Source organism: Mesorhizobium sp. M0410, assembly GCF_040321435.1.
Classification (GTDB): Bacteria; Pseudomonadota; Alphaproteobacteria; order Rhizobiales; family Rhizobiaceae; genus Mesorhizobium.
This window is the reverse complement of the sequence record NZ_JAMYRN010000003.1, coordinates 1-56,061: the sequence shown is the minus strand read 5'-3', so window position 1 is coordinate 56,061 and position 56,061 is coordinate 1. Positions and strand designations below refer to the sequence as shown.

The 56,061-nt window shown below is 63.1% G+C and carries 56 protein-coding genes and 1 pseudogene (1 of these 57 only partly in view); 36 read left to right on the top strand and 21 right to left on the bottom strand.

The annotated features are described in order from the left end of the window. Positions 1–453 carry the final stretch of an adenylate/guanylate cyclase domain-containing protein gene (locus NKI63_RS04385; protein WP_352691141.1) on the top strand. It extends 1,266 nt beyond the left edge of the window, so 453 of the gene's 1,719 nt are visible here — the last part of the coding sequence; its start codon lies off the left edge, out of view; it ends in the stop codon at positions 451–453. A 192-nt stretch (positions 454–645) separates the two neighbouring features. Here NKI63_RS04385 and gnd read toward each other — a convergent pair whose 3' ends face one another. The 6 genes from gnd to NKI63_RS04355 all read right to left on the bottom strand — a co-directional run bounded on the left by gnd (position 646) and on the right by NKI63_RS04355 (position 6,450). Beyond that, entirely contained in the window at positions 646–2,070 is a 1,425-nt protein-coding gene (gnd, locus tag NKI63_RS04380) for an NADP-dependent phosphogluconate dehydrogenase (RefSeq protein ID WP_352506637.1), read from the bottom strand. A 139-nt stretch (positions 2,071–2,209) separates the two neighbouring features. Continuing rightward, positions 2,210–3,835 (bottom strand): copper resistance CopC/CopD family protein, encoded by a 1,626-nt coding sequence (locus NKI63_RS04375; RefSeq protein ID WP_352506638.1) that lies wholly within the window; start codon positions 3,833–3,835, stop codon positions 2,210–2,212. Between the two features lie 56 nt (positions 3,836–3,891). Continuing rightward, entirely contained in the window at positions 3,892–4,410 is a 519-nt protein-coding gene (locus NKI63_RS04370; RefSeq protein ID WP_352506639.1) for a YcnI family copper-binding membrane protein, read from the bottom strand. 25 nt (positions 4,411–4,435) lie between these two features. Continuing rightward, positions 4,436–4,972, bottom strand: coding sequence for a copper chaperone PCu(A)C (locus NKI63_RS04365; RefSeq protein ID WP_352506640.1), 537 nt, complete (start codon positions 4,970–4,972; stop codon positions 4,436–4,438). A gap of 99 nt (positions 4,973–5,071) precedes the next feature. After that, complete coding sequence (locus tag NKI63_RS04360; RefSeq protein ID WP_023675211.1) at positions 5,072–5,428, bottom strand: DUF2946 family protein; 357 nt, start codon at positions 5,426–5,428, stop codon at positions 5,072–5,074. A 119-nt stretch (positions 5,429–5,547) separates the two neighbouring features. Then, a complete protein-coding gene (locus NKI63_RS04355; RefSeq protein ID WP_352506641.1) occupies positions 5,548–6,450 on the bottom strand; it encodes a GntR family transcriptional regulator in 903 nt (300 codons plus the stop codon). A 256-nt stretch (positions 6,451–6,706) separates the two neighbouring features. On the opposite strand from NKI63_RS04355, the gene NKI63_RS04350 reads away from it, so the two are divergent. The 5 genes from NKI63_RS04350 (at position 6,707) to NKI63_RS04330 (ending at position 13,240) form a co-directional block, all read left to right on the top strand. Further along, positions 6,707–8,212 carry a UxaA family hydrolase gene (locus tag NKI63_RS04350; protein WP_352506642.1) on the top strand — a complete coding sequence of 502 codons (1,506 nt, stop codon included), beginning with the start codon at positions 6,707–6,709 and terminating at the stop codon, positions 8,210–8,212. Between the two features lie 329 nt (positions 8,213–8,541). After that, on the top strand, positions 8,542–9,537 hold the full coding sequence (locus NKI63_RS04345) for an ABC transporter substrate-binding protein (protein WP_254816763.1): 996 nt from the start codon (positions 8,542–8,544) through the stop codon (positions 9,535–9,537). Positions 9,538–9,637: 100 nt separating this feature from the next. Next, a complete protein-coding gene (locus tag NKI63_RS04340) occupies positions 9,638–11,191 on the top strand; it encodes a sugar ABC transporter ATP-binding protein (protein ID WP_352506643.1) in 1,554 nt (517 codons plus the stop codon). Continuing rightward, positions 11,188–12,153, top strand: coding sequence for an ABC transporter permease (locus tag NKI63_RS04335; RefSeq protein ID WP_352820576.1), 966 nt, complete (start codon positions 11,188–11,190; stop codon positions 12,151–12,153). The genes NKI63_RS04340 and NKI63_RS04335 overlap by 4 nt, the downstream gene beginning before the upstream one ends. A 70-nt stretch (positions 12,154–12,223) precedes the next feature. Next, positions 12,224–13,240, top strand: coding sequence for a zinc-binding alcohol dehydrogenase family protein (locus NKI63_RS04330; RefSeq protein ID WP_352506645.1), 1,017 nt, complete (start codon positions 12,224–12,226; stop codon positions 13,238–13,240). 12 nt (positions 13,241–13,252) lie between these two features. Here NKI63_RS04330 and phnF read toward each other — a convergent pair whose 3' ends face one another. After that, complete coding sequence (gene phnF, locus NKI63_RS04325) at positions 13,253–13,996, bottom strand: phosphonate metabolism transcriptional regulator PhnF (RefSeq protein ID WP_352506646.1); 744 nt, start codon at positions 13,994–13,996, stop codon at positions 13,253–13,255. Between the two features lie 134 nt (positions 13,997–14,130). Here phnF and phnG point away from each other — a divergent pair, with 134 nt between their 5' ends. From phnG to phnE (NKI63_RS04265), 12 genes and pseudogenes are all read left to right on the top strand, one after another. Then, the gene (gene phnG, locus NKI63_RS04320; protein ID WP_352691125.1) at positions 14,131–14,592 is read left to right on the top strand and encodes a phosphonate C-P lyase system protein PhnG; all 462 of its coding nucleotides are present in this window, start codon (positions 14,131–14,133) and stop codon (positions 14,590–14,592) included. Then, positions 14,592–15,203: a phosphonate C-P lyase system protein PhnH gene (gene phnH, locus NKI63_RS04315; protein ID WP_352506648.1), complete on the top strand. Its 612-nt coding sequence runs from the start codon at positions 14,592–14,594 to the stop codon at positions 15,201–15,203. Before phnG ends, phnH begins: the two co-directional genes overlap by 1 nt. 1 nt (position 15,204) lies before the next feature. After that, a complete protein-coding gene (locus NKI63_RS04310) occupies positions 15,205–16,317 on the top strand; it encodes a carbon-phosphorus lyase complex subunit (protein WP_352506649.1) in 1,113 nt (370 codons plus the stop codon). Then, positions 16,314–17,225: an alpha-D-ribose 1-methylphosphonate 5-phosphate C-P-lyase PhnJ gene (locus tag NKI63_RS04305; protein WP_352506650.1), complete on the top strand. Its 912-nt coding sequence runs from the start codon at positions 16,314–16,316 to the stop codon at positions 17,223–17,225. The genes NKI63_RS04310 and NKI63_RS04305 overlap by 4 nt, the downstream gene beginning before the upstream one ends. Continuing rightward, positions 17,222–17,998, top strand: coding sequence for a phosphonate C-P lyase system protein PhnK (phnK, locus tag NKI63_RS04300; protein WP_065009749.1), 777 nt, complete (start codon positions 17,222–17,224; stop codon positions 17,996–17,998). Before NKI63_RS04305 ends, phnK begins: the two co-directional genes overlap by 4 nt. 211 nt (positions 17,999–18,209) lie before the next feature. Further along, positions 18,210–18,917, top strand: a complete 708-nt coding sequence (phnL, locus tag NKI63_RS04295) for a phosphonate C-P lyase system protein PhnL (protein ID WP_352506651.1) — start codon at positions 18,210–18,212, stop codon at positions 18,915–18,917. After that, positions 18,914–19,531 carry a DapH/DapD/GlmU-related protein gene (locus NKI63_RS04290; RefSeq protein ID WP_352506652.1) on the top strand — a complete coding sequence of 206 codons (618 nt, stop codon included), beginning with the start codon at positions 18,914–18,916 and terminating at the stop codon, positions 19,529–19,531. The genes phnL and NKI63_RS04290 overlap by 4 nt, the downstream gene beginning before the upstream one ends. A gap of 552 nt (positions 19,532–20,083) precedes the next feature. Beyond that, a pseudogene (locus tag NKI63_RS04285) lies at positions 20,084–20,782 on the top strand (DUF1868 domain-containing protein). Between the two features lie 145 nt (positions 20,783–20,927). Beyond that, positions 20,928–21,776, top strand: coding sequence for a phosphonate ABC transporter ATP-binding protein (phnC, locus tag NKI63_RS04280; RefSeq protein WP_352506653.1), 849 nt, complete (start codon positions 20,928–20,930; stop codon positions 21,774–21,776). Positions 21,777–21,864: 88 nt separating this feature from the next. Continuing rightward, positions 21,865–22,773: a phosphonate ABC transporter substrate-binding protein gene (gene phnD / locus NKI63_RS04275; RefSeq protein ID WP_352476349.1), complete on the top strand. Its 909-nt coding sequence runs from the start codon at positions 21,865–21,867 to the stop codon at positions 22,771–22,773. A gap of 53 nt (positions 22,774–22,826) precedes the next feature. After that, positions 22,827–23,783, top strand: coding sequence for a phosphonate ABC transporter, permease protein PhnE (gene phnE, locus NKI63_RS04270; RefSeq protein ID WP_352506654.1), 957 nt, complete (start codon positions 22,827–22,829; stop codon positions 23,781–23,783). 67 nt (positions 23,784–23,850) lie between these two features. Then, a complete protein-coding gene (gene phnE, locus NKI63_RS04265) occupies positions 23,851–25,218 on the top strand; it encodes a phosphonate ABC transporter, permease protein PhnE (RefSeq protein WP_352506655.1) in 1,368 nt (455 codons plus the stop codon). 24 nt (positions 25,219–25,242) lie between these two features. On the opposite strand, the gene NKI63_RS04260 is transcribed toward phnE (NKI63_RS04265), so the two are convergent. The 3 genes from NKI63_RS04260 to NKI63_RS04250 all read right to left on the bottom strand — a co-directional run bounded on the left by NKI63_RS04260 (position 25,243) and on the right by NKI63_RS04250 (position 28,672). Further along, positions 25,243–26,094, bottom strand: coding sequence for a sugar phosphate isomerase/epimerase family protein (locus NKI63_RS04260; RefSeq protein WP_352506656.1), 852 nt, complete (start codon positions 26,092–26,094; stop codon positions 25,243–25,245). Between the two features lie 177 nt (positions 26,095–26,271). Then, positions 26,272–27,477, bottom strand: a complete 1,206-nt coding sequence (locus NKI63_RS04255) for a Gfo/Idh/MocA family protein (protein ID WP_352476346.1) — start codon at positions 27,475–27,477, stop codon at positions 26,272–26,274. Between the two features lie 139 nt (positions 27,478–27,616). Next, entirely contained in the window at positions 27,617–28,672 is a 1,056-nt protein-coding gene (locus NKI63_RS04250) for a sugar phosphate isomerase/epimerase family protein (RefSeq protein ID WP_352506657.1), read from the bottom strand. Positions 28,673–29,064: 392 nt separating this feature from the next. Here NKI63_RS04250 and NKI63_RS04245 point away from each other — a divergent pair, with 392 nt between their 5' ends. The 5 genes from NKI63_RS04245 to NKI63_RS04225 are packed head-to-tail and all read left to right on the top strand — an operon-like array spanning position 29,065 to position 33,301. Further along, on the top strand, positions 29,065–29,952 hold the full coding sequence (locus NKI63_RS04245) for a sugar phosphate isomerase/epimerase family protein (protein WP_352506658.1): 888 nt from the start codon (positions 29,065–29,067) through the stop codon (positions 29,950–29,952). 55 nt (positions 29,953–30,007) lie between these two features. Beyond that, entirely contained in the window at positions 30,008–31,177 is a 1,170-nt protein-coding gene (locus tag NKI63_RS04240; RefSeq protein WP_352820570.1) for a mandelate racemase/muconate lactonizing enzyme family protein, read from the top strand. 1 nt (position 31,178) lies between these two features. Continuing rightward, positions 31,179–31,895, top strand: a complete 717-nt coding sequence (locus NKI63_RS04235; protein ID WP_254816743.1) for a FadR/GntR family transcriptional regulator — start codon at positions 31,179–31,181, stop codon at positions 31,893–31,895. A 1-nt stretch (position 31,896) separates the two neighbouring features. Beyond that, positions 31,897–32,877 carry a hydroxyacid dehydrogenase gene (locus tag NKI63_RS04230; protein WP_352506659.1) on the top strand — a complete coding sequence of 327 codons (981 nt, stop codon included), beginning with the start codon at positions 31,897–31,899 and terminating at the stop codon, positions 32,875–32,877. 40 nt (positions 32,878–32,917) lie between these two features. Next, positions 32,918–33,301 (top strand): hypothetical protein, encoded by a 384-nt coding sequence (locus NKI63_RS04225; RefSeq protein ID WP_352476343.1) that lies wholly within the window; start codon positions 32,918–32,920, stop codon positions 33,299–33,301. A 14-nt stretch (positions 33,302–33,315) separates the two neighbouring features. On the opposite strand, the gene NKI63_RS04220 is transcribed toward NKI63_RS04225, so the two are convergent. Beyond that, positions 33,316–34,611: an amidase gene (locus NKI63_RS04220; RefSeq protein ID WP_352506660.1), complete on the bottom strand. Its 1,296-nt coding sequence runs from the start codon at positions 34,609–34,611 to the stop codon at positions 33,316–33,318. 117 nt (positions 34,612–34,728) lie between these two features. On the opposite strand from NKI63_RS04220, the gene NKI63_RS04215 reads away from it, so the two are divergent. Next, positions 34,729–35,076, top strand: a complete 348-nt coding sequence (locus tag NKI63_RS04215) for a GFA family protein (protein ID WP_352506661.1) — start codon at positions 34,729–34,731, stop codon at positions 35,074–35,076. Here the strand turns inward: NKI63_RS04215 and NKI63_RS04210 are convergent. Continuing rightward, a complete protein-coding gene (locus tag NKI63_RS04210) occupies positions 35,073–36,296 on the bottom strand; it encodes an MFS transporter (protein ID WP_352506662.1) in 1,224 nt (407 codons plus the stop codon). The two genes, NKI63_RS04215 and NKI63_RS04210, sit on opposite strands and share 4 nt — an antisense overlap. Positions 36,297–36,386: 90 nt before the next feature. Here NKI63_RS04210 and NKI63_RS04205 point away from each other — a divergent pair, with 90 nt between their 5' ends. Continuing rightward, positions 36,387–37,358, top strand: a complete 972-nt coding sequence (locus NKI63_RS04205; RefSeq protein WP_352506663.1) for an AraC family transcriptional regulator — start codon at positions 36,387–36,389, stop codon at positions 37,356–37,358. 125 nt (positions 37,359–37,483) lie between these two features. Here the strand turns inward: NKI63_RS04205 and NKI63_RS04200 are convergent, their stop codons facing one another. The 8 genes from NKI63_RS04200 to NKI63_RS04165 all read right to left on the bottom strand — a co-directional run bounded on the left by NKI63_RS04200 (position 37,484) and on the right by NKI63_RS04165 (position 44,744). After that, positions 37,484–37,765 carry a hypothetical protein gene (locus NKI63_RS04200; protein WP_352506664.1) on the bottom strand — a complete coding sequence of 94 codons (282 nt, stop codon included), beginning with the start codon at positions 37,763–37,765 and terminating at the stop codon, positions 37,484–37,486. A 247-nt stretch (positions 37,766–38,012) separates the two neighbouring features. Continuing rightward, a complete protein-coding gene (locus NKI63_RS04195; protein ID WP_023675181.1) occupies positions 38,013–39,116 on the bottom strand; it encodes an ABC transporter ATP-binding protein in 1,104 nt (367 codons plus the stop codon). After that, positions 39,116–40,219: an ABC transporter ATP-binding protein gene (locus NKI63_RS04190; RefSeq protein ID WP_352506666.1), complete on the bottom strand. Its 1,104-nt coding sequence runs from the start codon at positions 40,217–40,219 to the stop codon at positions 39,116–39,118. Before NKI63_RS04190 ends, NKI63_RS04195 begins: the two co-directional genes overlap by 1 nt. Next, on the bottom strand, positions 40,216–40,437 hold the full coding sequence (locus NKI63_RS04185) for a hypothetical protein (RefSeq protein WP_023675179.1): 222 nt from the start codon (positions 40,435–40,437) through the stop codon (positions 40,216–40,218). The genes NKI63_RS04190 and NKI63_RS04185 overlap by 4 nt, the downstream gene beginning before the upstream one ends. Beyond that, a complete protein-coding gene (locus NKI63_RS04180) occupies positions 40,434–41,393 on the bottom strand; it encodes a carbohydrate ABC transporter permease (protein WP_352476335.1) in 960 nt (319 codons plus the stop codon). The genes NKI63_RS04185 and NKI63_RS04180 overlap by 4 nt, the downstream gene beginning before the upstream one ends. Before the next feature lies 1 nt (position 41,394). Further along, positions 41,395–42,300 (bottom strand): carbohydrate ABC transporter permease, encoded by a 906-nt coding sequence (locus NKI63_RS04175; protein ID WP_254816733.1) that lies wholly within the window; start codon positions 42,298–42,300, stop codon positions 41,395–41,397. A 74-nt stretch (positions 42,301–42,374) separates the two neighbouring features. Then, a complete protein-coding gene (locus tag NKI63_RS04170; protein ID WP_352448404.1) occupies positions 42,375–43,691 on the bottom strand; it encodes an ABC transporter substrate-binding protein in 1,317 nt (438 codons plus the stop codon). Positions 43,692–44,048: 357 nt separating this feature from the next. After that, a complete protein-coding gene (locus tag NKI63_RS04165) occupies positions 44,049–44,744 on the bottom strand; it encodes a TetR/AcrR family transcriptional regulator (RefSeq protein WP_352506668.1) in 696 nt (231 codons plus the stop codon). A gap of 106 nt (positions 44,745–44,850) precedes the next feature. On the opposite strand from NKI63_RS04165, the gene NKI63_RS04160 reads away from it, so the two are divergent. The 3 genes from NKI63_RS04160 to NKI63_RS04150 are packed head-to-tail and all read left to right on the top strand — an operon-like array spanning position 44,851 to position 47,351. Further along, positions 44,851–46,047, top strand: a complete 1,197-nt coding sequence (locus NKI63_RS04160) for a Tm-1-like ATP-binding domain-containing protein (RefSeq protein WP_352691135.1) — start codon at positions 44,851–44,853, stop codon at positions 46,045–46,047. 11 nt (positions 46,048–46,058) lie between these two features. After that, positions 46,059–46,898, top strand: a complete 840-nt coding sequence (locus NKI63_RS04155) for a phosphoenolpyruvate hydrolase family protein (protein ID WP_352506670.1) — start codon at positions 46,059–46,061, stop codon at positions 46,896–46,898. A gap of 24 nt (positions 46,899–46,922) precedes the next feature. After that, positions 46,923–47,351, top strand: a complete 429-nt coding sequence (locus tag NKI63_RS04150) for a cupin domain-containing protein (protein ID WP_352691137.1) — start codon at positions 46,923–46,925, stop codon at positions 47,349–47,351. Here NKI63_RS04150 and NKI63_RS04145 read toward each other — a convergent pair. Further along, positions 47,348–48,535, bottom strand: coding sequence for a M24 family metallopeptidase (locus NKI63_RS04145; protein WP_352506672.1), 1,188 nt, complete (start codon positions 48,533–48,535; stop codon positions 47,348–47,350). The genes NKI63_RS04150 and NKI63_RS04145 overlap by 4 nt on opposite strands. Positions 48,536–48,898: 363 nt before the next feature. Here NKI63_RS04145 and NKI63_RS04140 point away from each other — a divergent pair, with 363 nt between their 5' ends. The 8 genes from NKI63_RS04140 to tnpB all read left to right on the top strand — a co-directional run. Beyond that, entirely contained in the window at positions 48,899–50,509 is a 1,611-nt protein-coding gene (locus NKI63_RS04140) for an ABC transporter substrate-binding protein (protein WP_352506673.1), read from the top strand. A gap of 268 nt (positions 50,510–50,777) precedes the next feature. Next, a complete protein-coding gene (locus NKI63_RS04135) occupies positions 50,778–51,764 on the top strand; it encodes an ABC transporter permease (protein ID WP_352506674.1) in 987 nt (328 codons plus the stop codon). Then, complete coding sequence (locus tag NKI63_RS04130; protein ID WP_352506675.1) at positions 51,761–52,591, top strand: ABC transporter permease; 831 nt, start codon at positions 51,761–51,763, stop codon at positions 52,589–52,591. Before NKI63_RS04135 ends, NKI63_RS04130 begins: the two co-directional genes overlap by 4 nt. Continuing rightward, on the top strand, positions 52,588–53,574 hold the full coding sequence (locus NKI63_RS04125) for an ABC transporter ATP-binding protein (RefSeq protein ID WP_352506676.1): 987 nt from the start codon (positions 52,588–52,590) through the stop codon (positions 53,572–53,574). The genes NKI63_RS04130 and NKI63_RS04125 overlap by 4 nt, the downstream gene beginning before the upstream one ends. Next, complete coding sequence (locus tag NKI63_RS04120) at positions 53,571–54,362, top strand: ATP-binding cassette domain-containing protein (protein ID WP_352691525.1); 792 nt, start codon at positions 53,571–53,573, stop codon at positions 54,360–54,362. The genes NKI63_RS04125 and NKI63_RS04120 overlap by 4 nt, the downstream gene beginning before the upstream one ends. After that, positions 54,359–54,865, top strand: coding sequence for an L-2-amino-thiazoline-4-carboxylic acid hydrolase (locus NKI63_RS04115; protein ID WP_352506678.1), 507 nt, complete (start codon positions 54,359–54,361; stop codon positions 54,863–54,865). Before NKI63_RS04120 ends, NKI63_RS04115 begins: the two co-directional genes overlap by 4 nt. Before the next feature lie 595 nt (positions 54,866–55,460). Then, on the top strand, positions 55,461–55,814 hold the full coding sequence (gene tnpA, locus NKI63_RS04110; RefSeq protein WP_352466341.1) for an IS66-like element accessory protein TnpA: 354 nt from the start codon (positions 55,461–55,463) through the stop codon (positions 55,812–55,814). Continuing rightward, positions 55,811–56,061, top strand: a 251-nt coding sequence (tnpB, locus tag NKI63_RS04105) for an IS66 family insertion sequence element accessory protein TnpB (protein WP_352820564.1), incomplete at its 3' end; no start/stop codon positions are given. The genes tnpA and tnpB, both read left to right, overlap by 4 nt.

The following is a 56,061-nucleotide window of genomic DNA, read 5'->3' as shown; positions in this document are numbered from 1 at the left end:
CGTTTCGCGGAATCGGATGCAGAGTTCGAGGCGACTTTCAAGCTCGATCCCAATCATGCCGATGCCTGGGCGATGCGCTCGGATCTCATCACCTTGAGGGGCGATGCGGTCAAGGGCGTCGAATTCGTGAAGCGGGCGTTGCGGCTCAATCCGCGCCCTCCGGGGTGGTACCATTGGATGGCGGGCCAAGCCTATTATGCGCTCGGCGACTATCAATCCGCGGTCGAGGCTTTACGCAAGCCGGAAACCTACCGCACCACGTCGCGGCGCATGCTTGCGGCAGCCCTCGCGCAGCTCGGACGCCTGGATGAAGCCCGTCAGGAGGCGGAGTTCTTCATGATGAGCAATCCCCATTTCAGCATCAGGCACTGGGCGACATCGCAGCCATTCGACGACGAGGAAGTGCTCCAGCGCTTCGTCGAAGGCTACCGCAAGGCTGGCCTTCCCGACTAAAGAGCGCATCGCTTTGGATCGCCGGCTTGCTCTCGTCAGGACATAGGCTCGTCTTTTGGCTGTGAGGGCAAATGCCCGTGGGTTCCCTCGATCAATGTCCGTTGATGGCGCAACCACGATCTCCAGCGTGATCGCCAGCAAGGTCCGCTTTCAAGAAACTGCGAAGCCGATCTCTACGGCCGAGACCGGGCGCTAACCAGCCGCCCCACTTCCCCACGGGCCATGGAAAGCGCCCTGCCCATCGATGCGCTCGAAGCCGTGCGCGCCGAAGAAATCGCGCTGCGCCTGGATCAGGTTCGAAGTGCCGCGGCCCTGCCGGTAACTGTCGAAATAAGCAAGTGCGGATGACAGGGCCGGCACCGGCGAGCCGGCTTCGGCCGCCCTTGCCACGACACGGCGAAGCGACGGATGTGCCTCCTGCATCAACGAGACGAAAGCCGGCGCCATCAACAGGTTGGTGGCCGCGCCGCCGGCGCCGAAGGCCTCCGCCATCGTATCCAGCAATTGCGAGCGGATGATGCAGCCGGCCCGCCAGATCTTGGCGATGACCGGCATCGGCAGGTTCCAGTTGAATTCCTTCGACGCGCCGCTCATCACCGCGAAGCCTTGCGCGTAGGCGGCGATCTTGCCGGCAAACAGCGCCAGTTCGAGATCGGCGAGCAGGGCGTCCCTGTCTCCGGAAATCTTGCTCACGCCGGCGCCATAGACCTTTTCGGCGGCCAGCCGCTCGTCCTTGATCGACGACAGCACGCGTGCCGCCACCGCCGCTTCGATCGCGGTGGCCGGGATGCCTAGCTGCTGCGCCTCGATCACCGACCATTTGCCGGTGCCTTTCTGGCCGGCGCGGTCGAGGATGATGTCGACCACCGGTTTGCCGGTCTTGGGATCGTCGGCGGCGAGCACCTTGGCGGTGATCTCGATCAGGTACGAATTGAGCCGGCCCGTGTTCCACTGCAAAAACACCTCGGCGATCTCTTTCGGCCCCATGCCCAGGCCGTCGCGCAATATGCCGTAGATCTCGGCGATCATCTGCATGTCGGCATATTCGATGCCGTTGTGGATGGTCTTGACGAAATGGCCGGCGCCGTCGGTGCCAAGCCACGCCGCGCAAGGCTCGCCCTTGAACTTGGCCGAGATCGCGGTCAGCACCTTTTCGACGCGCTTCCAGGACTCTTCGGTGCCGCCGACCATGATCGAGGGACCGTGGCGTGCGCCCTCCTCGCCGCCGGACACGCCCATGCCGATGAAGGTCAGGCCCGAATCGGTAAGCTCTGAGAAGCGCCGCATCGTATCGCGGAAATTGGCATTGCCGGCGTCGATGACGATGTCGTTGGCCGACAGCACGCCGCGCAATGCCGCGATCTGCTCGTCGACCGGCTTGCCGGCCAGCACCATGATGATGATCGGCCGCGGCGGCCGGATCGCGGCGGCCAGTTCTTCGAGGCTGTAGCAGGGCACCACCCTATCCCTGAGCGCGCCGGCATTTTCGACAAAGGCATCGGTGCGCGCCGCGGTGCGGTTGAAGACGGCGATGCGGTGCCCCTTCTCGGCGATGTTGAGCGCCAGGTTGGAGCCCATCGTGCCAAGGCCGATCAGGCCTATTTCGGCTTTTTCCATCGTTTCTTCCCTGCTTTCGGATCTTGTTGGTTGAGCCCGCGATTGGGTTGGACGCCCATTCTTGATGGCGATGATTGACGGGGGTTCTCGGCCGCGTCAACCGCCTCGTCGAATTGTGTTGCGTGGACCAGCGCTCTCGTCACGGCCTGATGTCGATCGGCGCCTCTATCTTCACCATCTCGAAATCGGAGACCAGGATATCGAGCCGCGCCGTCCACCGGCCGGCGACCGGAATGACGAGATCGTCGACGCGCCAGGTGCCGTCGCCAAGCCTCGTCGCCGGGCGCTTGATGGGTTCGATGCCGGAATCGGGCTTTGACAGCACCAGCGTCACCTGCTTGGCGTCGAGCGGGCCGAAATCGCCGGTCATGATGAAGATCGAAGCGGCAACAGGCCCGGTATGGCCGGGCACAATGCTGAGATCGGCCATCGCCTGCAGCGTGTGGATATGCACCGATGCCGGCTGTGCGGCGGCGATCGCCAGCGCGCGCGGCGGCGGCGTGAAGCGCCAACCGGCGGCAACGCCGAAGATCGCCAGCACGATCAGCAGCTCGATGCCGATCGAGCGGGCCAGTCGCCTCTGGACTTCCGTCTTTCCCGCCTCGGCGGGGACCGTAAGCTTGAAGCGGTTGACGGCAGCGAGCGTGAACAGAAAGACAAGCAGCGCCAGCTTGATCAGCAGCAGCCGGCCATAGGCAGTGTGGACCAGCGCCGACGGCGTTTGCACCTGGATGACGGCGAGCACGATGCCGGCTGCCGCAAGCACGGCCACGACGAACAGGATCGCTCGCGAAAACCGGCGCAGCAACTGCCCGGCTTTGTCCGGCTGCCGTTTCAAGGCAAGACCGAGCGGCGCCAGCGCCCCGGCCCAGACCGCGACACCAGTGGCGTGCAGAAATACCATCGGCCGGGTCAGCCATTGCGGCTCGGCGGCACTGGCATGCCCGCTGGCAGCAAGTGCTGCGCCAACGCCAACCAATCCGGCCAAGGCCAGCGGCTTCGCGTCGGCGGGCGGCACGACCAGCGACAACAGGCCAAGGCCGAACGCCATCAGCGCGATCAGCACCGTCCAGCCGAAGCTGGTGCCGAGCGCGGTCTGCCAGATGACCGGCTGCGCCAGCCGGGCGAGCGGCGCACCGAGTGCATCCAGCCCCTGGAAACCGAGCGACAAGAGTGCGGCGGCCAGCCCGCACAGGATGGCCGCGACGATCATGTTCCGGCCGGATCGGCCGCCTTGCGCCAGCCAGGCCTGCGCAAAGGCACCGCCGACCCCGAAAAACAGGCCGATGTATAGAAAAACCTTGCCGATCCAGATCGCCGTTCGAAGCCCCCGGTCAACGGCATCCGAGGCGGCCGGCGCAGCACTCGGTGCACCGACCGAGAACAGCACCGAGCCGCCGACCGGATGCCCGTCGGCGGAGATTACCCGCCAGCTCAGCACATGCGTGCCCGATTTCAGCGCCTGCGGATTGTCGATCTCGACGGTCTGGCCGCTGAGCCGGAAAGAGGTCAGCGGGACCGCCGTGCCGTCGGGCCGCACCAGCGTCAGCACCAGCGGCGAAACCGGCTCGCTGAAAGTCAGCGACAGCTGCGACGGGCTCTGCGCCAGCACCGCACCGTCAGCCGGCTCGGCCTTGATCAGCGCCGCGTGGGCGAAGGCTGCGTTTGGCGCGGCAATGGTGGCAAGCAGCACAATCGCAGCCAGCAGGCCGATGGCAAGCCGGCCGGTTGTGCAGGCCGTTCGCAGGATGGATGCCGCGCTCATGTCACCGCCACAAAGACAGCGGCGCGCTCTTTCGGATAGGGCGCGCCGCGTAAGGATCACGTCTTCGGCAGCAGCTTGAGGCCGGGCGCCGGAAATTCCAGCGCGTCCTCAGCCTGCCCGGCCGCCGGAATTTCGATCCAGCGATCGGCAATCCCGTCACATTCCTGCACCACCGGGAAATGCAGCGTCTGGCCTGCCGGCAGGTCGGACGCCAGCGTCGCGCGAAAGACGAATTCGTCGTAGAACTCGTCCGGCAGGCTGCCGGCGCTCCAGTCGATCTCCTTGACGCCGCTGGTCACTGCCTGGCCGTAGAGCTGGTAGGACTTCTCGTATTTGCCGTTCTTGACCTGCAGAGTCCAACCCGGCTTCGGCATCGGTTTGACCGAGAGCACCCCTTCCGGGATCTGCACGCGCAGCGCGGTCGTCGCCTTGCCCTCGCAGCCATGCGGCACCCGAAGAACCGCCTTGTAGGTCGAGCCCACCGCCGCCTCCGGCGTTTCGAGCGTGATGTGGGCAAAGGCCGCGCTGGTCCCGAGGACAAGAAGCACGCAGCCGGGCAAAAGAGATTTCTTCATGATGGTACCTCTCGAAGCGGCCAAGTCAGTGGTCGTCCTGGGGCGCCGCGCTGCCGATGCCTTGCACGGCGAATTCAATCTGCAGGGGCCCGGCTTTCTCGAAGGTCAGCGTGGCGGAGAACATTTCGCCCTCCTTGGGCTGCCGCTTCAAATCCATGAACATCAAATGATAGCCGTTGGGCGCCAATGCGACCTTGCCGCCAGCCGGGATTTCGAGGCCGCCGGTGACCTGCCGCATCGTCATCACGCCATTGCTGACGCCCATCTCGTGCAGTTCGGCCTTGGCCGAAATGTCGGAGGTGATCGACAGCAGGCGATCCGGCGCACTGCCGGTGTTGGTGATGGTGAAGTAGCCGCCGGCCACCTTGGCGCCGGCTGGCGTGGCGCGCGACCAGGGGTGCCCGATCTCGAGATCGCCAAGCTTGAATTCGTGTGCCAACACCGCCTGGGCGCTGGCGAACAGGAGGGCAAGAACGCAAAGGGCGATGCCGAGACGCTGCTCGAAACTACCCAGTGCGAAGCGCCTGCGGCTGGATGCGGCAGCGCGAAAAGAGTGAGACATGATTGCTCCGTGGATTTTAAGGGACCGCGCCGACGGCCGGTCGCGAACGATGTCGATAAACGCGCCGGCAAAGCGTTGCGCGGCGCGAACCAGAACGGATCAGGCCGTCGCCGGTGGTGCACGCGGATTGGACGGAGTGCGGGCGCGGGCGAAATCGCGATGCCGGAAGGCCGGCAGGAAAAAGGCGATGGTTTCGATGGAAAGGCTGCGAGCCAGGCTCCCGGCTGCATCCAGCGGCGCGTAGACCGCCGAAACGAGATTGCAGCCAAGCATGCAGCAAGCCGGCATGTGCTGCTGATGCGGATCGCCGGCGGGGAGTTGCGCCGCACCGTCATGGGTGCAGATCGTGTTGCCGAAAGCATCGAATTGCGAGGCGTTCGGCGCGACGCCGGAAGCAAACGCGCCGAATATCGACTGGAGCATGAAAAGCCACGCCGCGGCGAACGCGACCGGCATGCTCCATCGTCTCCGGCGTATGGTCAAGAACCAGCCTCTTCACGCAGCAACGTCAGCTCTCTAGCACGGAGCCGGCGGCCGGAAAATCGCCAAAACGTTGCTGCGGCAACGCAACACAATCACCCGCGTTGCGGCTGCCTGCCCTCGGGAATCGACGTCAGCAGCGTGTGGCGGGCCGATTTCAGGTGCTTGCGGCAGGCGGCGTCGACCTTGGCAAGATCGCGCGATTTGAGCGCGGCGATATAGGCGAGATGCTCCTGGACCGCGACTTCGTTGCGCTCGCGCTCCTGCGCCTTGTTCCACTGGTAGTGGTAGTGGAAGATCATGGCGATGACGTCGTAGAAATCGACGATGAAGCGGTTGTGCGACGCCCGATGGATCAGCCGGTGAAAGCGCTCGTCAAGCTCGGAGAATTCGTTGAAGCGCACGGCGATCTCGCGCTCCAGCCGGTGATGCTCGCCTTCCAGGCGGTCGAGGTCGGCCCACACCGGGCTGTCCTCGGGCAGAGCGGCAAAGGCTGCGGCCGAGCGCAGTTCGAACATCTCGCGGATTTCGGTCAGCTCCAGCGCGAAGGCGCGGGTAAAGCCTTTCAGCACCCAGTGGCTGTTGCGGCGCTTCTCGATCAGCCCAAAGCGCGAGAAGCGGATCAGGAATTCGCGCACGCTGGTGGTGCCGACGCCGATCTCGCGCGCCAGTTCGAGCTCGTTGATCTGCATGCCGGCTTCGGCACCGCTGGCAAGCAGCCGCCGCATGAAGGAGCGCTCGATGATCTCGGCCAGCGTGTCGGTTTCTTCCTCGGGGAAGAAATCGTCCGGTCGCGGTTCGCGCAGGACCGTCTTGCTGCGCTTGTTCCAGTCGATCAGCCCGGTTTCTTCCATGCGCGCAAGGATAGTGCGGACCGTCGTGCGGCTGACGCCGAGCAGCGTACCCAGCTCCGGCTCCGAAGGCAGGCTCCTGGTTTCGTCGAGCAGCCTCAGACCGCGATTATAAGCGTCCTTGTAAACGTTGTTGCTCTTCGACATCCCCTGCCCCGTGGCGCATTGGCGATTGCGGCCGGTTTGAAGCGTTTCGCGCGCATGAAATCGGAATCGCTTCGCAAAACACCGTGCGCAACGCTAGTCTTGGTTGTAGAGCCTACTGCACGCATCCAAAAGACGCGTCGCGCTCTGGCGAAAAAACAATTGACGCAAAAATGTTTTTTCACGATAAAAGACATTATATGTTAAGAGCCGCGTGTCAATCCGCTCGCGCACCCAGGAACACACCCAGGAAGCTCCCGTGAACGCCGCAAACAGCATTCTTCTGTCTCCCGCCGACAATGTCGCGGTCGCCAATGGCCGCATCGAGATCGGCACCGTGCTGCCGGGCGGCGCCGTCGCCGTCGCGCTGATCGAGCCGGGCCACAAAGTGGCGATCAAGCCGATTGCGGCTAGCGAAGCCGTGGTCAAATACGCCCAGGCGATCGGCCGCGCCACGCAGGACATCGCGCCCGGCGAGCATGTCCATTCGCACAATCTGGTCTTCGAAAGCGGGCGTTTGCCCGTGGTGCCGCCGAGCGAGGCGGTGCATGCGACCGAGGCCGACCGCGCCCGCACCTTCATGGGCTACCGACGCGCCGACGGCCGCGCCGGCACGCGCAACTTCGTCGGTATTCTGGCCAGCGTCAATTGCTCGGCCACCGTCTGCCACGCCATCGCTGACGCGGCGAACCGCACGCTTCTGCCGCAATATCCCGGCATTGACGGCTTCGTCCCGATCGTCCACGGCCAGGGCTGCGGCATGAGCGCCACCGGCGACGGCATGATGGTACTGCATCGCACGCTGGCCGGCTATGCCCGTCATCCGAATTTCGGCGGCGTGCTGATGGTCGGGCTCGGCTGCGAGGTCAACCAGCTCACCCTCTATGGCCAGAAGGGCGTTGCCGCGGGAAAACGTCATTTCAACATCCAGGAAGCCGGCGGCTCGCGCAAATCGGTTGAGAAGGCGCTGGTCGTGCTGGCCGAGATTGCCGAAGAGGTCGGCAAGCTTCAGCGTGAGCCGATCCCGGTCAGCGAGATCGTCGTCGGCCTGCAATGCGGCGGCTCCGACGGCATGTCCGGCATCACCGCCAATCCGGCGCTGGGTGCCGCGGTTGACATCCTGGCCGGCGTCGGCGGCATCGGCATCCTCTCCGAAACGACGGAGATCTACGGCGCCGAGCACCTGCTCGCCTATCGCGCCGCAACCCCCGAGATCGCCGCCAAGCTCGACGGTTATGTGAAATGGTGGGAAGACCACGTCGCCAAGCATGGCGCATCCATCGACAATAATCCCTCACCGGGCAACAAGCGCGGCGGCCTGACCACCATCCTGGAAAAGTCGCTCGGCGCGGTCGCCAAGGGCGGCCAGACGCCGCTCAACGGCGTCTTCGGCTATGCCGAAAAGGTCACCGGGCACGGGCTGGTGTTCATGGACACGCCCGGCTACGACCCGGTCTCGGCCACCGGCCAGGTGGCGGGCGGCGCCAACGTCATCGTCTTCACTACCGGCCGCGGCTCCTGCTTCGGCTGCCGGCCGACGCCGTCGATCAAGGTCGCCAGCAACTCGACCATGTACCACGCCATGGAAGAGGACATGGACGTGAATTGCGGCGTCATCGCCTCGGGCGAAAAGACCATTGCCGGCATGGGCCGCGAGATCTTCGAGCTGATCGTCGAGACAGCTTCGGGCCGCAAGACCAAGAGCGAGGAATTCGGCTACGGCGACAACGAGTTCGTGCCGTGGCATCTCGGCGCGACGCTCTAAGCCTTGCCGTCCGGGAAGTCGCGCGCACCTGACGTGAGCGCCAGGTGTCACAGTTCGTACACCGCCAAAACGAATGTACATTCCATATTGACTGGTTGATGGAACTAATATTCCATGCGGGATATTGAAGCAGATTGGCAGCGGAGTTCCGACAGAAAAAATCTTCCATCCAGCCATTCGAAGCGGCCATCAAACAGCGCTTGCGCCGACCGAGATGATACACTATCAAAATACAGTAAATGTTTTTTATTGATAAAGTTCCGTTTTGGGCCGCGCCATCCGAATGGAGCTTCCGTAACATTCACCGGGCGACTTAGGGAGGACTCCTAATGAAATTCGTGACCAGCATTCTCAACCGCCGCGCCTTCGTGGCACTCGCAGCCGCGTCGATGCTTGCCGGCGTGATGCATTCGGCTCCGGCATCCGCGGCCGACGTAACCATTCCGATCATCGTCAAGGACACCACGTCCTTCTACTGGCAGATCGTTCTGGCCGGCGCCCGCAAGGCCGGCAAGGACCTCGGCGTCAACGTGCCGGAGCTCGGCGCCCAGGCCGAGACAGACGTCAACGGCCAGATCTCGATCCTTGAAAATGCCGTCGCCGGCAACCCGGCGGCCGTCGTCATCGCGCCGACCGAAGCCAAGGCGCTTGGCAAGCCGATCGATGAGGCCGCCACCAAGGTCAAGATCATCGGTATCGACTCCGGTGCCGACTCCAAGGCCTTCACCTCGTTCCTGACCACCGACAACATCCAGGGCGGCCGTGTCGCCGCTGACGGCCTTGCCGCAGCCATCGGCGAAGCCAATGGCGGCAAGGTCGAGGGTGACGTCGCCCTGATCACCGCGCTTCCGGGCGCCGGCTCGCTCGAACAGCGCGCCCAGGGTTTTAAGGAACAGCTCGCCGCCAAATATCCCGGCCTCAAGCTGGTCGCCGACAAATACGCCGACGGCCAGGCCACCACCGGCCTCAACATCGCCACCGACCTGATCACCGCCAACCCCAACCTCAAGGGCATCTTCGCCTCCAATCTAATCATGGCGCAGGGCGTCGGTCAGGCGATCGCCGAGAACAATCTTGCCGGCAAGGTCGCGCTGGTCGGTTTCGACAGCGACGAGAAGCTGATCAAGTTCCTCAATGACGGCGTCATTTCGGCTCTCGTCGTTCAGGATCCGTACCGGATGGGCTATGACGGCATCAAGACGGCGCTCGCCGCCTCGAAGGGCGAGAAGGTCGAGGCCAATGTGGACACCGGCGCCAACCTGGTCACCAAAGCCAACATGAAGGATCCGAAGATCGACGCGCTGCTCAACCCCAAGCTCGACTGAGCATCGCCACAAGTGAACTGTTTCCGGGGCCTTTGCCCCGGAAACATCCCACTCGCGCCAATCGTCAGACCATCTGGCGGGCCAATCTGGGAGGATTGTCATGATGTCGACGGCGCAGGAACTCCATCCGGCCCCAACGCTGGAACCGGGCAGGACCATCCTCGAACTCCGCGGCCTGGAAAAGCGCTATCCCGGCACCCACGCGCTGAAGCCGGTCGACCTCGCCTTCAAAGCCGGCGAGATCCACGCCATCGTCGGCGAGAACGGCGCCGGCAAATCCACCCTGATCAAGCTTCTGACCGGCGTCATGCCGCGCACCTCCGGCGACGTCATCTGGGAGGGCAAGCCTGCCGCATTGGCAACGCCGCATGAGGCGATGGCACTCGGCATCAATGCCGTGCATCAGGAAGTGGTCCTGTGCCGCCATCTCACCGTCGCCGCCAACATGTTCCTCGGCGAGGAGGATGCACGTTTCGGCATCCTGCAGCAGCGGGCGATGGTCAGGCAGGCGCAGAAGATCATCGACGACCTAGGCTTCGACCTGCCCGCGCATGTCATGCTGGGTGACCTGACCATCGGCCAGCAGCAGCTGATCGCCGCCGCCCGCGCCACCGTGCGCGGCACCAAATTCCTGATCTTCGACGAACCGACCGCCTACCTCACCCGCAAGGAGGCCGACCAGCTGTTCACGCTGATCCGCCGGCTGAAGGGCGAAGGCGTCACCATCATCTACATCAGCCATCGCATGGAAGAAGTGTTCGAGCTCGCCGACCGCGTCTCGGTGCTGCGCGACGGCACGCTGGTCGGCACCAGGAACATTGCCGAGACCAATGACGCCGAGCTGGTCAAGATGATGATCAACCGCTCGATCGAGCAGGTCTACCACAAGGAGCATTTCACCTTCGGCGCGACCATCGTCGAAGCCAGGAACCTGTCGGGCAAGGGCTTCGAAAATGTCTCGATGTCCGTCCGTGCCGGTGAGATCGTCGGCCTCTATGGCCTGATCGGCGCCGGACGCAGCGAGTTCGTCACCACGCTCTATGGCCGCCACCGCAAATCGGCCGGCCAGATCCTCTGGGAGGGCAAGGAGGTCAAGGTCAATAGCGAACATGACGCGATCAGGCTCGGCATCGCGCTTGCCCCCGAAAGCCGCCGCGACCAGGGCCTCTGCCTCAACCTGCCGGTCGGGCTCAACCTCAATCTGCCGATCTACAAGCGCATCTCGAGCAATCTGCTGATCTCGCGCGCGCAGGAAAAGGCGCAAGCCGATCGCCAGATCGCTGACCTGCGCATCAAGACGCCAACACGCAGCGCGCTGGCCTCCAGCCTGTCCGGCGGCAACCAGCAGAAGATCGTCATCGGCAAATGGCTCGCCCACGGCGCCAAGCTGTTCATCTTCGACGAGCCTACCGTTGGCGTCGATGTCGGCACCAAGGCCGAGATCTACCGCCTGTTCGGCGCGCTGCTATCCAAAGGAGCCGGCATCATCCTGATCTCGTCCTACCTGCCCGAGGTCTATGAACTCGCCGACACGCTGCATGTGTTCCGGCGCGGCAAGCTGGTGGCTACGCACGGGTTTCGGACCGCTGATCACGAGGAGATCCTCACCCAGGCGCTGGCCGAGAAACAAGAAAGACCGGGAGGACGGATATGAGCACCGAGGCGATCGCTGCCGAAAGGCCGAAACGCAACTATAACGCCCTGTTCGGGCTGACACTGCTGGCGCTGCTGGTTCTTTTGTGGGTCATCCTGTCGGTGGCGACGCCGAGCTTCGCCTCGGGCAACAACATCTCGAACCTGTTGCGGCAAGGGTCGATGATCGCCATCCTGGCGGTCGGCCAGACCTTCGTCATCATCACCGGCGGCATCGACCTTTCCGTCGGCGCCGTGGTCGGCTTCGCTACCGTCATCGTCGCGATGCTGATCAACGCCGGAACACCGGTTTTCCCGGCCATCCTGATTACCTTGCTGGTCGGCGTCGCCATCGGGATGTTCCACGGCTTCGGCATCGTCAAGATGGGCCTGCCGCCCTTCATCATCACCCTGGCGACGCTGACCTCGCTGCGCGGCATCGGTCTGTTGATGACCAACGGCAACTCGATCTCGATCAACAACGATGCCTTCCAGACGTTCTCGCGCAGTTCCTTCGTCGGCGTCCCCAATCTGTTCTGGATGGTGATCCTGGTCGGCATCCCGGCCTACATCTTCCTGCACCACAGCCGCTGGGGCCGCTATCTGTTCTCGGTCGGCTCCAACGCCGAGGCGTCGCGCCTGTCAGGCGTCAACGTCCAGCGCACCATCTATATGGCCTACACGCTGTCGGGGCTGTGTGCGGCATTCGTCGGCGTGCTGCTCGCCTCGCGCATCGGCATCGGCAATCCGACACAGGCCGAGGGCTGGGAATTGCAGGCGATCGCCTCCTCGGTGATCGGCGGCACCTCGCTGTTCGGCGCTGTCGGCTCAGTGCACGGGCCGCTGCTCGGCGCCTTCATCCTTGCCACCATCAACAACGGCGCCAATCTGCTCAACGTCAACGCCTTCTGGCAGCGCATCATCACCGGCGTGCTGATCATCGTCATCGTCTACTTCGACGGGCTACGCCGCCGCGGCAAATAGACCGCCTCCCCACAACCGCCGGCCTCGCGACAGCAGAGCCGGCGGTGCCATGAACCGACTGGATTGAAGCATGAAAGCCGTCGTCTGCCGCTCGCCCGGCGAACTTGTCCTCGAAGATCGTCCGGCGCCTGGCGCGCCGCCAGCCGGCTGGGCGCTGGTCGCCGTCAGCCATGTCGGCATCTGCGGCACCGACTATCACATCTTCGAAGGCAAGCACCCGTTCCTCGCCTATCCCCGCATCATGGGCCACGAAGTTTCCGGCACCGTGATCGAGGTTGGTGAGGGCGTCGATCTGGCAATCGGCGAACCGGTGGTCGTCAATCCCTATCTCGCCTGCGGCAAATGCATCGCCTGCCGGCAAGGCAAGCCGAATTGCTGCGTTAAGATCGAGGTGCTCGGCGTCCACCGCGACGGCGCCATGTGCGAGCAAATCCTGGTGCCGGCGCAAAATCTTTATCCGGCAAACGGCTTGTCGCTGGCCGATGCTGCTGCCGTCGAATTCCTGGCGATCGGCGCGCATGCCGTGCGGCGCTCGCTGGCTGATCCAGGTGCGCGCACGCTGGTCATTGGCGCCGGCCCCATCGGGCTCGGCACGGCGCTGTTCGCCCGCATCGCCGGGCTCGACGTGACGCTGCTCGACATGAGTGCGGAGAGGCTGGGTTTCGCCGAAAGCGAACTCGGCTTCGCGACCCTCGACGGCTCGCAGGGCGCTGCTGCGGACCTGGTGCGGCAAGCAACCGACGGCGACGGTTTTGACATGGTTTTCGATGCCACCGGCAACACCCAGTCGGTGCAGTCGGCCTTCGCCCATGTCGCGCATGGCGGGGCGCTGGTCCTGGTCAGCGTCGTCAAGGACGACATCGCCTTTTCCGATCCCGAATTCCACAAGCGCGAGATGATGCTGATCGGCAGCCGCAACGCGCTGCGTGCCGATTTCGACCATGTCGCCGCCTCGATCCGCAACGGCGCGGTGCCGTTGGCAAAGCTCGTCACGCACCGCACGACGCTTGGCGAAACGCCGCACGATCTTGCCCGCTGGGCGCATGAGAAGTCCGGCCTGATCAAGGCCGTTATCCAGGTCGCATGATGCTGGCGCACCTCAAAGCGCCGACAGTTTGAGCTCGATCCGCTCGGCCGGGAAGCGCGACTCCGAAAACTGGATCGGCTGACCGTCGGGCGTGACGTTGACGGCGACCGTCACCAGCACGATGGCGCCGGGCTGCAGGTCGAGGTCCGCAAGGTCGGCCGCATCGGCATGGCGCGCCGACAACACCGTCGATTGCCGCAGATAGTCGTCAATGCCAAAACGTGCCAGCGATGCGGTGATCGAACCGGTTTCCGCCATGGCAGCATCGATGCCGGCAAAGCGCCTGGCATCGAACCAGCCGGCAGCGCGGGACACTGGCATTCCATCGGCTTCGCCGCGCGTTTCCAGACGTATCACGTCGGCCCCCTTTGCAAGGCCTAAGCTCTCTGCCACACGACGGTTGGCAGGCTCGACCGATGACGCAAGCAAGGTGATATGCCGGTCGGACGCCTGTCCTTGCAATCCCTCCGAAAAGCGGGTGCGGGCGCCGATCGGATATGACAGCCGCCTGCGCGACAGCACGAAGGTGCCCCGCCCCTGCTCTGCCCTGAGCACACCCTCCTGCACCAGCGCTGCAATGGCGCTGCGGACGGTGTGGCGGTTGACGCCATAGCGCTCGGCAAGTGCCACCTCCGGCGGCAACGCCGCATTTTCGGGAAAATCGCCGACGGAAATCGAATGCAGTATCTGATCGGCGATCTGCCGCCACAGCGCGACACCGCTGCGCCGCTCGATGCTGTTGGCTTGTCCGATCATTTTCTGCCCCAACCTTTGCGCCCCCTCTTCTCGCCCTTGTCATGCACCCGTCATAGACACGCATTAGATAATAGGTATAATTTGTATAATTGTCTATATCAATAGACAAATTTCGATGCAAGGGAATGTTAACCATGCGAGGACAGGAAGCCCGCGATCAGGCTGGGCGCAAGGCCGTTATGGCAACGCTGGCGCAATCGACCGGCGACGATATCGTCCGTCTGTGGAACGAAGCCGGCCTGCCTTCGGAGGCGGAACTCCTGCGCGGCCCCGAAACCGGCCTGGTCACCGTGCGTGGCCGCATCGGTGGCGGCGGCGCGCCGTTCAACGTTGGCGAGACGACGGTCACCCGCGCCACCGTCCGGCTCGCCTCCGGACAGGTCGGCCACTGCTATGCGCTCGGCCGCGACAAGCAGAAGGCAAGGCTGGCGGCAATCGCCGATGCGCTGTGGCAGGACCCGGCTCACCGCAACGAGGTCGAGACCAGGCTCGTCGCGCCCTTGCAGGCGGCACTGGCCGAGGCCCGTGACCAGCGCCGCGCCGAGACGGCGGCGACCAAGGTCGATTTCTTCACCATGGTACGCGGAGAAGACTGATGGACATCGTAACCCAAGCGATCGAAGGCGGCTTTGCCGATCCGGTGTTCGACGCCCAGACGGTCTTCCGGGCAGTGATGGACGCGATGGCCCGGCCGGGCACACTGCAGCCCCTGCCGGTCTTTACCCGTCCACCGACGCCGCTGTCAGCCACCGCGGGCGCCATTGCGCTGGCGCTGTGCGATAACGACACGCCGCTCTGGCTCGACCCCGCCTTGCAGGCTTCAGCGACGGTGAAATCCTGGCTTGGCTTCCATACCGGCGCGCCGCTGGCCAACACCCCGGCCGACGCGCATTTCGCGCTGATCGCCACGCCGGCCGAGATGATGGCGCTCGACGGGTTTTCGCAAGGCACCCAGGATTATCCCGATCGCTCCACGACGCTGATCCTCGAGATCAGCGATCTTGTCTCCGGCGCTCCGCTGCTGCTCGAAGGCCCGGGCATCGAGAAGACGGCGACGATTGCGCCGGCGCAAATGCCGCGCCATTTTGTCGAGCAATGGAAGCAGAACAACCAGCGCTTTCCGCGTGGCGTCGACATCATCCTCGCCACGTCCGAAGCAATTGCCTGCCTGCCGCGCACGACGCGCATCAAGACGATGGAGGCATAGGATGTATGTCGCGGTAAAGGGTGGCGAAGCGGCCATTCGCAACGCCCACAAACTGCTCGCCGACCGCCGGCGCGGCGATCGTTCGGTGCCCGCACTTCGCCTCGACCAGATCGTCGAGCAACTGGCGCTCGGCGTCGACCGGGTGATGAGTGAAGGTTCGCTCTACGACAGGGAATTGGCGGCACTCGCCATCGTCCAGGCGCGCGGCGACATGATCGAGGCGATCTTCCTCATTCGCGCCTATCGCACCACGCTGCCGCGTTTCGGCTACACCAAGGCGGTCGACACCGGCACGATGCTGGTCGAGCGGCGGGTGTCGGCGACCTACAAGGACCTGCCCGGCGGCCAGTTGCTCGGCCCGACTTTCGACTACACCCACCGGCTGCTCGATCCCGAGCTTGCCGCAGGCGGCGAAGTCGCCGAGCCGGAGCAGCGTGCAGGCGAGCCGGAAGCCATGCCGCGCGTGTCGGCCATCCTCGCCCGCGAGGGCCTGATCGAATCCGACGGCGACATGCCTGAAGACCATGTCCCCGGCGACATCACCCGCGAGCCGCTCGAATTCCCGATGGCGCGCGACATCCGCCTGCAGGCGTTGTCGCGCGGCGATGAGGGGTTTTTATTGGCGCTCGGCTATTCCACCCAGCGCGGCTATGCGCGCAACCATCCCTTCGTCGGCGAGGTCCGTATCGGTGAGGTCGAGCTGGAGCTCGACGTGCCGGAACTGCCTTTCGCAGTGCCGCTCGGCAGTATCCGCGTCACCGAGTGCCAGATGGTCAACCAGTTCAAGGGCTCGGCCAAGGCGCCGCCGCAATTCACCCGCGGCTACGGCCTCGTCTTCGGCCAGAGCGAGCGCAAGGCGATGGCCATGGCGCTATGCGACCGCGCGCTGCGGGCGGCGGAGTTGGGTGAGGATGTCGTCGCCGCCGCCCAGGACGAGGAGTTCGTCATCTCGCATTCCGACAATGTCCAGGCGACCGGCTTCGTCGAGCATCTGAAGCTGCCGCACTATGTCGATTTCCAGGCCGAGCTCGACCTCGTGCGCCGCATGCGCGCCGAGCACGACGCCCGCGAGAACGCCGGCAAGGCCGAAGAGAAGAGAGAGGCCGCGGAATGACCGCACAACCAACCGACATCGCCACCTACAACTTCGCCTATCTCGACGAGCAGACCAAGCGGATGATCCGCCGGGCGATCCTCAAGGGCATCGCCATCCCTGGCTATCAGGTGCCGTTCGCCTCGCGCGAAATGCCGATGCCCTATGGCTGGGGCACCGGCGGTGTGCAGGTCACCGCTTCGATCATTGGCCCCCTCGATGTGCTCAAGGTCATCGACCAGGGCGCCGACGACACCACCAATGCCGTCTCGATCTGCGCCTTCTTCAAGAAGGTCGCCAATGTCGCTGTCACCACTGAGACGGCGAAGGCGACCATCATCCAGACTCGCCACCGCATCCCCGAGCATCCGCTGAGTGCGGGTCAGGTGCTGGTCTATCAGGTGCCGATCCCCGAGCCGCTGCGCTTCCTCGAGCCACGCGAGACCGAGACGCGCAAAATGCATGCGCTGGAGGAATATGGCCTGATGCATGTAAAACTCTACGAGGACATCGCCAAACATGGCCGCATCGCCACCACCTATGCCTATCCGGTCAAGGTCGAGGGCCGCTATGTGATGGACCCGTCGCCGACGCCGAAATTCGACAACCCGAAAATGCACCGTTCGCCGGCTTTGCAATTGTTCGGCGCCGGCCGCGAAAAGCGCATTTATGCACTGCCGCCCTTCACCGACGTGGTCAGCCTCGACTTCGAGGACCATCCGTTCGAGGTGCAGACCTTCGACCAGCCCTGCGCACTGTGCGCGGCCGAGAACGTCTATCTTGACGAAGTTATCCTCGACGACCATGGCGGCCACATGTTCGTTTGTTCCGACACCGACCATTGCGAGAAGCGGCGCGAGCAAGGCCATCGCGGCCACCTTGCGCCTGAAACCCCTCTTGCCCTGGAAAAAACGGAGCCGGCGCAATGACCGACGAACCGCTGCTGCGCGTCTCTGCGCTGTCCAAATTCTACGGCTCGCGCGTCGGCTGCGAGAACGTCACCTTCGATCTGTGGCCGGGCGAAGTGCTGGCTGTCGTCGGCGAATCCGGTTCCGGCAAGACGACTTTGCTCAACTGCCTGTCGACAAGGCTACTGCCCAGCTCCGGCACCGCCAGCTACCGCATGCGCGATGGCCAATTCCGCGAGCTCTACCGCATGAGCGAGGCCGAGCGCCGCTTTTTGATGCGCACCGACTGGGGCTTTGTCCACCAGAACCCCGCCGATGGTCTGCGCATGACAGTGTCGGCCGGCGCCAATGTCGGCGAGCGGCTGATGGCGGTCGGCGACCGCCACTACGGAAAAATCCGAGCCACGGCGGTCGACTGGCTGTCGCGCGTCGAGATCGACGAGGACCGCATCGACGACGAGCCGCGCGCCTTTTCCGGCGGCATGCGCCAGCGCCTGCAGATCGCCCGCAACCTCGTCACCGGGCCGCGGCTGGTGTTCATGGACGAGCCGACCGGCGGCCTCGACGTCTCGGTGCAGGCGCGCCTGCTCGATCTGTTGCGCGGCCTGGTCACCGATCTGGGTCTGGCGGCCATCGTCGTCACGCACGACCTTGCGGTGGCACGTCTACTGTCGCAGCGCATGATGGTGATGAAGGACGGCCGCGTCGTCGAAAGCGGCCTCACCGACCGCGTCCTCGACGATCCGCGCGCCCCCTACACCCAGTTGCTTGTCTCCTCGATTCTGCAGGTATGACGATGATTGCTCCGGCGTACCCCCCTCTGGCCTTCCGGCCATCTCTCCCTCAAGAGGGGAGATCAGCAGCTTTTATGTCCCGCCCGTTCTGCGACACAGGAGAATGGCGAAACCGAATGCGACAGCCCATCTCCCCTCTTGAGGGGGAGATGGCCGGAAGGCCAGAGGGGGGTGTTGGCCCGCAGACGAATGACGATTGGAGAACCCTCTGATGGCAACCCCGCTCGTTGTCTCCGACGTCGCCAAAAGCTTCACCATGCATCTGCGCGACGGCATCAAACTGCCGGTGGTCGCCGGCGTCTCGTTCGCGATCAGGGCCGGCGAATGCTCGGTGCTCGGCGGCCCGTCCGGCGCCGGCAAGAGCTCGATCCTGAAAATGCTCTACGGCAATTATGCCGCCGATGAAGGCCAGATCATCGTCCAGCACGAGGGCGGGCTGATCGATCTCGCAACTGCCAGCCCGCGCACCGTGCTTGCCGTGCGCCGGCTTACCATCGGCTATGTCAGCCAGTTCCTGCGCACCGTGCCGCGTGTCTCGGCGCTCGATGTCGTCGCCGAGCCGCTGGTCGAGCGCGGCGAGGAGCGTGAGGTCGCGCGCGGCAAGGCACGTGCCTTGCTGGCGCAGCTGAACCTGCCGGAAAAACTCTGGGCGCTGCCGCCGGCGACGTTCTCCGGCGGCGAACAGCAGCGCGTCAACATCGCGCGCGGCTTCATCACCGAGCATCCGATCCTGCTGCTCGACGAGCCGACCGCTTCGCTCGACGCCAGAAACCGCGACGTGGTGATCTCCCTGATCGCCGCCAAGAAGGCGGCGGGCGTCGCTTTGCTCGGCATCTTCCACGACCACGACGTGCGCGAGGCGGTGGCCGACCGTATAATCGACGTGACCGCCTTCGCCGCCGGAAAAATCGCCGCATGACGAGGAAACTGTCGGAGGCGCCGCTGATCCACGAGACGGCGGAAGTAGAGAACTCAACGCTTGGCCGCTGGACCGAAGTCGCCGAGCGCTGCCGGATTTCGGAAAGTGCGTTGGGCGACTATTCCTACATGATGCAGGACTGCGGCGTCTGGTGCGCGACGATCGGCAAATTCGCCAACATCGCCGCCAATGTGCGCATCAACGCCACCAACCACCCGACCTGGCGGCCGACGCTGCACCATTTCACCTATCGCGCCTCGGACTATTGGGACGACGCCGAGCACGAGAGCGAATTCTTCGCCCAGCGCCGCGCCAAGCGCGTCACCATCGGCCACGACACCTGGCTCGGCCACGGCTCGACCATCCTGCCCGGCATCACCGTCGGCGATGGCGCCGCGGTCGGTGCGGGTGCCGTGGTGTCGAAGGACGTCGCGCCCTACACCATCGTCGGCGGCGTGCCGGCCAAGCCGATCCGCGAGCGCTTCGACCGCCGCACCGCGGAGCGCTACCAGGCGCTCGCCTGGTGGGATTGGGACCACGCCCGGCTGCGCGCCGCGCTCGACGATTTTCGGGAACTGTCGGCCAATCAGTTTTTGGAGAAGCATGGGGGTTGACGTCCCGAATAAGTCAGCCGCTCGGGCAAATGTCCAAAATAATAGAAAGAAATCCTAACGTGATAAGAATAGCACCACCAGTCTGATTAAACCTGATAAGTTCTATAATTTTTTTGTCATAACCAATATCTACAAGCGATTTGGTTTTTTCCTCAATCTTATTTGCAAAATTTATCGTAACTAGCGCAATTAAAAAAATGAGAATCATTAGAATAATGGCCGCGTCGCGCCCATTTGCATAATTGTACAAGTATCCCGATATTGGATGGTTCAAGCTACCAACCCGATATACGGACATCAAAACCAGGGCCACTGTGAAACTTATCGCAGCGACTACCCCTGCAGCATACAGCCGCAACCACTGGCGCCAACGTAGCAATTAGGCAGCCTCTCTTTGATACGAGTTTGAATCTTTATTTCAATCTTGATGATGTGCAAACCCCGGCAGCATCGCTTGGCGAATCCTGCCTTTGATATTCTACTTCTTGGCACGGTTTTCATGTCCCTGACACATCGTCGGGGCAGAACGCGGCCTTTCCTCTGGAGATCGCAATGCCTGTTTCAGTCAAACCTTCGCTCGCCGGATACTTTGCCGGCTCGAACCCGACCCCTCCGCTGCATCTCGGCAGGCGCTACGACACCTCTGGCAATTTCCTGACCGAGCCCGGCAACACGGTCGTCTGCCATCTCGTCGACGGCTCGCCGTCCGAGGCAGTGGTGGTCGAAGTGCGTGAGCGGATGCGCGCCATGCCCGATACCGACCGGCTGGCCTCTCCAGCCTGCACATGACGCTGTTCCAGGACATCATCGAATATCGGCGCCGGCTCCCTATTGGCCTGAGGATGCGCCCCTCGACACCAGCATCGACGACATGACCCGCCTCTATCAGGAACGCCTGAACGGCTTCGAAGGCCGCGGCGCCTTCAAGATCAGGGTTGTCGATGTCGTGCCGACGGGCTTGACCGTTGCCGGCGCAACCGATGAGGACGTGCGTATCCTGCGCGCATGACGCGATGCCTTTTCGGCGCCCTTCGGATATCGGCATCCCGACCACGACAGCTACACGTTCCACATAACCTTCGCCTATCAGATCCGCCGTCTCGACGATGAAAGGATAACGCAATGGCAACAACTATTCGATGATTGCCTCTCGCTGCCGTCCGTCAGGCTCCAGTGATCGAGCTGCTGCCTCCGGCATTTTGCAGCTTCAAGGACATGAAGCATTTCGAGGAGCTTCTTGTCCTGGGCTGATCCAAAGGCGCGCGGATGAATTCCCCGGGCGAGGCGTACCTGTGGGCAGTAACAAAACTGACATCGTTCCGACACCGCAGGTTCATGCGGCTGCGCTAGCGAGGGTTAACAGACCTTCAATTGCGATTGGACTGGAGCCTGCACCATGTCAGCTACGCTCGAAATCCGCGGCGTCACCCGCCGGTTCGGCAAGAACACCGCCGTCAGCAATGTCGACATCGCGATCCCGCACGGTCAGATGGTCGGCATCATCGGCCGTTCGGGCGCCGGCAAATCGACGCTTCTGCGCATGATCAACCGCCTCATCGATCCCAGCCAGGGATCCATCCTGTTCGACGGCGTCGAGGTCTCCGGGTTGCGCGGCTCGCCGCTCCGGCGATGGCAGCGCGACTGCGCCATGATCTTCCAGCAGTTCAATCTGGTGCCGCGCCTGGACGTGCTGACCAATGTGCTGCTCGGCCGGCTCAACCACCGCTCGACGCTGTCCAACCTCTTCGGCATGTTCTCGCGCAGTGAATGCGCCGAGGCTGTTGCCGCCCTTGAGCGTCTCGACATCGCCCGCACCGTACTGCAGCCCGCCGGCACGCTTTCCGGCGGCCAGCAGCAGCGCGTTGCTATTGCGCGTGCCATGATGCAGCAGCCGAAGGTGCTGTTGGCGGACGAGCCGATCGCCTCGCTCGATCCGCTCAACGCCAAGGTGGTGATGGATTCGCTGCAGGACATCAATTTGCGCGAAGGCATCACCGTCATCACAAATCTGCATACGCTTGATACGGCCCGCAACTATTGCAACCGTATCATCGGCATGGCCGCCGGCAAGGTTGTCTTCGACGGCCCGCCCGAAGACCTCAACCGCGAGGCCGTGCGCATGGTCTACGGCGCCGACAGCAATGGCGGCGAAATCTCCGAGGCCATCACTTCGACCAGTGTCGCCGTCAAACAGAAAATCGCTGCATCCGCCGGACCGCTCGAGCCCGTGTTCCCTGGCTACTGAGAACGGCCTGATCGCCCGCCCGCGTCAAAGGCACTCGTCAAAAGTTCGAACGCTCCGGCGCGAAGCCGGAACCAACAGGAGAGAGATAATGTTCAGGAAGATGGTTTTTGGCGCGGTTTCATTGCTCGCCATCGCAACAAGTGCCGCTCACGCCCAGGATATCAAGGAATTCCGCATCGGCATCCTTGGTGGTGAAAATGAAGCGGACCGGCTGCGCAACTTTCAGTGCCTCGCCGATCACCTGAAGTCCGAATTCGGCTTCGAGAAGGTCTCGCTGTTCCCGGCCGCCGACTATGACGGGGTGATCCAGGGCCTGCTCGGCGGCACCCTCGATTTCGCCGAGCTTGGCGCGTCAGGCTATGCCAGCGTCTACCTCAAGGATCCGAACGCCGTGACCCCGATCCTCACCACCCAGCAGACCGACGGCGCGACCGGCTATTATTCGATCGGCCTGGCGCTGAAGTCGTCCGGCATCACCGACATCAAGTCGGCAAAGGGCAAGAAGCTCGGCTATGCCGACCCGGATTCGACCTCCGGTTATCTGATCCCGCTGACCCAGATCCCGAAGGACACCGGCGCCTCGAACGAAACCTTCTTCGCCTCGACCCAGTTCAATGGCGGCCACGAGAACAACCTCCTCGCCGTTCGCGACGGCAAGGTCGATGTTGCGGTTGACGACTCCTCGGGCATTGGCGACTTCAAGAACGGCTACACCTCCGGCACCTTCCACAAGGAAGTCGCCAAGGGCGCCGTCGACCCCAACGATTTCGTCGAAGTCTGGCGCTCCGGCCTGATCCCGAACGGCCCGCTGGTCGTGCGCACCGCGCTCGGTGGCGATATGAGCGCCAAGCTCGCCAACTTCTTCACCAGCCTGCCGGCCAAGGACAAGCCCTGCTTCGAGGCCATCGAAGGCGGCGATTTCACTGGCTACGTTCCTGTGAAGCCGGACTTCTACAGCGTCATCGTCGAAGCCCGCAAAGCCGCGATCGGCGGCTGAATGCGGTGGCAAAGGGCGGCCTTACCAGCGCCGCCCTTTTTGCATGCCCGATCATGACCATCTCAGCCACGATCCGTTCAGACGCGACCCGGCGGACAGCCGACTCCTGGCGACGGCAGACGTCCTTGCGCCGGTTCTACACGGCGCTCGGCATCGGTTTGCTGCTTATCGCCATGTGCACAGCCATGTGGTTTGCCGACGAGGCCAATGCCGGACATTTCTTCGATCGGCTGCCGCACATACTGGATTTCCTTAGCTGGCTTGTTCCCAAAGACTGGAACGACGTCTGGCGGGCGCTGTTCGACATCGCATCGCCGCACGACAAGGGCAGCCAGGAGTTCAACTTCCCGCTTGGCCGCGTTTATCTCTGGGGCGGTTTTTACCTACCCGAATATTTCGAGCTGATGCTCACCACGCTCAACGTGGCGCTGGTTTCCACTTTCATCGGCTTCGTCTTTGCGGTGCCGTTCTCGTTCATCGCCGCGCGCAATTTGACACCCAGTCCGGTGCTCAGGCTCGTCGTCAAGCGCTTCATGGAACTGCTTCGCGCCTTCCCCGAGATCGTCATTGCCGGCCTGTTCGCAGCCATCCTCTCGACTGGCCCGGTCGCGGCCATCATCGCCATCGGCCTGCATTCGATCGGCGCCCTCGGCAAGCTCTTCTACGAGATCAACGAAAACATCGACATGCGCGCCGACGAAGGCCTGCGCGCGGTCGGCGCCAACTGGTTCGAGCGCGTGCGCTTCGCCGGCCTGCCACAGGTGCTGCCCAATTTCATGTCTTACGCGCTGCTCAGGATCGAGATCAATGTCCGTATCTCGACCATCATCGGCGCGGTCGGCGGAGGCGGCATCGGCGAGGAGCTGAAGCTCTCCATCTCACGCGGCTTTGGCGCCAAGACGCTGGCACTGGTGCTGCTGTTGTTTACCACCATCTTCCTCGTCGACCAGTTCTCCGCCTGGCTTCGTCGCAAGCTCGTCGGCGAGCAGGCCTTCATGATGGGCGCCTGACCATGATCCCAAAAAGTGGATTCCGGTTTTTGGAAAAGATCATGGCAAATCAACAAGAAGACTGCCCATGGCCGCGATGACCGCCGATGAGATGCAGGCGATAGAGGAGCGCTTTCCCCAAGTGTTCCGACGGCCCTTGTACAAACGCTTCGGCCCGCTGGTGCTGTTCGCCGGCATCCTGCTCTACCTCGTCTATGCCTTGTGGTTCTTCAGCCTGCCGCAAGTGCTGAGGGAATCGCATTGGGAGCGACTGCCGCTCTTCCTGACGCAATGGATCAGCTACGATCTGCAGCCGGAATTCCGTCTCGATCAGCCTCAGATCACACCCAAATACCCGCGTTTTTCTGCACTTGGCGAAGACCCGCATCCCGACTGGGTCATCGCCAATGCCAACGGCTCCTACACCGTTCTGATCGAAGGCCGAGCCAAATCCGTCACCTTCGACAAGGCCGAGGCAACGCTTGTCGCCAATGGCCAAGCGGTGCCGGTGTCGTTGACCAGCGGCAAGCCGGTGATAACCGGCCCGGTGCCGGACTGGATCACCGCGCATGACGATGAAATCGTCGCCCGGATGGGCTTTGCCGGCGAGGTTCGCATAACCGTCGATCGCGTCAAGGTCCGCAAGCGCTTCCTCGGCTGGGCGAATTTCGTCTTCGACACACGCTCGCCCTTCTTCGGCAAGTCGCCCGGCGAGGTGGTCTCGCTGCTGATGTCCGGACCCCAGCTCAAGCCGGGCACATCGAACATTGCGCTGGCCGCGGACAATATCTGGAACAACGCCCAATGGCAGCATGGCGACGTCTGGACGAAGCTGTTCCAGACCATCGTCATGGCGTTTCTCGGCACCTTGCTCGGCGGCATCGTCGCCTTCCCGCTCGCCTTTTTCGCCGCCCGCAACATCACCCCGAGCGGCCTCCTCAGCCAGGTGCTCAAGCGGTTCTTCGATTTCATGCGATCGGTCGACATGCTGATCTGGGCGCTGTTCTTCACCCGCGCCTTCGGCCCGGGCCCGCTGGCCGGCAGCGCCGCGATTTTCTTCACCGAGATCGGCACGCTCGGCAAAGTCTATTCGGAAGGCCTCGAGAACATCGACGACAAGCCACGCGAGGGCATCCAGTCGACCGGCGCGAACGGCTTGCTGGTGCAGCGCTATGGCGTGCTGCCGGAGGTGATCCCGGTCTTCATCAGCCAGACACTCTATCAGTGGGAATCCAACACCAGGGGCGCGACGATCATCGGCGCCGTCGGTGCCGGCGGGATCGGCCTGAAGCTTTGGGAAGCGATGCGCACCAACTCCAACTGGGCCAATGTCTTCTACATGGTGCTCTTGGTCCTGCTCGTCGTTTTCATCTTCGACAACATTTCCAATTTGCTGCGCCGCCGGCTGAGCAGGACGATCCACGACTACAACCGGATCCAGGCCGAGCAGGGGTGACGGGTGCATCGGGCTGGCCGATCGTTATGCAACTTTCCTCCACCCGTCCTTAATATGCCTGTAGCCGTCGCGGTAGACAGCTTCCGGGCCTTCGGAAAAGTCGCGCCACACCTTGGTGGCCGCGGCCAAGTCCTTCAGCGAACGCCCGAACGCCTCGATCGTCAGCCAATCGTCGTAGCCGCTCTTGCGGATGGCGGAGAAAGTCTCCTTCCAGGGAATATGGCCACGGCCCGGCACCCCGCGATCGTTCTCCGAAATGTGGATATGGACGATGTTGTTGCGGTTGCGCGTATAGGCGCCAATCGGGTCGGCTTCTTCGATGTTGGCATGGAAGGTGTCGTACATCGCCTTGATGTGCGGCCGGTCGATCGCGTCGATATGCTCCGATAAATCGTCCATCGTGTTGAGCAGGTAGCATTCGAAGCGGTTGAGCGCCTCCAACCCGATGGTGACGCTCTTGTTGCCGGCATAGTCGCCAATGGCGCGTTGCGAAGCGATCGAACGTTTTTTCTCGGCCGCTGTCGGCCCGCTGCCGGAGAAGGCCCCGAGTGTCGAATGGAGCGGGCCGCTCAACGTGTTCGCGCCAAGCGCCTGAGCGCAGTCGATCGCCGATTTCATGTAGTCGATACCGGCTTTGCGCGTCGAGGCATCCGGCGAGATCAGGTTCATCGCCGGATCGCCCATCGCCGAGACGGCGGTGCGTTGCAGCCCGATACGGTCGAGCAGTTCGCCGAGTTTCCTGTAGTTGTCCGGCGTGCCGGAGAAGACCGGTATTTCGACGCCGTCGAAGCCGGTCGCCTTGATGTCCCTCAACAACGGCTCGTGTTTTTTCGAGACACTGGTCGTCCACAACAACATGCACATGCCGATTTTCATCGACGCCCCTCCCTTCATTCGCTCGATCGCCGGAGGGGTGATGAGATTCAGGTCAGGCCGAGCCGAAAATGGCGGGTTCCGAGAACCGGAGCGGAGCGTGCTTTTGGTACATGAGCACCGGAAGCGCAGGAAACTGCCATTTGCAGGCCGGTCTCACCTGACTATCACCACCACCCTTCAGAGCTTCGTCCACGCCCCATTCTTCTTCGACGACTTCACGCAGGCCTCGATGAAGGCCATGCCCTCGACGCCGTCCTGCACGGTCGGGAAGACGACATCCTTAGCCGGCTTCCCGCCCTTCCGGCGCGCTGCACGAATCGCCCGCGCGGCTTCCTGATAGATGTTGGCGAAACCTTCGAGATAGCCTTCCGGATGCCCTGGCGGAACGCGGCTGACGCGCCCGGCGACGGGGAGCGCGCCGGCGCCATTACGGGTAATCAACTGCTTCGGCTGGCCGAACGGCGTGTACCAGAGATAGTTCGGGTCGGCCTGCACCCATTCGAGGCCGCCCTTCGAGCCGTAGATGCGCAATTTCAACCCGTTCTCGTGGCCGGGCGCCACCTGGCTTGCCCAGATCATTCCCTTGGCCGGGTGCGACCCGCCGACCGGCTTGAAGCGCAGCAGCACATTGATGTTGTCGTCGAGCAGCCTCCCCGGCACGAAGGCATCGAGATCGGCCGACAACGAATCGAGCTCCAGCCCGGAGACGAAACGGGCAAGGTTGTAGGCATGCGTGCCGATATCGCCCAGTGCACCGCCGGCACCCGCCTGCTTCGGGTCAGAGCGCCACGCAGCCTGCTTCTGGCCGGTGGCGGCCAGGTCTTCGGTCAGCCAGTCCTGCGGATATTCCGACTGCACGATGCGGATATCGCCGAGCTGTCCCTTGGCCACCATCTCGCGTGCCTGCCGCACCATCGGATAGGCGGTGTAGTTATGCGTCAGCACGAACACCTTGCCAGTCTTTTCGACCAGCGCCGCCAGCCTCTTTGCCTCGGCTAGCGTCGTCGCTAGTGGCTTGTCGCAGATGACGTGGATGCCGGCCTCGAGAAAAGCTTTGGCGGCCGGCACGTGCACATTGTTCGGCGTGACGATGGCCACCACCTCGATGCCATCCGGCCGCTTGGCCTCCGCCTTGGCCATCTCGGCATAGGAGCCGTAGCTGCGTGCCGGATCGAGCCCAAGCTCGGCCGCCGAGGCCTTGGCGCGCTCCGGATTCGACGAGAGGGCGCCAGCAACCAGCACGAACTCGTTATCCATGCGTGCCGCGATGCGGTGCACCGCGCCGATAAAGGCGCCTTGTCCGCCGCCAACCATGCCGTAGCGGATCGGACCGCCTCCCGTTTCCGTCTTCGATGCGCCAACCACGATTTTCTCCCTCGTCATTGAAATACCCCTCCCCTTGAGGGGAAGGTGGCCCGCAGGGCCGGGTGGGGTCGGTTCATGCCGAGCCCTACGCCCAGCGACCCCACCCCGATCCGCTGCGCGGATCGACCCTCCCCTCGAGGGGGAGGGAATATCTGTGCTAGATCCCCATCATGCCGCGCAGCACCTTTTTATCGGTCGTGCCGCCGGCGAAGTCGTCGAATGCTTTTTCCGTCACCCTGATGATGTGGTGCTGGATGAAGGGAGCGCCTTCGGCCGCACCATCCTCCGGGTGCTTGAGGCAGCATTCCCATTCCAGCACCGCCCATGAATCGTAATTGTATTGGGTGAGCTTGGAGAAGATGCCGCGGAAATCCACCTGCCCGTCGCCGAGCGAGCGGAAACGCCCGGCACGGTTGGTCCAGCTCTGGTAACCGGAATAGACGCCTTGCCGCCCGGTTGGATTGAACTCGGCATCCTTGACGTGGAACGCCTTGATCCGCTCGTGGTAGATGTCGATAAATTCGAGATAATCGAGCTGCTGCAGCAGGAAGTGCGACGGGTCATAGTTGATGTTGCAGCGCTTGTGGCCGCCGACCGAATCGAGGAACATCTCGAATGTCGCGCCGTCGAACACGTCCTCGCCTGGATGAATTTCGTAGCCGACATCGACGCCGTTTTCGTCATAAACGTCGAGGATCGGCGTCCAGCGTTTGCCGAGTTCGGCAAATGCCTCCTCGATCAATCCCGCCGGCCGCTGCGGCCAGGGGTAGAGGTATGGGAAGGCCAACGCTCCGCAAAACGACACCGACGCCTTGAGCCCGAGATTCTTCGACGCCTTGGCGGCGAACTTCATCTGTTCGACCGCCCATTGTTGCCTGGCTTTTGGATTGTTGTGCACCGCAGCCGGCGCGAAGCCGTCGAACTGCGCGTCATAGGCCGGATGCACCGCCACCAGTTGCCCCTGCAGATGCGTCGACAGTTCGGTGATCTCGACGCCGGCATCGGCGCAGATGCCCTTCACCTCCTCGCAATAGGCCTTGGAGGAGGCTGCCTTCTCGAGATCGAACAATCGGGCGTCCCATGTCGGGATCTGCACGCCCTTGTAGCCCAGACCAGCCGCCCATTTGGTGATCGAGGCCAGCGAATTGAACGGCGCGGCGTCGCCCGCAAACTGCGCCAGGAACAGACCAGGCCCCTTCATCGTCGTCGGCATCGGCATCTCCCTATGTTTCACGACCAAGCATAGCGCCGATTGAAAACAGGGCCAGCGTCTTTGGTCTCTTTGCACAGCGCGCTCAGCGCCGCTATTCTGGTATTACCAAATGCCGAAATCTGGTCAAGCCATTTGACGCGCTGCCGCAGTCCTGCAACCATGCCGAGTTAAGCCACATGTTTAAGTATAATCAATAGCATAGACAGGAGCCAACGCTTGATGGCAGCACTTCTTGCCGTCCAGATGAAATTACTGTAGACCTCCCATCAAGCCCAATTGGTCGAACCAGTTTGCAAAAAAATGCTGGGACGCCTTGGGGAGGAATCATGCGGCGGCTTCGGCAGAGTGCGCCGCAGGCAAACTGGTACAGGCGATTCTGGGAAGGATAGACCATGCATCTTTCGACGCACAATTGGATGCGGGCGGAGCCGCTGGAAACGACGCTCAAGCGCATCAAGAAATTCGGCTATGAGTCGATCGAGATTTCCGGCGAACCCGAACAGTACAAGCCCAAGGAGACGCGCGCACTGTTGAACGAGTACGGCATTCGCTGCTGGGGAGCGGTGACGCTGATGCTGGGCGAGCGCAATCTCGCCGCCAAGGACCAGGGCCAACGCGAGCGGTCGGTGCAGTACGTCAAGGACGTGCTGACCATGGTCAGCGAGCTCGACGGCGAGATTATCACGCTGGTTCCCGCCACTGTCGGCAAGGTCGTGCCGGACGGCACCGAGGAAGAGGAATGGAAATGGGTGGTCGATGCCACCCGGGAATGCTTCACCCACGCCAAGAAAGTTGGCGTCAAGATCGCGGTTGAGCCGCTCAACCGCTTCGAGACTTATCTGTTCAACCGCGGCGCCCAGGCACTGGCGCTGGCCGATGCGGTCAGCCCCGAATGCGGCGTCTGCCTCGACGCCTACCACATCCACATGGAAGAATTTAACGTCTATGACGCCATCCGGCAGGTCGGCGAGCGCCTGTACGATTTCCATGTCGCCGACAACAACCGCTTCGCCGCGGGCCTTGGGCAGATCGACTGGCCGAAGATCGTCGGCACGCTGAAGGAGATCGGCTATGACGGCGCGCTGACCAATGAATTCGTCGCCCCCGTCGACCGCACGCCGGCTGCTCCCTATCCCGACATGGTCGAACGCAACCCCGTCGACATCTCGCCGGAGCAGCTGAAGTTCATTCAGGACCACGGCTCCAGCGTGCTCACGGAGAAATTCTACACCGACCAGATGCGCATCAACGCGGAAACGCTGCTGCCGCTGATCAAGTAGCCGAGCCGTTTGGAAAGAGCCCTTCCGCCTCACCGCGGCCGGGCCGAGGATGAACATGCGCATCAAAACGGTCCAAGCCTGGTGGGCCCGCATACCGATCGAAGTCGCGAAGCAGCACCGCAGCGACTTCGGTCAGGTGGCGACGTTCGACGCCGCTATCCTGCGCATCGAAACCGACGACGGGCTGGTCGGCTGGGGCGAAGGCAAGAATGCCGCCGGCAGCGCCGGGAGTTACGGCGCTCTCGTTCATTTGCTGAACTACGAGGTCGGCCCGCAGCTGGTCGGCCGCGACCCGGCCGACATCGGCGTCATCTGGGAGATGCTCTACAATGGCACGCGCCACGACAGTGCCGCTCGCGCCGGCCATGCCATGCCGCAACTGGCACGACGGGGCATGAGCATCGCTGCCATCAGCGCCGTCGACATCGCATTGTGGGACATTCTCGGCAAATCGCTCGGCGTTCCGGTCTGGCGGCTGCTCGGCGGCCGCAAGCTGGACCGCATGCCGGCCTATGCTTCCGGCGGCTGGGCCACCGCGGAAGCCATCGGCGACCAGCTGCAGTCCTACATCGCCAAGGGCGGCTTCAAGGCGCTGAAGATGCGCGTCGGCGCGATGGATGGCGCCCCACATATCTCGGCCGCTCGCGTCCGCGCCGCAAGACAGGCGCTCGGTCCAGATATCGATCTGATGGTCGACGCGCACGGCACTTACACGGTGGCCGAAGCCAAGCGCTTCATCCATCTCGCCGGCGACCTCGATCTCGCCTGGTTCGAGGAGCCGGTGATCGCTGACGACAAGCCCGGCATGGCCGAGGTGCGCGCCTGCGGTTCGATCCCGATCGCCACCGGCGAAAGCGAGGCGACACGCTATGCCTTCCGCGACCTCGCCGTGCTCAAATCCGCCGATATCTTCCAGCCGGATCCGGCCTTTTGCGGTGGCATCAGCGAGGCGATGAAGATCGGCACCATCGCCAGCGCCTTCAATCTGCGCTTTGCGCCGCATCTTTGGGCCGGCGCGCCCTGCTTCTTTGCCGGGCTGCATGTCTGCGCCGCTTCGCCGGCGAGCTTCACCGTCGAATATTCGCTCGGCGCCAACCCGATGATCCACGATCTGATCGAAGAGACTGTCGAAGCAAAGGACGGTATGGTAGCGATCCCTGATAGACCCGGGCTGGGATTCACCATTTCGGAGCGGTTCCTGGAGGCGCACGCGCAACACGGCTGACATGAAAGAAAAGAACCTTCTCGCGGAACTCGCCGCCTATCTGTTCTCCCATTCCGACAAGGAGACCGGCCGCACGCCGTCGGAGCGCGAACTGGCAGAGCATTTCAGCGTCAGCCGCGGACAGATCCGCGAGGCGCTGGCCATTCTCGAGGCGATGCGCATCGTCGAGCGACGGGCGAAATCCGGCATCTACATCGATACGAAGCAGGCGAGCGTCGAGGCGATGGCGCTGTTCGCCCGCGCGGGCCTGCCGCTCGATCCCGTCCAGATCTACGAGACGGTCGAGTTGCGCAAGATCCACGAGATCAAGGCCGCCGAACTGGCCTGTTCACGCGCCACCGAGGAGAATTTCGAGCGGCTGCGCGAGATCCTGAAGGCCTCCGAGGATCGCATCGCCGCCGGTGAAGGCCTTGCCCGGGAAGACCGCGAGTTCCACCTCGAGATCGTGCGGGCGACCAAGAACAGCGTCTTCCACAATATCTGCAGCGTCTACTACATGATGGGTGAGCTGCGCCTGCCGATCTATTTCAACGATCCCGAACGCAGCGTGCGCTCCCATGCCGAGCATATCCAGATCTACGAGGCGCTGCTGCGCCGCGACGGCAATCTCGCCCAGGCGCTGATGAGCGCCCATCTGCAAGGCGCCGAAAGCTACTGGAAGGGGCTGATCGAGGGGCGTGGGGCGGAACCGCAAAGCCCAGCGCTCGAAAAGGCCTGAAATGCCCAAGATCCTGTCGACACACAGACTGCACCCCCGTGCCTCTTCCATGCTGACAGGGGCCGGCGAACTCGTCGTTGCTTCCGCCCTCGACGCGCATACGCTTGCCGCCGAGGCAAGGGACGCCGATGTCATCATCGTTCGCGCTCCCTTGCCTGCGTCGCTTTTCGAAGGAGCAAGGAAGCTCAGGGCCGCGATCCGGCACGGCGCCGGGCTGGACATGGTACCTATGGAAGCGGCCAATGCCGCCGGCGTGCTGGTGGCGAACGTACCGGGGGTGAACGCGCGATCCGTCGCCGAATACGTGATGTTCGCGGCGCTGGCGCTGCTTAGGCGCTTTCGTGTGTTGGACCGCGACCTGCGTGCGAAGGGCTGGCTGGCCGGCCGCGAACACACTGTGGTGGCCAGCGAGCTAGCGGGCAAGACGATCGGCATTGTCGGTCTCGGCGCGATCGGCCAGGCGGTTGGCCATATCGCGGCACATGGGTTCGATCTGAATGTGGTGGCGACGACGCGCAGCATGCGGCCGGCGCCGGACAGGGTCGGCTTCCTGTCGATCGATGCGCTGATCGAACAGAGCGACATCATCGTTCTGTGCTGCCCGCTGACGCCCGAAACACGGGGGCTGATCAGCCGCGAGCGCATTGACCGGATGAAGCCGGATGCGCTGCTGATCAATGTTTCGCGCGGGCCGGTGATCGACGACGACGCGCTGATCGAGGCCTTGCAGAAGGGCCGTATCGGCGGCGCCGCACTCGATGTTTTTGCAACACAACCGCTGCCGCCCAACCACCCCTATTTCGGCTTCGACAACGTCATCGTCACCCCGCACATGGCTGGGATCACCGAGCAGTCGATGATGCGCATGGGCGTCGGCGCGGCTGGCGAAGCCTTGCTGGTGCTGGCCAACAGATTACCGGTCAATCTGCGCAACCCGGAAGTGGTCGAGCACTACCGGCGGCGGTTCCCTGTCGATCTCTGAGCGCCTCAATTTTCCCGAACTCGCCGGCGATGGTGCCGGCATGGTAAACGTCACAAAATTCCTGCTGACCGCTGGCTTCTGCGTGGCGACGGCGCAAGTCTTCGCCAACGGACAGGGCAGCTACGTGTTCTGCGACAACGGCTTGCGCTGCGTGGCGGCACCCTGTCCATCGAACAGCGCACTCGACCTCGCTACTGGTAAGCTCATCAAAGGCGTTTCAATCGACATTGATCGCCTGCCGCAGCAAGACAAAGCCCTCAATCTTTCGGACAAGCTCTATGCCGGCGAGGTCGTTGTTGTCGGATCGATCGAGAACCGCACCCGGACCTTCAACGGCAAGCGGTACACCCTGCCTTGGCTGGTTGCCACCGGCATCGAACGCGCCGCCAAGGACAGCGAACGCGGCCACTGCTCGTCGCGCTGACACGCGCTGTCGGATCAATTTGCAAGCAGCGCCTCCACGCCGGCTGCGATGCGCAGCAGGTGGTGGTCATGACCATTGCGCGCCACCAGCATCAGCCCGGCCGGGCGCGTCTTTCCCGGCATGGGCAGCGAGATTGCTGACAGATCGAACTGGTTGGCGACCTGCGTGTTGCGCAGCAGAAGACCCTCGATCCTGTTGCAGAGGGCCTCGTCACCGGTCATCGAGACGATCGTCGGCGCCGTCACCGGCGTGGTCGGCAGGGCCAGTACGTCTACCCCTGACAGCCGCTCATCCATTGCGGCGACAAGTGCTGCGCGACGGCGCATTGCCCTGATATAGACCGTGGCCGGAATGGCGGCGGCGCGCGACAATGGTCCGCTTACCCGCGGGTCGACCGGCGTCGCCGCTCCCGTCGCCAGCCAGTCGGCATGGATCTCCGCCCCTTCCATCGCCGCGATCGAGGCGCGCTTGGTTGCCGCGCGCAGTTCGGCAAGCAGGTCGTCGATCGACAGTTCCGCAAGCCGTGCGCCGCTAAGCTCCATCTTGCGAAGACACCAGTCGAACGTCGTCGCGACCTCTTCCTGCGTATCATCGAACAGCACGCCGCGCGCAATGCCGATGCGCAGGCCGTGCAGTGGAAGCGGCAACAGTGCTGCCAGGTTTTCGCCCGACATCACTGCATCGGCCGCCGCACATTCCGCGACGGTGCGGGCCAGCGGACCGATCGAGTCCAGCGTGGCCGACAGCGGAAACGCACCCGCGAGCGGCACGCGCCGCGCGGTCGGCTTGAAACCGACGACGCCATTCAGCGATGCCGGAATGCGCACCGAACCACCCGTATCGGAACCGATAGAGATTTGGCTGGTGCCTTCGCCGACCGAAACCGCGGCGCCTGAGGACGAGCCGCCCGGAATACGGGTGGCATCGCTTGCATTGCCGGGGGTGCCGTAATGCGGATTGACGCCGATCGCGGTGAAGGCGAACTCGGTCATGTTGGTCTTGCCGAGGATGACTGCACCGGCCTGACGCAGCCGTCGCACGACAATGGCATCCCGCAGCGCCGGCGCTGCGGTGGCGAGCAGCAGAGAGCCCGCCGTGGTCGGCTCGCCAGCGACATCGAACAGATCCTTGATCGAGACGATCGCCCCATCGAGCGGCCCGAGCGTGACGCCGGCTTTTCGCCGCGCATCGGCTGCGTCGGCCGCCGCCCGTGCGGCTTCCGGGTAGAGCTTTACGAAAACGCTTTCGTCGTCGACGCGAACGGCAAGACGCGAAAGAATTGCTTCGAGGCTATCACGGGCTGATTGCATTTTCGGTGTCGGACTCCGCACGCTTGGAACGTCTTAAGATAGCAGCCCCAACTGCCGCAGGAGACATAGCCCGGCACGGTCGGATTTGCACCTGTCGAACCGAAGGAGGAAGGCCCGATGCTCTACCAAGGCAGCTGCCACTGCGGCAAGGTCGCGTTCGAGGTCGAAGGCGAGCTGACCGGAGCCGTACGGTGCAATTGCTCGATCTGCTCGCGCAAGGGTGCACTGCTATGGGCAGTGCCGCATGAAAGCGTGCGGGTGCTTGCCTGGGGCGATGATCTCGGCCGCTACAGCTTCGGCAACCATGTCATCGCGCACCGCTTCTGCCGCAGCTGCGGCATTCACCCCTTCGCCGAGGATGTCGGCGAAGGGAGCGGGCGAAGTGCCTATATCAATATTCATTGTATCGAGGCGTTGGACGTCGCCGCCGTGCCGGTCTTCGACTTCGACGGCCGTTCCGTTTAGGCCTTGGGATCGTCGATCGGCTTGGGGCCAAGGAAGAACGCCGCCAGTGCCGCAAGCAATGTCGCCGCCGCGCAATAGGCGAAGGCGCTGGCAACGCCGGTATTGTCGACCAGCAGGCCGCCGAACACGGCGCCCAACGCGATGGCGACCTGGAACGTCATAACCATGAGCCCGCCGGCGCTTTCCGCCTGATCGGGGGCGGCTCGCACCAGCCAGGTCTGCAGCCCGACTGGGACGGCACCGAAGGCAAAGCCCCAGCTGGCCACTGCTATTGCAGCCACGACGGGTGAGCCTCCGACCACCAGCAGCAGGAGCGCTGAAGACGCGATCAGCAGAGGCGCCAGAGTGACGGCTGCCTTGAGGCTGCGCTCGGCAATGAAGCCGCCGGCAAAATTGCCGAAGAAACCACCAATGCCGTAGGCGAGCAGCACAAGCGAGATCGTCTCGATGTCCAGTGCGGGCACCTTCTCGAGAAACGGGCGGACATAGGTGAAGCCGGCAAAGTGTCCCGAGGCGACCAGCAACACCACCAGCAGCGCTACTCTGATCATCGGCCGCTTCATCACCTCCAGCAGCGTGCGAAAACCTGCTGTACCTGCCGGCGGCAGTCGCGGGATGGTAGCCACCTGTACCAGAAGCGCCAGCGCGCCGACCACGGCGGCGATCATGAAGGCCGTCCGCCATCCCCAGATGTCGCCGACATAGGCGCCGACCGGAGCAGCGCAGACCGTCGCCACCGAAACGCCGGTGAGGATGATCGACATGGCGCGCGGCATCAGCCGCATTGGGACAAGCCGCATCGCCATGGCCGCCGACATCGACCAGAATCCGCCGAGACTGATCCCGAGCATGATGCGGGCGATCAGAAGAATAGGAAGCGACGACGCAAACGCGGCCACCAGGTTTGACAGCACAAGCAGCACGGTCAGCGCCAACATGACCAGCCTGCGGTCCAGCCGCTTGGTGACAATAGCCATGGTCGGTGCCGCAATCGCGCCAATGACGGCCGTTGCCGTTACCGCCTGCCCGGCGGCGCCTTCGGTGATGCCGAGATCCTGCGCAAGCGGCGTCAGCAGGCTGGCCGGCAGAAATTCTGCGGTCACCAGGCCGAAGACTCCGAGCGCCAAGGAGACCACCGCCCCCCATGCGGGGTCGGATCGTTCGCCAGTTTCAGATGGGTCGAGAACGGCGTCCATGACGCCTGTCGCGGGTTCGGTCATGAGGGATCTCCGGTCTGTTGCAGCGCAGCATTTGACTGCAATGCAACATAAGGAGTGACTAGCTGGAGTTTCCATGCTAGAAACACCATTATGTTTGACCGTTCGTCCAAAATCCCCGTAACCGGCGATCCACTGACGGACATATTGCGCGGATTGCGCCTCGAAGGCGTCGATTACGGCCGTTGCGAGATGAAGGAGCCTTGGGGCATCCATTTTCCGGCTCAGGCGGCGGCACGGTTTCATTTCATCGGCCGTAAAGGCTGCTGGTTGCTGCAGCCGTCCGGCGAATGGGTCGAGCTCAAGGCGGGCGACGCTGCCTTGTTGCCGCGCGGCTCAGCTCACACGCTGGCGAGCGAGCCGGGTATCGAGGCGGCGCCGATCCACGGCTATGAGGTCGAGGAGATCTGCAAGAATGTCTATTGCATGTCGAATGACGGCGTGCCCGGCTGCCGTCCGGGGACCTTGCTGTTTTTCGGCAGCATGTATTTCAATCTCGATGGCTTGCACCCCTTGCTCGGCATGATGCCGGACGTGATGCGCGCACATGAGTTGGAAGCCTATGAACCAGGTATTCCACATTTGCTGGAAGCGATGGCCCGCGAGGTGTCGATGGAGCGCGTCGGCTCCGGCGGCATCCTGGCGCGGCTGGCCGATGTGCTTGCCGCGACCGTCATCCGCTCATGGGTCGAGCGCGGCTGCGGCGACTCTTCCGGATGGATCGCGGCGGTCAGGGATCGCGAGATCGGCCGGGTGCTGGCCGCGATCCACCTGGAACCGAACCGTGACTGGACGGTGGAGGCTCTGGCGAAGATGATGGGTGCCTCGCGATCGGGTTTCGCCGATCGCTTCGCCACCATTGTCGGCGAAACACCGGCAAAGTACGTCACGCAGGTGCGGATGCACCAGGCGCGGCAATGGCTGGTCCGCGACCGGCTCAAGATTTCCGTCGTGGCGGCGCGCCTCGGCTACGAATCCGACGCCTCCTTCAGCCGCGCCTTCAAACGGGTCATCGGATCGCCGCCCAGCCATTTCCGGGCCGAGGAACAGGCGGAGATCCGCTAATGCATGTCGCGCAAAAGTGTGCAGCGGTTTTGCGATAACGACGTGCATCAAAACAAGAATCTAAAGCGCGTCGCATGAGGCCGGTCGAACGCGACGCGCTTTAGGCCGGCTAAACGTTGGCCGGCTTATTGCTCGGTGATACAGGCCGAGCCGGCACTGCTCTTGCAATATTTGCCGGAGGCCCCGCACCTGCCATCCGAGACTTCGACGACGGTGCCGCTCAACAACAGTTTGCAGTCGCTGGTGGACAGATTGACCGTGCCGTTGAGGCCCTTGATCTTCTTGGCGTCGACCTTCGCACCGGCGACGATTTTCTTGGCTGCCTGCGCCTCGCCCAGATGCGCCGCCAACAATCCCATACCGGCGACAAGCAGGATCGTCGCAAAAGTGCGGAACAGATTTCCCATAGCCAACCCTCCATTTCGGGCCTCCAAAATTGGGCTTGCAAAGCCCGTTTGGGACCAAAGGATCAGCCTATTCGACAAATCGGAGCATCCGCATCCCCCGCACGGGGGATGACGGGAAGACTCGAGCATTTCGCACCAAATGGAGTCACGTAGCGTCGCACAAATGCGGCTAAAACACATAGATAGAGCGGGATACACGGTTCGTGTTGAACGCATCCCGCTCCAGCTGCAGTAAAGAGGCTTGTACTTAGCCGGCGTGACGCAGGCTTATTCCGCTGCCCTTGTCGAACAGCACCACCTTGTCCGGATTCCAGGCAAAGCGCACCGGCTGCTCTATCTGGACGTCGGTCCTGGCCGGCACGGTGGCGCGCAGCATGGCGTCGCCGACCCGCAGCGTCAGGATCTTCTCGACGCCATGGTTCTCGACATCGTGGACCCGCGCCTCGACCGGCGCGCCGGTCTCGAGATAGACGTCTTCGGGACGAATACCGAAGACGAGCGGGCGACCGTCGGTCGCCGCGCCCGTCTTGGCACCCCCCGAAGTCTTGGCACCCCCCGCAAACGGCAATTCGAAATTGAGCGGCGCCATCACCGCACGTCCGTTGACGAGCTTGCCGTCGATGAGGTTCATCGGCGGTGAGCCGACGAAGCTTGCCACGTAGGTGTCGCGCGGATTGTTGTAGATCTCGTACGGCGTGCCGGTCTGGACGATGCGGCCATGGTTGAGCACGCCGACCTTGTCACCCATCGACATCGCCTCGATCTGATCGTGCGTCACGAACAGGAAGGTGGCGCCAAGCTGCATCTGCAGGTTCTTCAATTCGGTGCGCAGCGCCTCGCGCAATTTGGCGTCGAGCGCCGACAACGGCTCGTCCATCAGGAATACCCGCGGCTTGCGCACGATGGCGCGGCCGATCGAGACGCGCTGCATCTCGCCGCCTGAAAGCCTATCGGTCTTGCGGTCGAGCAGATGCTCGATGCGCAGCGTCCTGGCCGCGCGGTCGACACGATCCTTGATCTCGGCATCGGGCAGCCGGCGGATCTTCGGCTTCAGCGGAAATTCGAGGTTCTGGCGCACCGTATAGCGCGGATAGAGCGAATATTGCTGCAGCACCAGCGCCACGTCGCGCTCGGCCGCGCCCCAGTCGGCGACATCGACGCCATCGATGAAGACCTGGCCTTCGCTCGGTTTTTCCAGGCCGGCAATCATGCGCAGCGTCGTCGTCTTGCCGGCGCCGGTCTCGCCAAGCAGGACGAAGAACTCGCCATCGGCGATGTCGAGATCGAGCCCGGTCAAGGCGGTGTGGTTACCGAACTTCTTTGAGATGTTCTTGAGCTGGATGTGGGCCATCAGAGTCTCACTCCCAGCGATTTGCCGCTCGCCGTGTCGAAGAAATGCGCCTGGCTGGGATCTATTCTGACGAAGACCCTTTCGCCGGGGCCGCTGATGAAGCCGCTCTTGGTGCGCGCACGCAGCATCTTGGAGCCGACCTTGAGGTCGACGATGTCGAAGGACCCGAGCGGCTCGACGATCTGCGTCTCCACCGGCAGGAACCCCTCGGCGGTTTCGCGGCGGACGAGGACGCCTTCCGGCCGTATGCCGAGCGCGAGTTGGCTGCCGGCATGGCCATTGAGCTTCGACAGCAAGGCGCGCGGGAATTCGAAGCCAGCGGCCGCATCGCCGACCGTGACCGAGGCCGATGAGGGTTTCTCGGTCACCGAAGCGTCGGCGACGTTCATCACCGGGCTGCCGACAAATTGCGCGACGAAAAGATTCGCCGGATGCGAATAGACCTCGTCCGGCGAGCCGACCTGCTGCAGTACACCTTCATGCATGATGACGATGCGGTCGGCGAGGCTCATCGCCTCGATCTGGTCGTGGGTGACATAGATGCTGGTCGAACCCTGCTTGATGTGCAGCCGCTTGATCTCGGCCCGCATCTCCTCGCGCAGCTTGGCATCGAGCGCGCCGATCGGCTCGTCCATCAGCATCGCCTTCGGCCGCCGCACCAAGGCCCGGCCGATCGCCACGCGCTGCATGTCGCCGCCGGACAGCGCCGACGGTTTCTTGGCGAGGAGATCGCTGATCTGCAGCGTCTTGGCGACCGAGCGCACCTCGCTGTCGATCTCGGCCTTGCTCTTGCGCGTCGCTCTCAGTGGAAAGGCGATGTTCTCGTAAACGCTCATATGCGGATAGAGCGAAAACGATTGGAAGACCATGGCGATGTCGCGGTCGGCGGCCTTGAGGTGCTGGACCGGCTTGCCGTCGATGAGGATGTCGCCGCCGTCGATCGTCTCCAGCCCGGCAATCGCCCTGAGCGTCGTCGTCTTGCCGCAGCCCGACTGGCCGAGCAGCACGATGAACTCGTTGTCGTCGATCTTCAGGTTGAGGTCCTTGATGACCTGGACGGCGCCGAAATATTTCTGGACGCCGCGAAGCTCGATTTGGGTCAATGCTGTGCCCCCGGATTTGCCCCTTGCCCGGTGCCGGCCTTCTCCTCCGGCGCGATCTTGGAGGTGATGTTGAAGCCGATCAGACCGATCAGGATGATGGTCACGCCATAGCTGTGCAGCAGCATGTTCCACGGCTGGCAGAGCGCGATGATACCGAGCACCATCAGCACCTGGCTGCCCGGTTCGAGATATTTCTGGTTGATGTCGCGAAAGCTCATTTGCGGATCGCTCCGAAGGACATGCCGCGCAACAGGTGGTTGCGGAGCAGGAAGGTGAAGATCGCGACCGGCAGCAGGAACAGGAAGGTTCCGGCGGCGATCACCGTCCAGTCCGGCAGGCCGGAACCGACCTGGCTGGGAATGAAGGGCGGTGCCGTCTGGGCGCGGCGGCTGGTCATGATCAGCGCGAAGGCATACTCGTTCCACGCCGTGATGAAGCAGAACACGGCGGTGGCGGCGATGCCGGTGGCGGCCTCGGGCAGCACGATCTTGAAGAAGGCCTCCATGCGCGTGTAGCCGTCGACGAGCGCCGCCTCTTCATACTCCTTCGGGATTTCGTCCATGAAGCCCTTCATCAGCCAGACCGAGAAGGACAGGTTGAAGGCGGTGTAAAGAATGATCAGGCCGACATGGGAATCGTTGAGCCCTACCGCCCGGTACATCAGGAACATTGGGATGGCGACGACCACCGGCGGCAGCATGCGCGTCGACAGGATGAAGAAGAGCAGATCCGCCTCTCCCTTCACCTTGAAGCGCGAGAAGCCATAGGCGGTGAAGGTGCCCATGCCGACGGCCAGGACGGTCGAGGTTATGGCGACGATCAGCGAATTCATGAAACGGCTCGGATAGCCCGACCACTGCACCTGGCCCTTGCCGTCGCGCACGATCTTTTCGCCGCCATTGAAGACGACGCGCTCCCACCACGGCGCAGCCGCGTACTCCTCCGGCGACGGCGGGCTGCGCAGCTGCGAACGCTTGGTGAACAACTTGACGAAGGGCGATATCTCCGGCTGGAAAACCACCGTCGGCGGAATGGTGGTGGCGAGATTGCGCGGCTTGAAAGCCGTCGAGGCGATCCAGTAGATCGGCGCCAGGAAGATGATCGTCACCAGCAGGACAGCGACGATGGCGACCCGGTTGAAGGTGATTTCGGAAGAAGTGCGGACTGCGGCCATCTCAGCGCTCCTTCACCTTGTTGAGATATTTGACATAGATGTTGGTGATCGCCAGCACCATGATCAGCACGATGTAGGCGAGCGCGCAGGAACGCCCGGTCTGCCATTCCTGGAACGCCATCTTATAGAGCCGGATCGAGATCAGCTCGGCCGTCGGCTGGCTGGTCAGGATGTAGGCGAGGTCGAAGGTCTTGAACGCCTCCATGGTGCGGAAGATGACCGCGATCATCAGGATCGGCGCAACCAGCGGCAGCGTTATGCGGAAGAAGGTGTAGAACGGCCCGGCCCTGTCGATCGCGGCTGCCTCGTAGAGATGCTTGGGCACAGCCGACAGGCCGGCCAGCGACAACAGCATGACAAAGGGCGACCACATCCAGATGTCGGTCAGCGCGACCGCATAGAGCGCCATTTTCGGATTCGACAGCCATTCGAAGGTGCCGAGGCCGAGCGCATAATTGATGATGCCGAAGGACGGATCGTAGAGCAGCTTCCAGAACAGGCCGACGACGGCCATCGACAGCATCATCGGCAACAACAGGAGCGTCGTCAGCAGGCCCTTGAGCGGAATGTCGCGATTGAGCAGCATGGCCACGCCGAAGCCGACGAGCAGCTGGCCGGCGACCGAGATGATGACGTATTTTGCGGTGATGGCGAAGTTGGACCAGACATAGGGATCGCTGAGCAGGTCGCGATAGTTTTGCAGCCCGACGAAATTCGCCGCCGCGCTGGTCGAGGCGCGGAAATCGGTGAACGAATAGCCCAGCGAATAGATCAGCGGGAAGATGTTGAAGACGATCAGAAACAGGATCGTCGGGATGATGAAGAGATTGCGGATCGAAATGTCGCTTAGACCGCGAGCGGCGGCCCGCGAGGACCTGTCCAGCGTGGTGATCATCGTGGTCGCCAAGACCCTGCTCCCGGTTCAAGAATCAGAAAAAGAAACGGAGGAGGCACGAACGCCCCCTCCGTGAAACTTCATGCTTATTGGCCGCGGCCGTATTTCTTGAAGGTCGCGTTCCAGTCGGCTGCCAGTGCGTCCAGCGTCTCCTTGGCGGTGCCTTCGCCGCCGATCATGTAAGGATAGATGCGCTGGTTGAGCTGCTGCAGCAGTTCCGCATATTCCGGAACCGCCCAGAAGTCCTTGACCTTGAACATGGTCTCGTAGAACGCCTTGTTGTAGGGCGTGGCGTTCTGGAATTCGGGCGACTTGAGCACGGCGGCACTGCAGGTGTAGCCGCCAAGCGCTGCCCATTTCTTCTGGGTCTCGTCCTTGATGAACCATTCCAGGAACTTCGTCGCCTCTTCCTGCTTCTGCGAGTAGGAAACGATGGAGATGCCCTGACCGCCGAGTGCGGCGAACTGGTCGCCGCCAGGTCCGGCTGGATTGGCGAAGAAGCCGGTGTTCTTGGCGTTCGGGTTCGACGCCTCGTTGATCAACGAGGGGAAGAACGCGAAGTAGTTCATGCTCATCGCGGCCAGGTTTTCAGTGATCGCCTGGTTGTCCTCGACGAAGAACGACTTGGCCCAGCCCGGAGGCGTGAACTTGTAGAGTTCCTTGTAGGCGTCGAGCGCCGCGATCGCCTTGTCGGAGTTGATGAAGCCATCGACCTTGTAGGTCTTATAGTCACCCAGCTCGCCGCCAAAGGAGAACAGCGCGTTTTCGAAGCCCATCGCCATCGCGTCATAAGAATTGTCGGTGTAGATGGCGATGCCGTATTTTTTCTGGTCCGGCCGGTAGAAGAATTCGGCGATGTCGCGTAGCGCCTTGAAATCCTTCGGCACGTCGAGATCGTAGCCATACTTGGCCTTGAAGGCTTCTTTTTCCTTGGGGTCTTCGAACCAGTCCTTGCGATAGGACCAGCCGACGGCGTCGCCTTCGAGCGGAATGGCCCAGTACTTGCTGCTGCCGCCCGGATATTCGGCATAGTATTTCACCGTGGCCGGTGCCATCACTTCACCGACCTTGTGCTTGTTGAAGAAGTCGGTCAGGTCGACATAGTGGCCACCGGTCGAGCCAGCACCAAGCCATTGCGAGTCGCCGACGACCATATCGTAGGCGTCGCCATGGGCGTTGAACTCGGTGAAGGCCTTGGTCTGGAAGTCGGGCCACGGTGTGGTTTCCACCGTGATCTTGACGCCGGTTTCCTTCTCGTACTCGTTGCCGAGTTCCTGCAGGTAATTGGCCGGATCCCATTCCGCCCAGAAGATTGTAAGTTCCTTTTCCTGCGCGTAGACGGACGTTCCGCAGGCGAGCACTAGGCCGATACCAGCAAGCAAGCTGGTCATTGTCTTGCGCATAATGATTTCCTCCCTTGTGCGCATTCTACCGTTCATGAGAACCGGCATCGAGGCCGGCCCTGGTAGTCCTCCCGTGACGGCACCGTTTCGGTCTGTGAGCCTCCTCGCTCGACCGAAACGGATCTCAGCCTTCACCTTTGATCCGCTTTATTTGTCCTGATCTGGTATTACCAATTTAAGAGGAACGTCAAGCCCTTTCTTGGACGGTGACGGACACGCAGACAAGCTGGCTTCTGCGATATCTGCCTGTTTTCGCTGAATTTTCCTACTCCATGATACATGAATGCCTTACTTGGGCCGCTGCATCGCCAGTAGCATGAATAGCCAAGTTGAAAATCTGGTCGAACCAGATTGGCGTCATCTCACGGCGGTCGTCGGCGCGATCCCATCTCCTTCAATCATCGACTCGGTCATAGCCGCGCGCACAAGAGCCCCGGCCGCCCATTGCGCAACCGACATCATACTGCGGCTATCCAAGCCCCATATATCCTTCAATACGATCAGCATCTCAACACCGAAGATCAGCGACAGCGCCTGCGCAAGCCGCTTGAATTCGCGCTGCGGCAACTGGCCCTTGAGTGGCGCGATCGCATCCTTCAAAAGCTCGATGCGATGGCCGCGCGTGAAGGCCGGTTCGCCGCCCAGCGTGCCTGCCTGTCGCTGTGCCCACTGGTCGAGCGACAGTTTCAGCGCCGCCTTGAACGTCGCTTCGAAGGCCTCGATGCGCGGCATGGCGGTGTCGAACAGCTCGGCGACCCGGCGCTCCGGATCGGCAGAGATCGATTGCCAGGTAAGGATCGGCCCGAGCCCTTCGTCGACCACCGCCTGCACCAGCGCCGCCTGGCTCGGAAAATACCGATAAGCGGTGGCGCGCGAGACTTCCGCTGCTTCCGCCACCTCGCTGACGGAGGGCGTGGCGCCCGCCTGCATCAGCTTTGTCGCCGTCTCCAGCATCAGCCGCTTGGTGCGCGCGCGGGCCCCGCGCTCAGCCCGCGGGCTGGCGCCTTGGCCGGCGTCGTCGTTCACTGTCGCTTGTTGACGTGAGACATCCATGTTAATACGATACGCGCGTCTCAAAAAATTGCAATGGCCCTTCGCCCATCGAACGGCCAGGCAAAGGGGCGGCAGCGCCGAACACGCCCAAGACCGGGGAAACGCGATGAAGCGCATCTATGTGGTGGGCACCGCCGACACCAAGGGCGAGGAACTCGCATTTCTGTCCGATGCGGTCGCCGCTACCGGCGCTTCGATTGCCCGTGTCGACATCGGAACACGCGGCGCGACCGTGCCGGTCGACATTTCGGCAGACGAGGTCGCCAGCCACCATTCCGAGGGTCGCAACGCCGTGCTCGGCGTCGACGATCGCGGCACCGCGGTGGCGGCAATGGCTGCCGCCTTTGCCCGGTTTGTTCAATCGCGCAGCGACATTGCCGGGATTATCGGCATTGGCGGCGGTGGCGGCACCTCGATCATCACCGCAGGAATGCGCACGCTGCCGCTCGGCCTGCCCAAGATCATGGTTTCGACGTTGGCCTCCGGTGACACCACGCCTTACGTCGACGTCTCCGACATCGTCATGATGCCGTCGGTGACCGACATGGCCGGCCTCAACCGACTTTCCCGTGTCGTGCTGCACAATGCCGCCCAGGCGATATCAGGCATGGCGGCAAAGCCGGCGCCGCCGGCCGACGGCAGACCCTCGATAGGCCTGACCATGTTCGGCGTCACCACGCCATGCGTGACCGCGATCGCCGATGAGCTTCGTTCGACCTATGACTGCATGGTCTTTCATGCCACCGGAACCGGCGGCCGCACCATGGAAAAAATGGCCGACAGCGGCCTGTTGTCCGGCGTCATCGACATCACAACGACCGAAGTCTGCGACTTGCTGCTTGGCGGCGTGCTGCCGGCGACCGAAGATCGCTTTGTCGCCATCGCCCGCACCAGGCTGCCTTATATCGGCTCGGTCGGCGCGCTCGACATGGTCAATTTCTGGGCGCCGCCGACAATTCCGGAACGCTATCGCGGCCGGCTGTTTTATGAGCACAATCCAAACGTCACGCTGATGCGCACCACTGCCGACGAAAGCAGGACGATCGGCGAATGGATCGGGACAAGGCTGAGCCTCTGCCAGGGTCCGGTTCGTTTCCTCATTCCGGAGAAAGGCGTGTCGGCGCTCGACATCGAAGGCGGCGCCTTCTTCGACCCTGAAGCCGATGCCGCTTTGTTCGAGGCGATCGAGCGTACCATCAAACCCGCCAAAACGCGGCGCGTGCTGCGCCTGCCGCTGCACATCAACGATCCGGAATTCGCCTGGGCCGCCACAACGGCCTTCCTCGACATCGCCAGACAGTGAGACACCAAGACATGGCCGCCATACCGCGCAAGAAAATCCTGGAGAAATTCCGCATGATGATTGCGGATGGCGTGCCGATCGTCGGCGGCGGTGCCGGCACCGGCCTGTCGGCCAAGGCCGAGGAAGCCGGCGGCATCGACCTGATCATCATCTACAATTCCGGCCGCTACCGCATGGCCGGGCGCGGCTCGGCCGCCGGCCTGCTCGCCTATGGCAACGCCAACGAGATCGTCAAGGAGATGGCCTACGAAGTGCTGCCGGTGGTGAAGAAGACGCCGGTGCTGGCCGGCGTCAACGGCACTGATCCCTTCGTCATCATGCCGCTGCTTTTGGCCGAGTTGAAGACGATGGGCTTTTCCGGCGTCCAGAATTTTCCGACCATCGGCCTGTTCGACGGCCAGATGCGGCGGAGTTTTGAAGAAACCGGCATGGGCTTCGGGCTCGAGATCGACATGATCGCCGAGGCTCACAGACTCGACCTGTTGACCACGCCCTATGTCTTCAACCCAGACGAGGCGCGCGCCATGACAACAGCCGGCGCCGACATCGTCGTCGCCCATATGGGGGTGACCACCGGCGGCTCGATCGGCGCGACGTCGGCTAAATCGCTGGACGACTGTGTCAGCGAGATCGACGCCATCGCCAAAGCGGCACGCTCAGTGCGCGAGGATATAATCCTGCTTTGCCATGGCGGGCCGATCTCGATGCCGGACGACGCCAGATATATTCTCGAGCGCTGCAAGGGCCTGCACGGGTTCTATGGCGCCAGTTCGATGGAGCGGCTGCCGGCGGAAGCCTCGATCGCCAGGCAGACGGCGGATTTCAAGGCCGTCACGTTCGGCGCTGCGTAGAGACCAGCAAAAGAAGGTGGGACGATGACCGACAACAGCAAGGTGTTCGTATATCCAAAAGACGTCAGCGCCTTCGGCTTCGACTGGGGCAGGCTGTCGCTGACGGTCGCTCCCGAAGTGAACGGCGCAAAGCGATTTTCCGGTGGTGTCGTCGACCTCCCGTCGGGCAAGGGCCATACGCGTCATAACCATCCGGGTGCGGAGGAGATCATCTTCGTCATCTCAGGCGATGGCGAGCAGATGGTCGAGGACGAGAAAGGCAACCCGGTCGTCGAGAAAGTCGGCCCCGGCTGCACCATCTATGTGCCGGAAAGCCGCTTCCACTCGACGCTCAATACCGGCGATGGGCCGATGCAGCTTTTCGTCGTCTATTCGCCGGCCGGGCCGGAACTGGCGTTGCGGGAGTTGCCGGATTTCAGGTTGATCCCGCCGGGCGGGGATAGAAGCGCCTAACCCCCGCCCGCGTTCCAGCCCCGGCCCCGATCGCCGAACATCACGTACCCTGTGTCGGTGACCGCCACCGTGTCCTCCAGCTTGATGAAGCCGCGCGTCGGGTGGAGCATGGTCGTCTCGACCGAAAGCACCATGTTCTTCTCCAGCGGCTTTGCGGCATAGGTGCCTTCATAGGTCACCGGATGGTTGGTCATCAGGAACGGCGCTTCATGCGTGATCAGCCCCATGCCATGCGCGAAGAAATCGGTATAGGGCGCAACCTTCGACTTCTTCAGCACGCCTTCGGCATGAGAAATCATGTCACCGCCCAGCGTGCCCGCCTTGACCTTGGAGAAGGCCGCCTGCTGCACTGTCTCGATCTCGGCCAGCAGATCCTCGAGTTCGGCGTCAGGCTCGCCCAGCACGCCCATGCGGCAAAGGTCGCCGATATAGCCGTGGTAGTTGCCGCCGGAATCGATCGACATCACCTCGCCCCGTTTCCAGGCCTGCGGCGAGGCGGCGCGGTTGTGGCTGGAGCCTAGCGTCAACAGGCAATATTCGAAATGCGCGCCGCGATTGGTCTCCTCGCGCCTGAGCTGTTCGATGATCTCGCTCTTGGTCGTGCCTTCGCGTGCCCAGCCGATGGTCGCCAGCATGGAATCGGTGATCAGCTCGGAGGCGATGCGCAGCTTCTCCAACTCGGCCTCGGTTTTGATTGCGCGCATGCGCTCCAGCATATCAGTCGCATCGATCAGCTTGGCATCCGGCAGCGCGTTGCGGATCAGCATATAGGCGTCGGACGGCAGGAAGGCGGGCTCGATGCCGACGCGGGCATTGCCCTTGCCGATCTTTCGCAAATGCTCGACCGCCAGGTTGGCGGCATCGAGCGTGCCCCAGCAGGCGGCATGCAGTGTCGGCGTCCAGAATGGATGGTTCTGGTGCTCGCCGCCTTCCATGCGGTTGGCGATATAGGCGGCATGCTCCGGCCCACCTTTCTCATAGACGACGACAGGCAGATAACGGCTGTGGCCGATCGCATCCATGGCGGCGAAGAAGATGAACTTGTAGCCGCCAAGCAGATACTGCGTGTTGTGCTTGGAGGTGGCGAGCAGCACGTCGATGCCGGCCTCCTCCATCAGCCCGTCCACCCGAGCCTGGTCGAACGGCACGCCGCCGACGGCATTCTTGCCTGGGGCAATGTTCATGTCTCTCTCCCTGAAATCCCTTGGCCGGCCGCTCGCCGGCACCGGCTTTCCGGCTCTGACCCTCGGCTATGCTTAATCTGCATCATTTTGCCCGATCTGGTCCAGCCAGAACGGGCGAACCAGCCCCAAAGCTGGTCCACCTGCTGCACTTTACTCCAGTCTGGGTCCTGCCAGAACCGCGCATCGAACCGTTTCCGTACAACTGGTCCAACGGACGGAAATTTCAAAGCCACGTGAGGATGCGCCAATTCCGTCTTTGGCGAAACCCCGTACAAGGCCCATAATCAGCCGTGCAGGATGCTTACGAGCGTCCGAGGGGTACGGCGGACCCGGCCGGGTCCGCGGAGAGGACGGAGTTCGATCATGCCAGAGTTCACCATTTCCAGACGTACGATGCTTGCGGGTTCGGCATTGCTGCTGGCCTCCACCGCGATGCCGACGATCGGGTCGGCGCAGACGCCGAAAAAGGGCGGACGACTGGTTGTCGCCGCTGATTCCGAGCCGCGCAATCTCAATCCGGCGATCGTCGCCTCGAACGGCGTCTTCTTCATTTCGAGCAAGATCGTAGAAACCTTGGCTGAGGCCTCCTTTGAGGGCAAGGACGGGCTCGATCCGCGCCTGGCACTCAGCTGGGAAGGTGCCACCGACGGCCTGTCGGTGACGTTCAAGCTGCGCGAGGGCGTCAAATGGCATGACGGTAAACCCTTCACCTCCGGCGATGTCGCGTTCTCGGCGCTGCATATCTGGAAGCCGTTGCAGAATCTCGGCCGCACCGTGTTCAAGGATCTGGAGGCGGTCGACACGCCGGACGAAGCCACCGCCGTGTTCAAATTCGCCAAGCCGACACCGTTCCAGCTGATCCGCAACGCCTTGCCGGCGCTGAGCAGCGTGGTGCCCAAGCACATCTACGAGACCGGAAAGATCGAGGACAACCCGGCCAACAACGCCCCGGTCGGCACCGGACCGTTCAAATTCGCCGAATACAAACCCGGCGAATATTACCGGCTGGAGAAGAATACGGATTATTGGGGCAAGGACGAGCCCTATCTCGACGAGATCATCTATCAGGTGCTGCCGGACCGCACAGCAGCGGCCAGCGCGCTCGAGGCCGAAGAGATCCAGCTCGCCGCCTTCTCCGCCGTGCCCCTCGCCGATCTCGACCGCATATCCAAAGTGCCCGGCCTCAAGGTGATCACCAAGGGTTATGAAGGGCTGACCTACCAGCTCGTCGTCGAGATCAACCATCGCCGCAAGGAGCTGGCCGACCTGAAAGTGCGCCAGGCGATCGCTCACGCCATCGACAAGGATTTCGTCGTCAAGACGGTGTTTCTCGGCTATGCCGCCACCGCCACTGGCCCGGTGCCGAAAAACGACCCGCAATTCTACACCGCCGACGTGCCGACGTACGCCTTCGACGTCGCCAAGGCCAACACCCTGCTGGACGAGGCCGGCTACAGCCGAGGCGATGACGGCAAGCGCTTTTCACTGAAACTGCTGCCGGCGCCCTATTTCAACGAGACCAAGCAGTTCGGCGACTATCTGCGCCAGGCGCTCGCCGCCGTCGGCATCGACGCTCAGCTGGTCAACAACGACTCGGCCGCGCATATCAAGGCTGTTTACACCGACCACGCCTTCGACCTTGCGGTCGGGCCGCCGGTGTTCCGCGGCGATCCTGCGATCTCGACCACCATCCTGGTGCAGAGCGGCATTCCAGACGGCGTGCCCTTCTCCAACCAGGGCGGCTATAAGAACGCCGAACTCGATGCCCTGATCGCCAAGGCATCGGAGACGCTCGACACCGCCGCCCGCACCGGACTCTACAAGGAGTTCCAGAGAAAAGTTGCCGCTGACCTGCCACTGATCAACGTCGCCGAATGGAGTTTCATCAGCGTCGCACGTGATACGGTCAGGAACATCGCCAACAATCCGCGCTGGGCGGTATCGAACTGGGCGGACACTTGGCTGGAGGGGTAAGGAAGTCTCTCCAGACTTGCGCGCCGCTTGTGTGCTCAGCTTCAACGATGAGAGCTTTTTCGCGCCCCCCTCTGTCCTGCCGGACATCTCCCCCACAAGGAGGGAGATTGGCAGCTTTGGCGTTGCCGGCCGTCTTGCAACGCTGGAGATTGGCGAAAGCGACAATGACAGCTGATCTCCCCCCTTGTGGGGGAGATGTCCGGCAGGACAGAGGGGGGCGCCGTAGAGCGCGGCACCGAAGACTTGGCTCTCCTATCGGCGTTATGCCATGACCCGCGCTGTCATCCTCCTTCGCCGCCGTCTCGTCGGCAGCATCTTCGTGCTGCTGATTGTCGTCATCGGCACCTTCCTGTTACTCGAAGCCGCTCCCGGCGACGCGGTCGATGCCTACATCGTCTCGACCGGCGGCGACGCCGGGATGATCGAGCTGTTGCGTCACCGCTGGGGTCTCGACCAGACGGAACTGACGCGGCTCGCCAATTATCTTTGGGCGCTGCTGCATCTCGATCTCGGCCAATCGGTCACCTTTTCGCGGCCGATCCGCGACGTCATCCTCGAGCGCCTGCCCAACACGCTGCTGTTGATGGGCAGCGCCACCGCGCTCTCCTTCGGTCTCGGCTCGGCACTCGGCATCTATGCCGGCGCCAGGCCCGGCAGTTTTCGCGATCGCTTTCTGTCCATCGGTTCGCTGGCGCTCTATGCCGTGCCGGGCTTCTGGCTTGGGCTGGTGCTGATCATCGTCTTTGCCGTCGACCTGCGATGGTTTCCGATCGGCGGGATCGAGAGTATCGCCTCGGCCCGGACCGGCCTCGATCGCGCCGCCGATATCGCCCGCCATCTCGTCCTGCCGGTTTCGGCGCTCGGCTTCATCTATCTCGCGCTCTATCTGCGCATGATGCGCGCCGGCATGGCCGAGGTCTGGCGACAGGATTTTGTGCTGGCCGCCCGCGCCAGAGGACTTTCCCGCCGTCGCATCGTGCTCGCTCACGTCGCCCGCAATGCGCTGTTGCCGCTGGTCACCATGCTTGGCCTGCAGTCCGCGCAGATGTTGGGCGGCAGCGTCGTTATCGAAAGCGTCTTTTCCGTGCCAGGCCTTGGCCGGCTGGCGCAGGAAGCGGTGGCGGCACGCGACACGCCGTTGCTGCTCGGCATCATTCTCATCAGTGCCGTCCTGGTCGTCATCATCAACCTTCTCGTCGACATCGCCTACGCCGTCCTCGATCCGCGCGTCGGGGCCAGTGAGGCCGGCGCGTGAGCCCGCTTCGCCGCTTTCTTCGCACGCCGGAAGCGATCGCCGGCGCGGTCATCCTGACGGCGCTGTCTGCCGTGGCGCTTGCCGCACCTTTGTTCTTTCCGAGCGATCCGCAGGCCATTGCCGGGCCGGCATTGCTGTCGCCGTTCCAGGACTGGTCGCTGCCACTCGGCACCGACCGCCTCGGCCGTGACGTGCTGGCCGAGCTTTTCCACGGCGCCCGCACCTCGCTGGCGGTCGGCCTGGCAGCAGCAGCCACCGCGCTTGCCGTCGGCGCCGTAATCGGCACGTTGGCCGGTTTTGCCGGCGGCCTTGTCGACGAGGTACTGATGCGCATCACCGACGCTTTCCAGACCGTCCCAGCCTTCCTGCTGGCTTTGGCTTTCGTCAGCATCGTCGGGCCGTCGCTCGGCGTCGTGGTCGCTGCGATCGCGCTGGGCGCCTGGACCGGACCGGCACGCGTGGCGCGGGCCGAAGTGCTGTCGATCCGCGAGCGCGATTTTGTTGCCGGCGCCCGCGTCATCGGCATGCATCCGCTGGAGATCGCCTTTCGCGAGGTGCTGCCCAACGCGCTGCCGCCCGTCCTGGCGTTGTCGTCGGTGATCGTCGCCGCGGCTATTCTCACCGAAGCGGCATTGTCTTTTCTCGGCCTCGGCGACCCCAACCGCGTGACCTGGGGCGGCATGATCGCCGAAGGCCGCGCCGTGCTGCGCACCGCGCCCTTCCTGTCGATCATTCCGGGTGTAGCACTCGTGCTGACCGTGCTCGGCGTCTATCTCGCCGGCGAAGGCGTCGTCGAGACCGCGGCGGTGAGAAAGAGCCTGTCGTGACGGCGCTTGCTTCGATCCGCAATCTAACGGTGACCTATCGCCGCGACGGCGCCGAGGTGGCTGCGCTGAAACATATCAGCTTCGATGTCGCCGCTGGCGAGCGCCTCGCCATCATCGGCGAGAGCGGCTCGGGCAAGAGCACGTTGGCGCTGGCGATTGCCGGGCTGCTGCCGGCCACTGCCAAGATCGAAGGCCATATCGATTGGCTCTTGCGCCCGCCGCCAATGTTTGGTGCCAAGGCACCCCCCTCTATCCTGCCGGACATCTCCCCCTCAAGGGGGGAGATTGCGCTTTCATCTCTGCCTTCGCCAATCACTGAAGCTGGCCGAAAGGAACCGGCTGCGGAACTGCCGATCTCCCCCCTTGAGGGGGAGATGTCCGGCAGGACAGAGGGGGGCGCGACGGAACGCCGGCCTAAGTTCGTTCCCCCCGGAGGCCGTGATATCGGCTTCGTTTTCCAGGACCCATCCGCCAGTCTCGATCCGGTCATGCCAATCGGCAAGCAGATCGCGGAAGTCGCGCGCACGCATCTCGGACTTGACTGGCGACACGCCTATGCCAGAGCAAAAGCCTTGCTCGAACGCGTCCGTCTGCCCGACCCCGATGCCGCTCTGCGCGCCTTTCCACATCAGCTCTCCGGCGGCCAGAAGCAGCGCGTGGCGATCGCCGCCGCGATCGCGGCCGGGCCGAAACTGCTGATCGCCGACGAGGCGACCAGTGCCCTGGACACCATCGTGCAGGCCGAAATCGTCGGGCTGATCCGGCGACTCGTGACCGAGGACGGCATGACGCTGCTGTTCATCAGCCACGACATCGGGCTGGCCGCTGAGCTTGGAGAGCGCATCGCCGTGTTCCGGCATGGCGAGCTGCTCGAGCTCGGTGCGACGGCGCAGGTGGTCAGTGCGCCGCGTCACGCGTACACAAGGGCGCTGCTCGACGCCGATCTCGGCCTAGACGCCGAGCCGCTGCTGCAGCGAACATGACCAGTCCGCTGCTCGCCGTTTCCGGCCTGACCAAACGATACAGTAGCGGCGGCAAGATCATCGCCGCGGCCGACGATGTTTCCTTCCACATCGAGTATGGCGAGACGCTGGCGCTGGCCGGACCTTCCGGCAGCGGCAAATCGACGATCGCTCGGCTCATACTGCGGCTCATCGAAGCCGATGCTGGCCGAATCGAATTTGAAGGCAGTGATTTCCTGTCGTTGAACGGCGCTGCGTTGCGCGACCGGCGCGCTCGTCTGCAGACGGTGTTTCAGGATCCGCTCGCCGCCTTGAACCCACGCGCCACGGTGGCACGTGTGCTCGACGACCCCTTGCGCATCCATCACATCGCCTCTCGCGCCGAACGCCCGCGCCGTATCGTCGCTCTGCTGGAACGCGTCGGCCTCAGCGCCGGTCTCGCCGGCCGCGCCATTCACGAAATCTCCGGCGGTCAGCGCCAGCGCGTTGCAATCGCCCGCGCCATCGCCACGAAACCGTCGCTGGTCGTGCTCGACGAGGCGGTGTCGGCGCTCGACGTTTCGGTGCGCGCGCAGATCCTGCGGCTGCTGCTCGACCTTCAACGCGAGGAGCGCATCGCCTATCTCTTCATTTCGCACGATCTCGGCGTCGTCCGTGCCATCGCCCACCGCATCGCCATTCTGGACGGCGGGCGGATTGCCGAGAGCGGCGATGCCCGCACCGTCATCGACGCGCCGCAATCCGCGATCGGCAAGGCGCTGGTGGCGGCAGCGCCAAGACTGTCGAGGATCGAACGGGACGCATCATGACCGACGCCGAAGCCCGAGCCGAAAAACCGTCACGCGAACTCGATTCCGCCTTCCGCAACCGTGCCGATCTCTATCGTCTGTTGCTCGACGAGCTAACCGCGGAAGTTGGCGCGGAAAAGGCTGAGGCGATCATGATCCGCACCATTGAACGGCGAGGCAGGGAGGTTGCGGCGGCGGCCTTCGCCGATTTCGGCCCCAACGACGCACCGGCGATCGGCGAGGCGTTCCTGGCCGTCAGCCCGGATGGCGGTCGCATGTATCCGACCGACGTCGAACGCGGTCCGGACCGCATTGCCTTCAAGGTCAGGCGCTGCCCGCTGAAGGACGCCTGGGTCGAAGCCGGCGTCGACGACGAGAAACTCGCCACGCTCTGCCGCATCGCCGGCGCCTTCGATCGCGGCCTGTTCGAGGCTACCGGGGTACGCTTCGACAATGTCACCTGGACACCGGGCCACGGTTTCGGCTGCTGCCACATCGCTTTGACCAACCGGGATGCCGGTTAGAGCTACAACTCGAGCCATGTCGGCGAAGACGTAGAGTTCCGTTCGGTTGGGCAGCACAGGGCCAACAAAAAACTCCCAGCGGCGTAAGGCCACGGCAATCAAATCAATCCGAGACTTGTCGGATTGCGGCATCCTTGTCCGTCTTGCGTAGGGAGTTCCTGGAGGTGAATTATGAGCGAATTGCCGGTGGTCAAAACGAGACGCAAAGGCAAGACCCTTATGCAGAGCATGCTGATCCCAACCGAGAAAATGGTCGCTGACGAGCTCCGGGCTGCACGACCTGGCCACTTGTCGGACCCTGCAGAGCTACGACGTAAGCTCGCGGCAAAATACGGAGCAGACGCCTGCTGCCCGGTGACTGTGCGGCGGCACTTGGTGCATATCAGTCAAGACAGCAGCGCGCCCTTTTGGCGCGTCGTAAATCCCGATCGGCCATTCGCCCGATGTATGAGAGGTGGATCGGAACACATACGCGAGAAATTGGCGGCTGAATGCTAAGTGTACGCCTCCGGCGAGGGCCGCCTTGCGCGAGCATGGCCCGGTAGCGAAGCTGCGCTCTTAAGGTCGTCCTTTCGAGCGTAGTTAGCAGCACAGCATGAGCCATGTGACGTTATTGACCGGGCCTGAGCGTCGTCGTCGTTGGCGTGAAGAGGATCAGTGCCGGATCCTGGCCGCGGCATTCGCGCCCGGGTCCACAGTGGCGGCGGTAGCGCGTCAGTACGATGTCGCAACCAGCCTGATCTATAAATGGCGCCGCACGGCGAGAGCCCGCGAGACGGGCTTTGCCGAAGTTGTCGTGGTTCCCGATGAGCCTGTCGCCGCTTCGGTGCCGGCGGCGCCCCTAGCGGTGATCGAGCTGGAGATCGCCGGCAAGGTGCGGCTGCGGATACCGCTGACCACGCCGCCGACACTGGCGGCGGCGATGGTGAAGGCGCTGGGCATTTCATGATCCCGGTTCCGAGCCAGGTGCGGATCTGGTTGGCGGTCGGCCGGACCGATATGCGTCGCGGGATGCAAGGCCTCGCTCTGCAGGTTCAGGAGACGTTGGGCCGGGATCCGCATGCCGGCGATCTTTATGTCTTCCGCGGCCGCAACGGCAACCTGATCAAGATTATCTGGCATGATGGGCTCGGCATGTCGCTATATGCAAAACGGCTCGAGAAGGGCCGGTTTCTATGGCCGTCGCCGGCGGACGG

What these genes read in the sequence shown, in the direction of transcription:
- gnd (WP_352506637.1), bottom strand. Translation starts at nt 2,070, where the DNA reads ATGGAAAAAGCCGAAATAGGCCTGATCGGCCTTGGCACGATGGGCTCC.
- NKI63_RS04375 (WP_352506638.1), bottom strand. Translation starts at nt 3,835, where the DNA reads ATGAGCGCGGCATCCATCCTGCGAACGGCCTGCACAACCGGCCGGCTT.
- NKI63_RS04370 (WP_352506639.1), bottom strand. Translation starts at nt 4,410, where the DNA reads ATGAAGAAATCTCTTTTGCCCGGCTGCGTGCTTCTTGTCCTCGGGACC.
- NKI63_RS04365 (WP_352506640.1), bottom strand. Translation starts at nt 4,972, where the DNA reads ATGTCTCACTCTTTTCGCGCTGCCGCATCCAGCCGCAGGCGCTTCGCA.
- NKI63_RS04360 (WP_023675211.1), bottom strand. Translation starts at nt 5,428, where the DNA reads ATGCCGGTCGCGTTCGCCGCGGCGTGGCTTTTCATGCTCCAGTCGATA.
- NKI63_RS04355 (WP_352506641.1), bottom strand. Translation starts at nt 6,450, where the DNA reads ATGTCGAAGAGCAACAACGTTTACAAGGACGCTTATAATCGCGGTCTG.
- NKI63_RS04345 (WP_254816763.1), top strand. Translation starts at nt 8,542, where the DNA reads ATGAAATTCGTGACCAGCATTCTCAACCGCCGCGCCTTCGTGGCACTC.
- NKI63_RS04340 (WP_352506643.1), top strand. Translation starts at nt 9,638, where the DNA reads ATGATGTCGACGGCGCAGGAACTCCATCCGGCCCCAACGCTGGAACCG.
- NKI63_RS04335 (WP_352820576.1), top strand. Translation starts at nt 11,188, where the DNA reads ATGAGCACCGAGGCGATCGCTGCCGAAAGGCCGAAACGCAACTATAAC.
- NKI63_RS04330 (WP_352506645.1), top strand. Translation starts at nt 12,224, where the DNA reads ATGAAAGCCGTCGTCTGCCGCTCGCCCGGCGAACTTGTCCTCGAAGAT.
- phnF (WP_352506646.1), bottom strand. Translation starts at nt 13,996, where the DNA reads ATGATCGGACAAGCCAACAGCATCGAGCGGCGCAGCGGTGTCGCGCTG.
- phnG (WP_352691125.1), top strand. Translation starts at nt 14,131, where the DNA reads ATGCGAGGACAGGAAGCCCGCGATCAGGCTGGGCGCAAGGCCGTTATG.
- phnH (WP_352506648.1), top strand. Translation starts at nt 14,592, where the DNA reads ATGGACATCGTAACCCAAGCGATCGAAGGCGGCTTTGCCGATCCGGTG.
- NKI63_RS04310 (WP_352506649.1), top strand. Translation starts at nt 15,205, where the DNA reads ATGTATGTCGCGGTAAAGGGTGGCGAAGCGGCCATTCGCAACGCCCAC.
- NKI63_RS04305 (WP_352506650.1), top strand. Translation starts at nt 16,314, where the DNA reads ATGACCGCACAACCAACCGACATCGCCACCTACAACTTCGCCTATCTC.
- phnK (WP_065009749.1), top strand. Translation starts at nt 17,222, where the DNA reads ATGACCGACGAACCGCTGCTGCGCGTCTCTGCGCTGTCCAAATTCTAC.
- phnL (WP_352506651.1), top strand. Translation starts at nt 18,210, where the DNA reads ATGGCAACCCCGCTCGTTGTCTCCGACGTCGCCAAAAGCTTCACCATG.
- NKI63_RS04290 (WP_352506652.1), top strand. Translation starts at nt 18,914, where the DNA reads ATGACGAGGAAACTGTCGGAGGCGCCGCTGATCCACGAGACGGCGGAA.
- phnC (WP_352506653.1), top strand. Translation starts at nt 20,928, where the DNA reads ATGTCAGCTACGCTCGAAATCCGCGGCGTCACCCGCCGGTTCGGCAAG.
- phnD (WP_352476349.1), top strand. Translation starts at nt 21,865, where the DNA reads ATGTTCAGGAAGATGGTTTTTGGCGCGGTTTCATTGCTCGCCATCGCA.
- phnE (WP_352506654.1), top strand. Translation starts at nt 22,827, where the DNA reads ATGACCATCTCAGCCACGATCCGTTCAGACGCGACCCGGCGGACAGCC.
- phnE (WP_352506655.1), top strand. Translation starts at nt 23,851, where the DNA reads ATGGCCGCGATGACCGCCGATGAGATGCAGGCGATAGAGGAGCGCTTT.
- NKI63_RS04260 (WP_352506656.1), bottom strand. Translation starts at nt 26,094, where the DNA reads ATGAAAATCGGCATGTGCATGTTGTTGTGGACGACCAGTGTCTCGAAA.
- NKI63_RS04255 (WP_352476346.1), bottom strand. Translation starts at nt 27,477, where the DNA reads ATGACGAGGGAGAAAATCGTGGTTGGCGCATCGAAGACGGAAACGGGA.
- NKI63_RS04250 (WP_352506657.1), bottom strand. Translation starts at nt 28,672, where the DNA reads ATGCCGACGACGATGAAGGGGCCTGGTCTGTTCCTGGCGCAGTTTGCG.
- NKI63_RS04245 (WP_352506658.1), top strand. Translation starts at nt 29,065, where the DNA reads ATGCATCTTTCGACGCACAATTGGATGCGGGCGGAGCCGCTGGAAACG.
- NKI63_RS04240 (WP_352820570.1), top strand. Translation starts at nt 30,008, where the DNA reads ATGCGCATCAAAACGGTCCAAGCCTGGTGGGCCCGCATACCGATCGAA.
- NKI63_RS04235 (WP_254816743.1), top strand. Translation starts at nt 31,179, where the DNA reads ATGAAAGAAAAGAACCTTCTCGCGGAACTCGCCGCCTATCTGTTCTCC.
- NKI63_RS04230 (WP_352506659.1), top strand. Translation starts at nt 31,897, where the DNA reads ATGCCCAAGATCCTGTCGACACACAGACTGCACCCCCGTGCCTCTTCC.
- NKI63_RS04225 (WP_352476343.1), top strand. Translation starts at nt 32,918, where the DNA reads ATGGTAAACGTCACAAAATTCCTGCTGACCGCTGGCTTCTGCGTGGCG.
- NKI63_RS04220 (WP_352506660.1), bottom strand. Translation starts at nt 34,611, where the DNA reads ATGCAATCAGCCCGTGATAGCCTCGAAGCAATTCTTTCGCGTCTTGCC.
- NKI63_RS04215 (WP_352506661.1), top strand. Translation starts at nt 34,729, where the DNA reads ATGCTCTACCAAGGCAGCTGCCACTGCGGCAAGGTCGCGTTCGAGGTC.
- NKI63_RS04210 (WP_352506662.1), bottom strand. Translation starts at nt 36,296, where the DNA reads ATGACCGAACCCGCGACAGGCGTCATGGACGCCGTTCTCGACCCATCT.
- NKI63_RS04205 (WP_352506663.1), top strand. Translation starts at nt 36,387, where the DNA reads ATGTTTGACCGTTCGTCCAAAATCCCCGTAACCGGCGATCCACTGACG.
- NKI63_RS04200 (WP_352506664.1), bottom strand. Translation starts at nt 37,765, where the DNA reads ATGGGAAATCTGTTCCGCACTTTTGCGACGATCCTGCTTGTCGCCGGT.
- NKI63_RS04195 (WP_023675181.1), bottom strand. Translation starts at nt 39,116, where the DNA reads ATGGCCCACATCCAGCTCAAGAACATCTCAAAGAAGTTCGGTAACCAC.
- NKI63_RS04185 (WP_023675179.1), bottom strand. Translation starts at nt 40,437, where the DNA reads ATGAGCTTTCGCGACATCAACCAGAAATATCTCGAACCGGGCAGCCAG.
- NKI63_RS04180 (WP_352476335.1), bottom strand. Translation starts at nt 41,393, where the DNA reads ATGGCCGCAGTCCGCACTTCTTCCGAAATCACCTTCAACCGGGTCGCC.
- NKI63_RS04170 (WP_352448404.1), bottom strand. Translation starts at nt 43,691, where the DNA reads ATGCGCAAGACAATGACCAGCTTGCTTGCTGGTATCGGCCTAGTGCTC.
- NKI63_RS04165 (WP_352506668.1), bottom strand. Translation starts at nt 44,744, where the DNA reads ATGGATGTCTCACGTCAACAAGCGACAGTGAACGACGACGCCGGCCAA.
- NKI63_RS04160 (WP_352691135.1), top strand. Translation starts at nt 44,851, where the DNA reads ATGAAGCGCATCTATGTGGTGGGCACCGCCGACACCAAGGGCGAGGAA.
- NKI63_RS04155 (WP_352506670.1), top strand. Translation starts at nt 46,059, where the DNA reads ATGGCCGCCATACCGCGCAAGAAAATCCTGGAGAAATTCCGCATGATG.
- NKI63_RS04150 (WP_352691137.1), top strand. Translation starts at nt 46,923, where the DNA reads ATGACCGACAACAGCAAGGTGTTCGTATATCCAAAAGACGTCAGCGCC.
- NKI63_RS04145 (WP_352506672.1), bottom strand. Translation starts at nt 48,535, where the DNA reads ATGAACATTGCCCCAGGCAAGAATGCCGTCGGCGGCGTGCCGTTCGAC.
- NKI63_RS04140 (WP_352506673.1), top strand. Translation starts at nt 48,899, where the DNA reads ATGCCAGAGTTCACCATTTCCAGACGTACGATGCTTGCGGGTTCGGCA.
- NKI63_RS04135 (WP_352506674.1), top strand. Translation starts at nt 50,778, where the DNA reads ATGACCCGCGCTGTCATCCTCCTTCGCCGCCGTCTCGTCGGCAGCATC.
- NKI63_RS04120 (WP_352691525.1), top strand. Translation starts at nt 53,571, where the DNA reads ATGACCAGTCCGCTGCTCGCCGTTTCCGGCCTGACCAAACGATACAGT.
- NKI63_RS04115 (WP_352506678.1), top strand. Translation starts at nt 54,359, where the DNA reads ATGACCGACGCCGAAGCCCGAGCCGAAAAACCGTCACGCGAACTCGAT.
- tnpA (WP_352466341.1), top strand. Translation starts at nt 55,461, where the DNA reads ATGAGCCATGTGACGTTATTGACCGGGCCTGAGCGTCGTCGTCGTTGG.